We start from the raw sequence: 57,671 nt of genomic DNA, 5'->3' as shown, positions 1-57,671 counted from the left end.
GCCGTAGGTGGCGATCATGTCGGCCGGGTAGCCGCGCCCGTGGATCGGGTCCAGCCACCACCTGTTGACGTGCCCGTCCGCCCGGCGGGCCGCCGCCACGTCCTCGGGTCGGTCGGTGGCCGCCTCGATCGGGCTGAGGTTGAGCACCAGACCCACCGAGGCCGGACGGGCGGCGTTGGCGCGGATCGCCTGAGTGGCCAGGCCGTGCCCGAGCAGCACGTGGTGCGAGGCGTGCACCGCCCGGGTCAGGTCCCGCTCGCCGGGGGCCATGTTGCCCTCCAGGTGCCCGATCCAGCACACGCAGAGCGGCTCGTTGACGGTGCACCAGTCGGCGACCCGGTCACCGAGACGGGCGGCGACCACCGCCGCGTAGTCGGCGAACGCCTCGGCGGTGGCGCGCTCCGGCCAGCCGCCGGCGTCCTGCAACGTCTGCGGCAGATCCCAGTGGTAGAGCGTGACGAACGGCCGGATCCCGTCGGCGAGCAGGGTGTCCACGAGCCGGTCGTAGAAGTCCAGCCCGGCGGGGTTGACCCGACCGACGCCGTCGGGCATCACCCGGGGCCAGGCCACCGAGAAACGGTACGCGTCCACGCCGAGCCGGCGCAGCAACGCGAAGTCCTCGGGCCACCGGTGGTAGTGGTCGCAGGCCACCGCGCCGGTGTCGCCGTTGTCGACCTTGCCGGGGGTCGCCGAGAAGGTGTCCCAGATGGACGGCGCCCGGCCGTCGACGTCGACGGCCCCCTCGATCTGATACGCCGCCGTGGCGACGCCCCAGAGGAAGGCGGGTGGCAGCTTGGACAGGTCGGGCACGGGACGGATCTCCTCTGGCATTGACTGACTCACTTGACCGCGCCGGCGGTCAGGCCGGCGACGAAGTACCGCTGCAGGGCCAGGAACCCGACGACCACCGGGACGCTGACCACCAGCGAGGCGGCCATGATCTGGTTCCAGTAGACGTTGAACTGGGTGGAGTAGCCCTGCAGGCCGACGGCCAGGGTGCGGCTGCCCTCGTCGGTCATCACCGACGCGAACAACACCTCACCCCAGGCGGTCATGAACGCGTACACGGTGACCGCCACGACGCCGGGTACGGCGGCCGGCAGGATGACCTGGAACAGGGTGCGCAACGGCCCGGCCCCGTCGACCTGCGCCGCCTCGTCCAGCCCGCGGGGGATCGAGTCGAAGTAACCGACGAGCATCCAGATCGAGAACGGCAGCGAGAAGGTCAGGTACGTGATCACCAGTCCGGTGCGGCTGGCGTACAGCTCGATGCCCGTGGCGTTGCCCAGGTTGACGTAGATGAGGAACAGCGGCAGCAGGAACAGGATGCCGGGGAACATCTGGGTGGACAGCACGGTCACCGAGAAGAGGCTCCGGCCGCGGAACCGGTACCGGCTGACCGCGAACGCCGCGAAGATGGCCACCGCGACCGAGCAGATCGCCGCGATGCTGGACACCACCAGGCTGTTCACCAGGTACCGGGCCAGCGGCACGGTGCTCCACATGTCGACGAACGGTTGCAGGGTGGGTCGGCTGGGCCACCAGGTGAAGCCGTTCTGCACGTCCTGCAACGGCTTCGCGGCCGAGGTGACCATCACGTACAGCGGGATGACGACGAAGAGGGTGAGCAGGGTCAGCACGATGCGCCGGCCCCAGCGCTCACCGGCGGTCTCACGCATGGTCGTCCCTCCGACGGTTGGTGATCAGCAGGTACGCGGCCGAGACGATCATCAGGAACAGCAGCAGCGCCACCGACATCGCCGAGCCGGAGCCGAAGTCCCAGGTCTTGAAGGAACTGCGGTAGATGTGGATGGAGATCAGGTCGGCCTGCTCCGGCGCGGAGCCGCCGAAGAGCACGAACGGTGTGTTGAAGTCGTTGAACGTCCACAGGAACAGCACCAGCAGCAGCACCAGGTTCACCGGCCGCAGCATGGGCAGGGTGACCGAGCGCAGCCGGCGCCAGAACCCGGCGCCGTCGATGGCGGCGGCCTCGTACAACTCACCCGGCACGTTCTGCAGACCCGCCATCAGGCAGAGGAACGCGAACGGCCAGTTGCGCCACACCGACACCACCAGCAGCGACCAGAAGCTGTTGTCGCCGATCAGCCAGAACGGACGCTCGTTCAGCAGCCCGAGCTGGTCGACCAGGACGTGGTTGACCAGGCCGGTGTCGCGTTGCAGCAGGAAGCTCCAGGTGATCACCGCGGCGTAGACCGGCAGCGCGTACGGGGTGAGGAACAGCGCCCGCAGGATCGCCCGCCCACGGAACGGCTTCTGCAGGACGACCGCCGCCGCGATGCCGAGCAGCCAGGCGAACCCGACCGAGAGCACGCTGTAGGCCAGGGTGACCCAGAACGAGTGCAACAGTTCCTTGCCGGCGGCGCTGTTCAGGTCGAGCGTCGCCCGGTAGTTCTCCAGCCCGACGAAGGGCGCGGTGGACCAGTTGCGAATGTGGAACTGGGTCAGCTCCAGCAGGCTCATCCAGACCCCGACCACCATCGGGACCACGTGGATGGCGAGTTCCAGCACGATGGCCGGTGCGAGCAGCAGATAGGGCAGGAGTGAGCGGCGGGGGCCGCGGGGCCGGCGGGCCGGCCCCCGGGCCGGTGACCCGGCCCGGGGTTCGCGCCGGTCGGCGTCCGGCGCGGTGGTGCTGGTTGCCATCGGGGTCCTCTCGGAGGCGGTGGCCGTGGCCGGGCTCAACACCCGACCACGGCCACCGGTGACGCCTGGGTCAGCGCATCTTCTGCTGCGCGTCGGTCAGCTTCGCCTTCACCGACGCCTCGGTGACCGGCTTGCCGCTGGCCGCGTCCGCGAACAGCTCCTTCATCGCGGTGCCGACCAGGGTCTCGAAGGTGCTCTCCTCGGGCACCTGCGGCAGCGGGGCCGCGGTGGTGACCAGGGTCTCCTGGATGGTCTTCTGCTCGGTGGCGCTGAACGCCGGGTCGGAACCCGCGGTCTTCACCGCCGGCAGCGAGCCGTACGTCTTGTTGAGCAGCGTCTGCTCCTCGTCGCTGGTCATGAACTTCACGAAGCTCAGCGCGCCGTCCTTGTTCTTGGTGTGCTTGAAGACCGCCATGTTGATGCCGGCGACCATGCTGTTCACCTTCTTGCCGCCGGCCGGCGGGCTGGCCAGGAACGGCACCGGGGCCACCCCGTACGCGTCGGCGGCCATGTTCTGCGTCTTCAGGTTCGAGCCGGCGGACTGCCAGAGCAGCATGGCGGCCTTGCCGTTGGCGAAGTCCGAGACCGACTGGTTCTGCGCGTACTCGGCGTTGCTCGGGTTGGTGATCTTGTCGGCGGCCATGAAGTCGATGTACCGCTTGATCGCCGAGACGTTCTGCGGGGTGTCGAAGGTCGGCTTGCCGGCCGAGTCGAACCACTCGCCGCCGTACTGCTGGCTGAAGGTGAAGGCGTGGTGCGCGTTCTCCGACGGGTTGGCCCCCTCGATCGCCAGGCCCCACTTGCCGCCGGTGCTCAGCTTCTTGCCGTACTCGGCGAGCTGCTCCCAGGTGGTCGGCGGCGCGGTGAGGCCGGCGTCGGCGAACGACTTCTTGTTGTAGTACAGGCTGTACGCCATGCTGTAGAGCGGCACGGCGGCCGGCGGCTTGCCGGGGGCGCCGGCGGCGGCGAGCGCGGCGGGCACGATCCGGTCCTTGCCGCCGACGGCCTGCAGGGTGGCGTCGTCGAACTCGACGAGCGCGCCGGTGGCCTGCAACGACGCCGACCAGGTGTTGCCGATGTTCACCACGTCCGGGCCCTTGCCCGAGGCGGCGGCGGCGAGCAGCCGGTTGAGCAGGTCCGACCAGGGGACCACCTCGACGGTGACCTTGATCCCGGTCTGCTTCTCGAACTTGTCCAGCTCGGGCTGGAGGGTCGTCTTGTCGGCCTCCAGGCTGGCGCCCTGGTTGCTGGCCCAGTAGGTGAGCGTCTTGGGCGATGCGGCGGAGTCGTCGCCGGAGCCGCCGCAGGCGGTCAGCGAGGCGGCGGCCAGTACGGCGGCGGTGAATATCCCGAGGTGTCGTCTCGACACGGGTCAGCCCTTCCGGAGCGTGGTGGGGGTCCGCCGGCCTCCGTCGCCGATAGGGGTCGAGACGACGGGCGGCCGGCTGCGGACAGGGTTCGGGGGTGCGCCGTCGGAGTCCGTCGGCGTTTCCCGGGAGTTACATCACGGCTTAAATTATGTCGTCATTAAAGTGGCTGGCCGGTGGGTCGTCAAGCACGGTGCGGTTACAGTCGCCTCGAACGGCCAACCAGAACGGGGTGTCGAGTGGAGCTGGCGCGTGCCACCAACCGCAGCGTGCGGCTGCGCAACCGGTCCGCGCTGCTGACCAGGCTCTTCCTCGACGGTCCGCTCACCCGCCAGGACCTGGTGCGCAGCACCGGGCTGAGTCAGCCGGCGGTCAGCAACGTGGTGGCCGACCTGATCGACGAGGGGCTGGTCGCCGAGGCCGGGGCCGCCGAGTCCGACGGTGGTCGGCCCAGCATGCTGCTGCGGATCGCGCCCCGCTTCGCCTTCGTGGTCGGCGTGGACGTCGGCGAGACCCGGGTGCGGGTGGAGCTGTTCGACTTCGCGATGACCCTGCTGGCCAGCATCGAGTACCCGCTCGACCCGGCCCGGACCGAGCCCGACCTGGTGGCCGGGCACGTGCTCGCCGGCATCGACGCGGTGACCGGGCAGGCCGGCGTGACCTCCGGCGACGTGCTCGGCGTCGGCATCGGCGTGTCCGGGGTGGTCGAGCAGGGCGTCGAGGCTGTCGTGCACGCCCAGGCCCTCGGTTGGGACCGGGTGCCGCTGGAGCGCCTGATCAGCGCCGGCACCGACCTGCCGCTGCACATCGACAACGGCGCGAAGACCCTCGGCCAGGCCGAGATGTGGTTCGGCGCCGGCCGGGGAGCCCGACACGCCGTCTTCGCGCTTGTCGGCTCCGGCGTGGGCGCGTCGGTGGTGACCGGCGGGGCCACCTACCGCGGCGCGTCCAGCAGCGCGGGGGAGTGGGGGCACACCACCCTGGTGTACGGGGGACGGGCCTGCCGGTGCGGCGCGCGCGGCTGCCTGGAGGCGTACGTCGGCGCGGAGGCGATCATCGACCGGTACCGGGAGGCGCGTCGGGGTCGACAGGTGCCGGGCGAGGATGAGGAGTCCCAGATCGCGGCGCTGGTCGCCGCCGCCGGGACCTCGGCCACCGCCCGGCGGGTGCTGGACGACACCGCCGGCTACCTCGGCGCCGGGGTGGCCAACCTGATCAACCTGTTCAACCCGGAGCGGGTGGTGCTCGGCGGCTGGGCGGCCATGGCGCTGGGTGACCTGCTGCCGGCCGTCCGCGAGGCCGCCGGCCGACAGGCCCTGCGGCAGCCGTTCGAGCAGGCGTCGATCGAGCTGTGCCGCCTCGGCGTGGACGCGGTGGCACTGGGCGCCGCCACGCTGCCGATCGCCCGCTTCCTCACCGAGGGCGGCGTCCGCCGCTGAGCCGGGACGACGGCAGCGGCGCCGGCGAATTACACAAAAAGAATCCTCGGGATAAATAACGAAGTTATAGATCGATGTCTTGACGCCGCCGCAATCTCGCCGCAACACTCCTACGAGAGCGCTCTCCGGCCCGCGGCGCCGCATCGGCGGCACCACCCACGGCACCACGGGGCGAGCCCGATCCCACCCTCGTCGGCATCCGTAACCCCCTATCGACAGGCGATGTCATGACATCTCGTGCAACATCCGTACGCCCGCGTCCCCGCCGGGCCGTCCGACACCTGCTCGTCGGACTCACCGTGGCGCTTGTCGCGGCGCTCACCCCGACCGGTGCCACCGCACCCGCGCAGGCCGCGCCCACCCTGCTCTCCCAGGGCCGGACGGCCACCGCCTCGTCCACCGAGAACGCCGGCACCCCCGCCAGCGCCGCCGTGGACGGCAACACCGGCACCCGCTGGTCCAGCGCGTTCAGCGACCCGCAGTGGCTCCAGGTCGACCTGGGTGCCCGCGCCACCATCACCCAGGTCAATCTGCTGTGGGAGGCCGCCCACGGCCGGGCCTTCCAGCTCCAGACCTCCGACAACGGGTCCACCTGGACCACGATCTACTCGACCACCACCGGCGCCGGCGGCACCCAGAACCTCACCGTCTCCGGCGCCGGCCGCTACGTCCGCATGTACGGCACCGCCCGGGGCACCGGCTACGGCTACTCGCTCTGGGAGTTCCAGGTCTACGGCGAGACCGGCGGCGGTACCAACGAACCCCCGGTGACGCCCACCGACCCGCGCAACCCCAACCTCGGGCCGAACACGTTCGTCTTCGACCCGAGCACCCCGACGTCGACCATCCAGAGTCGACTCAACACCCTCTTCACCCAGCAGGAGACCAACCAGTTCGGCCCGCAGCGCTACGCGGTGCTGTTCAAGCCGGGCACCTACACCGCCGACGTCAACCTCGGCTTCTTCACCCAGGTCGCCGGCCTCGGCCTGAGCCCCGACGACGTCAACCTCAACGGCCACGTCCGCACCGAGGCGTTCTGGTTCGGCGGCAACGCCACGCAGAACTTCTGGCGGGCCGCCGAGAACCTCTCGGTCACCCTGCCCGCCGGGCAGACCGTGGAGCGGTGGGCGGTGTCCCAGGCGGCGCCGTACCGCCGGATGCACCTGCGCGGCGCGCAGAACCAGATCCAACTGTGGAACGGCGGCGACGGCTGGTCCAGCGGTGGCCTGCTGGCCGACACCCGCATCGACGGGCTGGTCGTCTCCGGCTCGCAGCAGCAGTGGTACTCCCGCAACAGCGAGTTCGGCAACGGCTGGACCGGCTCGGTGTGGAACATGGTCTTCCAGGGCGTCACCGGCGCACCGGCGCCGAGTTTCCCCAACCCGTCGCACACCGTCATCGCGCAGACCCCGCAGGTGCGGGAGAAGCCGTTCCTCTACGTCGACGGCACCGGCGAGTACCGCGTGTTCGTGCCGGCGCTGCGCACCAACTCGACAGGCACCAGCTGGTACAACAAGACGCCCGCCGGCTCGTCGATCTCGCTGTCGCAGTTCTTCGTGGTCCAGGCCGGCACCAGCGCGGCCACCATCAACGCGGCCCTCGCCCAGGGCAAGCACCTGCTCTTCACCCCGGGCGTGCACCACGTCACCGAGCCGATCCAGGTCAACCGGGCCGACACGGTGATCCTCGGCCTCGGCCTGGCCACCATCCAGGCCGACAACGGCAGCGTGGGCATGCGGGTCGCCGATGTGGACGGCGTGAAGGTCGCCGGCCTGATGTTCGAGGCCGGCACCACCAACTCGCCGGTGTTGATGGAGGTCGGGCCGTCCGGCTCGTCCGCGAGCCACGCCAGCAACCCGACCTCGCTGCACGACGTGTTCTTCCGCATCGGTGGGCCGCACGTCGGCAGGGCCACCAACACGCTGACCGTCAACAGCGACAACGTGATCGGTGACCACATGTGGCTGTGGCGGGCCGACCACGCCGCCAGCGGCGTGCCGACCGGGTGGACGCTGAACACCGCCGACACCGGGCTCACCGTCAACGGCGACAACGTCACCATGTACGGCCTGTTCGTCGAGCACTACCAGAAGTACCAGACCATCTGGAACGGCAACGGCGGGCGGACGTACTTCTACCAGAACGAGCTGCCGTACGACGTGCCGAACCAGGCGGCCTGGATGAACGGGTCGACGCGGGGTTACGCCGCGTACAAGGTCGCCGATTCGGTGACCAGCCACCAGGCGTTCGGGCTGGGCAGTTACAGCTACTTCAACGTCAATCCCGCGGTGGTCGAGGAACGGTCCTTCGAGGTGCCCACCAACCCGAACGTGCGGTTCACGAACATGGTGACCGTCTCGCTCGGTGGCGTCGGCACCATCAACCGGGTGATCAACAACGCCGGTGGCACCGCGAACGCGGCCAACCAGACGGTGTACCTGACCACCTACCCCTGACCGGTGCCCCCGCGCCGGCCCGGTCCGTTGAGGCCGGGTCGGCCGGGTGACACCCAGGGCCGAGGCCGGCCCGGTCCCGCCGAGACCGGGCCGGCCCCGGTCGTGTCCGTCTCAACCGGCCAGTACCTCAGCCGCCGCCCGCTCACCGGCGCGCACCGCGCCCTCCAGGTAGCCACTCCAGCGGGTGGCCGTCTCGGTGCCCGCCCAGTGCACCCGTCCCACCGGCGTCCGCAGGTGCGGGCCGTACGTCCGCCAGGTGCCCGGGGTGAGCACACCGGAGAAGCAGCCCCGGGTCCACTCCTCGGCCGACCAGTCGTACTCGACGAGGTCCACCGGGTTTTCGGCGTGCGGCCCGACCACGCTGGTGAACGCCTCCAGGAGGCACTGCCGGCGCCTTGCGGGGGACATGCCGCGCAACGCGGCGGCGTCCGAGGAGTAGCTGAACCCGGTCAGCACCCCGAGCGGCGAGGTCGGGGTGGAGTTGTCGACCGTCTCGGTGAGCGGACCGGCGCTGCTGGTGGCCACCCCGGAGCGCCCGTCGGCACGCCAGAACGGCTCCGGGTAGACGGCGTGCACCTTCAGCGCCGACCCCATCGGCATCCGCTGGGTGAGCCCGTCACGCAGCGGGGGTAGCGGCGGGTCGTACCGGATTCGGCCGGCCAGTGCCGGGGCCAGCGCGACCACCACGGCGTCGCCGTCGACGCGCCCGGTGTCGGTCCACGCGGTCGCGCCGTCGACCGTCTGTTCGATGGCCCGCACCGGCGCGGCCAGCGTCAGCGTCCCCGGCGGCAGAGCCGCGGCCATCCGCTCGGCCAGCGCCGCCGGCCCGCCCACGATCCGGTCCTGCTGCGCGCCGCCGGCCATCCCCAGCAACGGCCCGGTCCCGCCAGCGCTGCGCAGGTAGAACAGCAGGTGCAACAGGGACAGCTCGTCGGCGCCGGTGGCCAGCAGCCCGCCGGCGAGTAGCCGCCCCAGGTAGTCGGCGGTGTCGTCGTCCGCGGCCGTGGTGGCGAGCCACCCGCCGAGGGTCGTCCGGTCCCACCGCGCGGCCTCCGGCGTCGCCCAGGGTGCGGCCGGGTCCAGTCGTGCGGCGTACTCGTCGAGCAGGCCGAGCACCCGGCCGACCTGCGCCGGCGGTTCGGCCCGGCGCTGACCGCCCCAGAGCAGCGTGGGCGCGCCGACCGACGCCGAGGCGAAGATGGCCAGCCCGTGCTCGGCGACCAGCGCGTACATCCGGTCCTGCGTCGGGCCGATCCACTGCGCCCCCAGGTCGAGCTGCGTGACCTCGGGCAGCCAACGGGTCAACACCCGACCGCCCACCCGGTCGCGAGCCTCCAGCACCCGCACCTGGGCACCCGCGCGGCTCAGCGCCAACGCGGCCGCGAGACCGGAGAAGCCGGCGCCGACCACGACCACCCGCAAGCCGTCGACCACACAGCGGTCTACCCACAACCGTCGCAGGCATGACTACCGGCTCTGGTCGCGGCACTGGCGGGCCGTACCCCTGTCCTTCGTCCTTTGCTCTGCACCCGCTGATGCGCCACCCGGGCCCGGGCCCGGGCACCGTCGCGCCCGCGGGTGCAGAGCAAGGGGCAGCGTCCGGTCCGCGGGGTGCGGAGCAGAGGGCAGCGTCGCATCCGCGGGTGCAGAGCAAAGGGCGCGCCCACACCGGGGCCGGGACGGCCGCCGAGAACTTTCCGCCGGCCTGTCGAATCCGGCGGCGGCCGATCGTGTGGAGGATGAGAGGTCGGCGACGCGCCGACCACCCGCGAGGAGGAACGATGACGCTGTACCTGCTCAGCCTTCACCAGCCGCAGGGTGAGCTACCGCCGGAGTCGGCATTCCTGGCCGAGGTGATGCGCCAGGTCGGCGAGCTGCGCGACGAGCTGGCCGCCGCCGGGTCGTGGGTCTTCGGGCAGGGCCTGCACGGCCCGGAGACCGCCACCGTGCTGCGCCCCCGCGACGGCGAGGTCCTGGTCACCGACGGGCCGTTCGTGGAGGGCAAGGAACACCTGGGCGGCATCACCATCATCGACGTGGCGGACCTGGACGCCGCCCTGCACTGGGGGCGCCGCTACGCGCTGGCCACCACCCTGCCGATCGAGGTGCGTCCCTTCCAGGGCGGGGCCGGCGACTGACCGTGCCCGACGTGGAGGCGGTGTTCCGCGCCGAGTACGGGCGTGCGGTCGCCGTCCTGGTCCGTCTCCTCGGCGACATCGACCTCGCCGAGGAGGCCGTCCAGGACGCGTTCGCCGTCGCGGTGGCCCGCTGGCCGACCACCGGCCCACCGCCCAGTCCGGCCGGCTGGATCATCACCACCGCCCGTCACCGGGCGATCGACCGGCTGCGCCGCGAGGCGTCCCGGGCCGAGCGGCAGGCTCAGGCGGCCCTGCTGTTCGCCGCCGACGAACCCGTCGAGGAGGGACCCGTGCGCGACGACCAACTGCGGCTGATCTTCACCTGTTGCCATCCGGCGCTCGCCCCGGCCGCGCGGGTCGCGCTCACCCTGCGGCTGCTCGGCGGCCTGAGCACCGCCGAGATCGCCCGAGCCTTCCTGGTGCCCGAGCCGACGATGGCGCAGCGACTGGTCCGCGCCAAGTCGAAGATCCGCAACGCGCGGATCCCGTACCGGGTGCCCCACGACGCCGACCTGCCCGACCGGCTGCACGGCGTCCGCACGGTGCTCTACCTGATCTTCAACGAGGGATACACGGCCAGCGCCGGCCCGCACCTGATCCGCGCCGAACTGTGCGTCGAGGCGATCCGGTTGACCAGGCTGCTGGTGGAGCTGATGCCGGACGAACCGGAGGCGCTCGGCCTGCTCGCCCTGATGCTGCTCACCGAGTCCCGCCGGCCGGCGCGGACCACCGCCGACGGTGAGCTCGTGCCATTGTCCCGGCAGGACCGAGAACTGTGGGACACCGCGCTGATCGCCGAAGGGCAGGCGCTGGTCCGCCGCTGCCTGCGCCGCGACCGGCCCGGCCCGTACCAGATCCAGGCCGCGATCGCCGCCGTGCACAGCGCCGCGCGCCGCGCCGCCGACACCGACTGGGCTCAGATCCTTGCGCTGTACGACCAGCTGACGGTGCTCGCCGCCGGCCCGGTGGTGGCGCTGAACCGGGCTGTCGCGCTCGCCGAGGTGTCCGGTGCGGCAGTGGCGCTGGCCGAGGTGGACCGCCTCGATCTGGTCGGCTACCACGTCTATCACGTGGTCCGTGCCGACCTGCTCGCCCGGCTCGGTCGCGGCGGGGAGGCCGTCGAGGCGTACCGGACGGCCGTCGCCCTGACGGACAACGTGGCCGAACGGGCCTTCCTCACCGCGCGCGCGACGGCCCTGGCGCCGCCCTGAGCGGGGCGTTTGCCGCAGGGGCGGCCGGGAACCCGAGGCACCCAGCCGCAGCAGGAGATGAGGGAGGGGCCATGGCGTACCGTCCGACCGCCGTCGACACCGTGCCCGACCTGTCCACCCTCACGCTCGGCGTGGAGGAGGAGTTCCTGCTGCTCGACCCGGACAGCGGGCGCAACCTGCCGGTGGCCGACCAGGTGCGGGCCGCGCTGCGCGGCCCCGCCCGCGACCAGAGCCGCCAGGAGTTCCGGCACAGCATGGTGGAGATGGTCACGCCGGTCTGCGCCGACCTCGGCGAGCTGCGCGCGCACCTGGTGGCGCAGCGCCACTGGGCCGCCGAGGCCGCCACGGCGGCCGGGGCCCGGCTGGTGGCGATCGGCGCCACGCCGCTGGCCGAGCCGCAGCGGACGGTTCCCGACGAGCCGCGCTACCACGCGATGTCGCGCCGGTACGGCCCGGTGGCGCACGATCCGGCGGTGTGCGGCTGCCACGTGCACGTCGGGCTGCCCGACCGGGAGCTGGCCGTGCAGGTCTGCAACCACCTGCGGGCGTGGCTGCCGGTGGTGCAGGCGATCACCACCAACTCGCCGCTGCACGACGGGCGCGACACCGGCCACGCCAGCTGGCGGTCGATGCAGCTGGAACGCTGGCCCAGCATCGGGCCGACGCCGTACTTCGACTCGGCCGCCGACTACGACCGGACCGTCGACGAGCTGATCGCCGCCGGCATCATGCTCGACGCGGCGATGGTCTACTGGTACGCCCGCCCGTCGTCGGCCTACCCGACGGTGGAGATCCGGGTGGGCGACGTCGGTTCGACAGTCGACGACACGGTGTTGGTCGCCGCGCTGGTCCGGTCTCTCGTCGCCACCCTCGCCGACGACGTCCGCGCCGGGGTGCTGGCCCCGCCCATCCGCGACTGTCTGATCGCCGCCGCGCACTGGCGGGCCGCGCACGACGGCCTCGACGGCGAGCTGATCGACCTGCGTGGCGGCGGCAGCCGACCGGCCTGGGCGCTCGTCGACGAGTTGATGGCGGTGATCGCCCCGGCCCTGCTGCGCCACGGCGACCTCGGTTACGTGTTGGCGCAACTGGCCCGACTGCGCCGCGACGGCACCGGCGCGACCCGGCAGCGTCGGGTGCTGGAACGCACCGGTGACCTGCGGGCGGTCATCGACGACCTGGTCGCCCGCACCGTGGCGAACTGACCGCCTTGCCGCCTCAACGGATGTCGTGCGTCTGTAGCCACAGCTCCAGGAGCCCGAGCTGCCACAGTTTGTTGCTGCCGGCGGCCGCCTCGGCCCGGTCCGGCTCGGCGAGCAGACGTGCCACGTACCCCGGTCGGAACAGCCCCCGCTCGCGCGCGGCCGGCGCCTGCAACGCCTCGGCGACCAGCTCGCGCACCGGGCCGTCCACGTTGCGCAGCGCCGGCACCGGGAAATAGCCCTTCGGGCGGTCGACCACCTCGGCCGGCAGTACCTGCCGGGCGACCTCCTTGAGCACGCCCTTGCCCCCCTGGGCGACCTTGTGCTCCGGCGGGCAGTGCGCGGCCAGGGTGACCAGATCCTGGTCGAGAAAGGGGGTACGCACCTCCAGGCCCCACGCCATGCTCATGCTGTCCACCCGCTTGACCGGGTCGTCCGGCAGCATCAGGTGGGTGTCCAGGCGCAGCACCGCGTCCAGCGCGGTCTGCGCCCCGGGCGCGGCCAGGTGGTCGGTGAGCAGGTCCCGGCTGGCGTCGTGTTCCAGCGCGTACGCCGGACCGACGATGGCCCGCAGCTCGTCGTGGCCACGGTCGAAGAACGCGGCGGCGAACGTCTCGGCGGCACCGTGCCGGGGCGCCTCGACCAGCGGCTGGTGGTAGCCGTACCCGGCGAACACCTCGTCGGCGCCCTGCCCGGACTGGGCCACCTTCACGTGCCGCGCCACCTGCTCGGACAGCAGGTGGAAGGCGACCACGTCGTGGCTGCCCATCGGTTCGGTCATCGCCAGCACGGCACGGCGTACGGCGGGCACCAGGTCGTCGTCGGCGAGCCGGATCCGGTGGTGGTCGGTGCCGTACGCGCGGGCCACCAGGTCGGAGTAGCCGAACTCGTCGCCGGACTCGCCGTCCCGGCTGTCGAAACCGATGCTGAACGTGCGCAGGTGCTGCTGCCCGGCCTCGGCGAGCAGCGCGACGATGAGGCTGGAGTCCAGTCCACCGGAGAGCAGCACACCGACCGGCACGTCGGCGACCAACCGTCGGCGTACCGCCGTGCGCAGCGCGTCGCCGACGGCGACCCGCCAGTCGGCGGCGTCCATTCCCGCGTCGGCGGGCTCGCGGACGTAGTCGGGTCGCCAGTAGACCTCCTCGCGGCTGCGCCCGTCCGCCTCGATCACCCGCAGGGTGGCCGGCGGCAGCTTGCGCACGCCGCGCAGCACGGTGCGCGGCGCGGGCACGATGGAGTGCCAGGACAGGTAGTGGTGCAGCGCCACCGGGTCGATGCCGGTGTCCACGTCGCCGGCTCGCAGCAGCGCGGGCAGGGTGGAGGCGAACCGGAGTCGCCCGGGTGTCTCGGCGAGGTAGAGCGGTTTGATGCCGAGCCGGTCGCGGGCCAGCACCAGCCGGCGCCGGTTCCGGTCGACGAGCCCGATCGCGAACATGCCGACCAGGTGGTCGACGAAACGCTCACCCCAGTGCGCGTACGCCACCAGGATCACCTCGGTGTCGCTGGTGGAGTGAAACCGGTATCCGGCGTTGCGTAGCTCCTCGCGCAGCTGCGGGTAGTTGTAGATGCAGCCGTTGAAGACCAGGGCCAGGCCCAGGTCGTCGCGCACCATCGGCTGCCCGCCGGCGTCGGACAGGTCGATGATGGTCAGCCGCCGGTGCCCGAGGGTCACCCAGCCCTCGGCGCGCAGGCCCTCGTCGTCCGGGCCGCGCGAGCGCATCGCCTCGGTCATCCGGGTGACCGCCGCCGCGTCGGGTGACCGACCGTCGAAGCGCGCCTCCCCGCTGATCCCGCACATCAGCCGGGGCGGTTGTGCGGGTGTGGCACCAGCGGCACGAGCGTCCTCCTGTCACCTCGCCCCCGGCCGGTGACGGCCGGTCCCGCCGACCGGACGGGGCCGCTGGCTACCCGTGCGCGAGGTGAGCAAACCCGCCGCGTGGCGGGCGGGCCGCCGTCGGTCAGGCGCGCAGGGTACGCAGGATGCGGGCCAACTCGGCGCGGTCGGTGTCGTTGAGGTGGCCGAAGAAGCGGTCGGCCTCGGCTCGGCGGGCGGTCCGGATGGCGGCGCCGACGCGCTTGCCCTCCTCGGTGAGGGCGACCAGGGTCGCCCGCCGGTCGGCCGGGTCGGGTCGGCGTTCGACAAGCCCACGGGCCTGCAGGTCGTCGACGACCTCGGTCGCCGAGCGGGCCGCGATGCGCAGGTGCTCGGCGAGGGTGCCGGGGCGTACCTCGCCGTGTCGGCCCAGCACACCGAGGGCTCGGGACTGGCTGGGCGTGATGTCCCAGGGGGTCAACGACTCCTTGGTCTGTCGGCGCAAACGGGACGCCACCGCCCAGAACGTCTCGGCCAGGCTGTCGTCGTCGCCAGTCCCGGTGGTGTCCTCGGTCACCGGAATACCGTAGCAGTCGATGCGGTTGTTCCCTCATGTTGAGGTAACCTCAGCATATCCGAGCGAAAGGCAGTGCCCCTTGGAACCCACCCCGAAGGGCCGCGACCGCGGCCACCGCACCCTCAGCGCCGAAGAGAAGACGCAGGCCCGCCAGGTGTCACTGCGCCGCATCGGCCGCCTGTTCACCCCCCACCGGCCCGCGCTGGCCGTGGTCACCATGATCATCGTGCTCTCCTCGATCATCGCGATGGCGACCCCGTTCCTCCTGCGTACCGTGATCGACCGCGCCCTGCCGCAGGGCGACGTGACCCTGCTGGTCTGGCTGGTCCTCGGCATGGTCGCCGTCGCGGCCGTGACCTCCGCCCTCGGCGTCGTGCAGACCTGGATCTCCACCCAGGTCGGGCAGCGGGTCATGCACCGGCTGCGCACCGACGTCTTCAGCCACCTCCAGCGACAGTCGCTGGGCTTCTTCACCCGCACCCGCACCGGCGAGGTGCAGTCCCGGATCACCAACGACATCGGCGGTATGCAGTCGGTCGTCACCTCCACCGCCACCGCCGTCGCGGCCAACCTCACCACGGTGGTCGCCACCGCCGTCGCCATGGTCGCACTCTCCTGGCAGCTCTCCCTCGTCTCGCTCGTGGTGCTGCCGCCGGCCATCTGGCTGACCCGCCGGGTCGCCCGGATGCGCCGCGAGATCACCGCCCAGCGGCAACGCGAACTCGCCGACCTCAACGTCACAGTCGAGGAGGGCCTGTCGATCAGCGGCGTGCAACTGGCCAAGACCCTCGGCACCGGCCCCGCGCTGATCGACAGGTTCACCGCCTCCTCGGAGCGACTCGTCGACCTGGAGCTGCGCAGCGAGTTGGCCGGCCGCTGGCGGATGGCCTCGATGAGCATCATCTTCGCCGCCGTACCGGCGGTCATCTACCTCGCCGCCGGCCTGCCCGGCACCGCCGGCACGCTGAGCATCGGCACCCTGGTCGCCTTCACCGCCCTGCAGGGCGGCCTGTTCCGGCCGCTGATGGGCCTGCTCAACGTGGGCGTCTCGCTCACCGCGTCACTGGCGCTCTTCGCCCGGATCTTCGAATACCTCGACCTGCCCGTCGACGTGGCCGACCCCGCCGAGCCGGTCCACCTCGACCCCAGCCGGGTACGCGGGCACCTGCGCCTTCAGGACGTCACCTTCGGCTACCCGGGCAGCGACACCGCAGCCCTCGCCGGGATCACCCTCGACGTGCCCGCCGGCACCAGTCTCGCCCTGGTCGGCGAGACCGGCTCCGGCAAGAGCACGCTCGCCGGCCTGGTCAGCCGCCTGCACGACCCGACCGCCGGCCGGGTCACCGTCGACGGCGTCGACCTGCGCGACCTGCGCCTGGCCGACCTGGCCGCGATCGTCGGAGTGGTCAGCCAGGAGACGTACCTGCTGCACAGCACCGTCCGGGAGAACCTGCGCTACGCCCGGCCGGGCGCCACCGACACCGAGATCGAGGACGCCGCCCGCGCCGCCCAGATCCACGACCTGATCGCCGGGCTGCCCGACGGGTACGACACGATGGTCGGCTCCCGTGGCCACCGGTTCTCCGGCGGCGAGAAGCAACGGCTCGCCATCGCCCGCACGCTGCTGCGCGACCCGCGCGTCCTGGTCCTCGACGAGGCCACCAGCGCGCTGGACACCGAGACCGAGCGGGCCGTGCAGCGGGCGTTCGACGCGCTCGCCGAGGGGCGGACCACGATCACCATCGCCCACCGGTTGTCCACAGTGCGCGACGCCGACCAGATCGCCGTGCTCGACCACGGCCGGATCGTCGAGTCCGGCACCCACGACAGCCTGCTGAACCGCAACGGCCGCTACGCCACCCTGGCCGCGTAGCCGGCACCGCGCGCGGTCATACCCTGACCGGCAGGTCTACTGATCCAGACGAGCGGCCAACTCCTTCCCCGCCGGCCACGAGTCGTCGCCCATTCGTTCGGCAAGACAGGACAGCGCGAAGGCCAGGGGCCAGGACGCCGCGTGCCGGATGTCCGGAGGCAGGATCCCCAGCGGATGGTGGAGGTCCCAGCCGGAGGCCGGAGTGAGGTCGACAGCCATGACTTCCCCCACGTAGGGCCGCTCCGTTCGGCGGACGGCCCGGGCGACCAGTTGGTCGCCGGCGACGTTCAGGAAGGTGACAGCGCAGAATTCGGGCGTGGCACCACGACTGAGCCAGCGGCCGTAACCCAGAAGGTCGCTGCCCTCGATCTCGGACGGGTTGATGTGGCATTCCTCCCGCAGCTCACGTTCCGCGCCGGTACGAATGATCTCCTGGAGAGTCGGTGTCGACTGTGGTGACACGTCCTGCGGTTCGAGTGAACCCGAGCCGGAGGGCGCGAGAAGTCCTGGGCTGCCCACGTTGTCCTTGGTCTGGGCGACCAGGAGCAATTGCCCGTCGGAGGTGAAGGCCAGCGTGGAGACACCGATGATGTTGGCCAGCCGGCTGTTTCTGAACGTCCGCAGTCGGCCGTGGCGGTCCACGATGAGGTCACGTCCGCGCAGTGCCAGGTTGCGCCGTCCCACCTCGCACACGTCATAGGGGACGAGCACGTTGCTGCAGAAGAAGTCGAAGTAGTGGGCGCTCTGCAGGACGACGACCCCGTCATCGCCCTCCCCGGGCAGGTCCGAGCCGAGCCCCAGCACCGCCGCGTTGTGCATCACCGCTCTGCGCGCCTGCCGGGCCAGAAAGTCGAATGACCAGGGCTTCAGATCGCGGTGCAGGACGTACTCGCTGATCACGGGATCGACCGCAACGGCTTGCTGTCGCAGTCGAACGCTCGCGTCGGTCATCACGATGCCGATGTTGCGTGCGCTCTCCAACACCCGGCCCAGGTCGCTCGCGTGCTCGGCGATGTCCCGGTACGTGTCGGCGTCGCGTGGTTGGAAACGTACGGTCCTGGCCCGCCGCCGGTTGGCGCGAATCTCAAGCGTGGACACCAGAGCCCCAGCCGCGGCGGCCACGACGCTCAGGACCACGGGCGGGCTGTTCAACGCGGTTGAGGTGCCGAAGGCGGCAAGGACGACACTGGCAGTGGTGAGTCGGTACCGCCACAGGCCGCGACGCCAGATGCTCATGGTCGTCTTGACTCTTCTCGACGTTGCCAGCATGCAGTACCCGCCTTAGGCCCGACCCTGCTTCGGCACTTGCAGGGTATCGGCGGCACCAAGCGGATCAATGGCCGTAAAAGCACAGGTACAGGCCGATGCTATCGAAGTGGGACCGGATTACCAGCGGGTGCGACCGCGCGTCGCGCATTTCGTGCAGCGTCAGTTCGACCAGCGCGGCGTTCCTTGAGCGCACGCCGCTACGCCACCCTGGCCGCGTGGCCGGTTCGGGGGAGCGGCATTGGGAGTGACGGGTACCGGACACTTTTGACGGGCATGCACGCGGTTTGTCGGAGGCTGCCGCGAGACTGAGGCTTCCGCGAACGAGGAGGTGCCTCGTGCCGTACGTCAGATCACACACCAGGAGGGGCGGAGCCCGGGTCCGGGCCCACTACCGAAGGCGGCGCACCGGCAGTGTCCGGCGTCGATCGACGGTCCGCCGCCTGTCCGGTGGCAGTAGGTCGGCCAACGGCTGGTTTCTGGTGCTGTGCGCTGTCGTCGGTTTCGTGCTCGTGCGCATGGTCATCGGCGTCGTCCAGCGGCATCCATACTGGACCGCTGTCGTGCTGAGCCTCGTCGTGGCAGGGGCGACCACCGTCGGTCTCATCGCGTCGAAGCAGCGTGCCCGGGAGCGGGCCGACCAGGCTGAGCGGGACATGCTGATCGCGGTGACCGATGCGATGAGCGGGCCCGAGTTCGAGCAGTGGTTCGCGCGGATCCTGGTCGCGTCCGGTTTTCGGAACGTGCAGGTGTGCGGCGGCCCCGGTGACCGGGGAGCCGACGTCACGGCCATCGCACCGGACGGCCGACGCGTCGTGGCGCAGTGCAAGCGGCAGAGCATCAGCAACCGGGTGGGCAGCGCCGCCATCCAGCGGTTCGCCGGCACCTGCCGGGACATCCACCGTGGCGAGATCTGCCTGCTCGTGACGAACAGCTTCTTCACCGCAGGCGACGGCATCCAGATCGCCCGACAGCTCGACATCACGCTCGTCGACCGGCGCGCGCTGGAGATGTGGGCCTGGACGGGACGACCCACGCCAGAGTCCATCGCGGCGGGCGGGCCGCACTGATGCAGAGCGGCGGATAGCGGCGCGACGCCCGGTGGCAGGATAACCGTCGATGACGGCTGACGAAACGTGGAAGCGAATCTCCCCGCACTCGCTCACCTGGCCGGAGGTCGACCCCGCGCGACACCCGTTCGACCCGACCGACGTGCTCGATGTGGTGCGTGGCCTCGGGCCTCCGGTGCCACCGACGCCGCGTTGGGAAGGGTCTGTGTCCATCGGCCGCAGCGATGCCGAGCGGTGGCGGGAGACGGTGAGTCACGCCCTCGTCGACCACTACGGACGGTGGGCCAGCGGCTGGTGTTGGTCCCAGGGCGAGGGCGACTACGACGGTGGTCCGGGCACCGAATGGTGCTGCGTGTCCCACTCGATCAGCTCACCGGAGGAGACCCTGACCCTCGTCGCCGGCTCGCTGGTCCAGTGGCGAGCCTGGCTGGAGGATCTGGCCGAACGCTTCGACCGTTTCCTGCCACTGCCCGATCCCGACGAATCACCCGATGCCCTCGTCGTGGCCTGGGAAGTCGCGGTCGCCCAGCTCGTGAACCTGACCGTGGGCCGGACAAGCAGCGACAGCGGCTGGTACGGCCACTGCAAGCAGGTCCTCTCCTGGTTTCTCGTCGCAGCCGGTCTGCCCGAGGACCGCCACTCGACCCTGATCGACGACGCCATCGGCGGACGATTCCGCAGCTGGGTGCAGCCGTCTGCCGCCGATGTCGCCGATGTCGCGGAGCGCCTGGCACAGCAGCTGGTCGCGCAGTCCGGCGTCGACCTGTCCCCTTCCTCCGTCCACGCCACCGACGAGTGGCCCGACACCTGGCCGCAGGGTTGGCCATCGTCACGGACTGCCACGCGGCCGACGCGAGGTCGAGACGAGCGCAGCCCCGAGGGTAGGCGCCCCGACGACCTGGAGACGTGGCAGGCCGTTCGTGCCCGGGTCGACTGGGGCACCGCGTCCGAGCCCGTGTCCGGCCCCGTCGGTACGGGCGAGGACGCCATCGCCGAGCACGCGGCCAACCGTCCGACGGACGGCCCACAGCTTGCCGCCGCGGTCGACCAGGCGGGGTGGGCGGCGGCTGCGGGTGGACCGCTCACCTTCGCCCTGCTCGCGCAGTGGCAGGGCACGCTACTCGGTGTGCCGGAGCCCGCGTTCCGCGATGGCCCGGCCTGGGCCAAGGGCGGCCGTGAACGCTACTACTGGCATGCCGACCTTCCCCGCCGGTTCGAGGCGTGCCTGCTCGAGGCGACGGAGGACGACCTGCCCCTGCCCTCCCGAGCCGCGCGGGTCTATCTCGACGTGGCGTTCTTCCACCCGTTCGACGACGGCAACGCCCGCTCGGCCATGCTGGCGCTCTACTACGTGCTCGCCCGGGAAGGCGTGACACTCGACCGCGCAGCCCCTCTGCTGAAGACCGTCCGACAGGCGCACGACACGTACGGCGCCGCCGGGCTCGCGAAACTCGTCGAACTGCTGATCCGAGGCACGCGGAAACGGATGCGGCCCTGACCGTCCGGCGAACGGCTCACGGCAGACGAGTGTCGTTGAGCGCGCCGTGCTTCGGCCCTGCCCTCCAGATGTAAGGCGGTGTCCGGTCGCGGGAGGCAACTGCGGGCTTGTCACCGACAACTGGATCGGATCGTCCTCGATCGCATCGTGCGGGGCGAAAACGGCATATAGCATGATTGGTGCATGAACGCCCAGAGGGGTACGTCACCACTGACCCGTCAGCCGGGTCGGCTGGTGTCCTTCAGTGACGGTGTCTTCGCCATCGCCGTGACGCTGCTCGTCCTGGAGATCCAACCGCCACCGGACTTCGGGCACCTTCTGCGGGGCCTCGGGGCACTGTGGTCGTCGTACCTGGCCTACGCGCTGAGCTTCCTGCTCATCGGGCAGGTGTGGGTCAACCACCACGTCATGTTCGACCGCGTCCGACACGTCGACCGGGGAATCCTCTTCCTCAACACGCTGCTCCTGATGGTCATCGCGTTCCTGCCGTTCTCCACGTCCCTCCTCGCCGGCGCTCTCCGCGCGGAGCAGGGCCTGCGCATCGCGGTCCTCGTCTACGGCAGCACCCTGTGGATGGCAGCGGCCCTGTTCAACGTCATCTGGTTCTACCTCCGCCGCGCCACACTGCTGGACTCCAGCCTCGGCGCCTTCGGCGTCCGGGCCATCGGCCGCCGATTCGCGCTCGCGCTGATCTGGATCGGTTCCGGCATCCTCGTCGGCGCGTTCGTGCCGATCGCGGGCGTCGCCATCATCGCCGGATTCCTCCCCGCCTACTACCTACCCATCCGCGGCGAGTACGGCGAGACCAGTCAGGCGGCGAGATGACAGGCTCAGCACATGGATAGCGTTCTGACGCAGTTGCCCGCCCTGCTCGGCGTGCTGGTCGGCACCATCGGCACGATGGTCGCCACGGCGGTGACGGAGCGGGGCCGATGGCGACGTAACCAGGGGGTCCGCTGGGACGAGCGGCGGCTGGACGCGTACGCCGATTTTACCCGTGCGGTGAAGGAGATCCACCTGGTCTCCCTGGGGATGCTGAGCGGTCACCGCCCCGGCTCCCGTACCCCCGCCCTGGACCGCGAGGACGGGATGGCCCGGCTGGCCGAGGCGGACCTGCGTCATACCCTGACCTGGGAGGCAGTCCTGCTGCTCGGTGACGCGGCCACGGTACGGGCAGCCTCCACCTGGCGCTCCGCCGTGCGGAGGCTGGAGCAGGCGGCGCGGAGCCTGCCGGACCCACCGGCCGACCTGGCCGCCATGATCCGTCAGGCCGACGAAGGCCGCGACGACTTCTACCAGGCCGCCCGCGGCGGCCTCGGCGTACGCGGCGGGACCGTCGAGCAGTTTCGGCGTCCCGCCGAGGGACGGATCCCGGCGGCGCGCAACTGAGCACGGCAAGCCCCACCAGCGCGGCGACCGGCTGCTGGTGGCGCTGGAGGTCAGCGAGGACGACGCCGGCTGATTTCCCGACAGCGTCCGCAGTCCCCAACGGCGTACCGTCCGTGGCCAAGCATGGGGAGGAGTCGGATGAGTTACCTGCAGCAGGCAGAGCAGTCGCCGGACACCGAGCGGATGTTCGACACCGACACGAAGGCGATGGGCTACCTGCCCAACTACACCAGGTTGTTCGCGCACAGCCCGGCGGCGTACCTGGCATGGCAGCAGCTCAACGGTGCGGTGAAGGCAGAGATGGAGCTGCGCCGCTATGAGTTGGTGACCCTCGCCGCCGCCCGGGCCCTGAAATCCTCCTACTGCGGCCTGGCACACGGAAAGGTCCTCCGCGACAGGTTCTTCGATGCGCCGACCGTCGCCGCCATCGCCTCGGATCACGGCAGCGCGGGTCTCTCCGCGCAGGAGGTCGCAGTCGTCAACTTCGCCGGGAAGGTCGCGGCAGACGCGAACTCCGTCACCGAGGCCGACGTCGTGGGTCTGCGTGGTCACGGTCTCGACGACACGGATGTCTTCCGCGTGATCCTCGCCGTTGGCGCCAGATGCTTCTTCAGCACCGTCCTCAGTGCTTCCGGGGCTGAGCCCGATCCGCAGTACAACGAGAGCCTGGACGTGGGTCTGCGGCAGGCGCTGAGCTTCGGCGGTTAGACCCAAGAGAACGCACCTACGAGGCTGTCCCAGGGCCAGCGCTTGTCGGCATCGGGACTGCAGATCGTTTCGGCCACGTCCACCAGAAATCCGACACCATCAATGGAGGCAGGCGCAAGTCCCTCGACCTCGCCCGTCTGGACCTTGCTAACAAGACCATCGGTATCCTCACCGACGCGGCGAAGCGGGCCGTCCAGGATGCGTTGTCGAATCACCTCACGTCCCGCATCCCACAGCCGGTGAAGGACGCCGTCGCCGGCATCGTTGTCGACAAGGTGTGGGCGGCCCTGACGCGGCTGGTCGACGCTCACTTTCCCCTCCTGGGTGCCGACACCGTGCGCGTCCTGCGGATGTTGGCCGTGTTCGCCTGCCCGTCAGTCGAACGGCACCGGGACGTCTACCAACACGCCGTCGTACCGCTCATGGGTGACGCTCGAGGGCTCGTCGCGGAGGAGGTCAAGGCGCAGGTGGTCACCCTGTTCGAGGCGTGGTGGCAGCGGAAGGGCCCAGCAACTGCCTCCTGACAACCTCTGTGAAGCGTCGGTGAGTGGCCGCGAAGCACATGGATGGTGTCGGTCAAGGAGCGACTCGGGGTCGAAGGCCCCGCCCGCCTCGATTCGGTGGAGCGAGCACGGGAGCGGGGCGGAGTCCGGCGAGTTGGACGAAGATCTCCCGTCTGGCGGTCGCGTCGCCTCGGCGGTTGATGACATAGCCGGTCAGCCAGATCCACCCCTGGTAGGTCGGCTGGTCGGACACTGAGCCGACGCGGAAGGTCAGGGCGCGCTCACCGGCGAACTGCACCGATGCTTGGCCGTCGATGACGAGCAGGTCGCCGGGGGAGGGCCGCGCGGTCACCAGTGGCCGGAGTTCGGGTGGTGCTCCTGGGTTGGCTGACACTCCCGCGCGTGCATGGTCTGCCAGTCGCGCAGCGCCCGCCTGATCCGGTCGTTCTCCTGGCTGAGCAGCCGTACCGTCTCGTTGAGCATGGCCAGCTCGTCGGCCACCCGGGCCTGGAACTCGCGTACCTCATCGTGGTCGACGCCGCGCCGGCGCGCGGCGAACGCGCGGGTCCGCACCTCGTGCGGCGTCAACCGGGACGGGAAGCCGGCGGGGTAGGGGTGGCCACCTCGATACACCTGAGCCACGACGGTCCTCTCTGAGGGCAGGCGGGAGCGCGGAAAGTCCCTGCGGTGGGTATGGAAGGGCGGGCCGTCCGCGCGGGGGCCGCGGGCGACCCGCCCGCTCCGCCGCCGCAGCCCCATTCAGCGGTACGACAGCAGAGCAGTCCGGTGTTGGGTCGGGACGGGCACACGCACCCGCCCCGACCAGGGGATGAGCCGAACTCGTTGCCACGCGAGGACCGACTCGGAATCAACATAGCTAGATATGTCAGATGAGTCAACGTTGCTTGTTAGGCGCGTCGCGGTGTGATCAAATCGGATTGCCACGCGAGGAGTGCCATGCGAGAAGTGCCGGACTACTGGCGCATCGCCGACGATGTGATCGCCGACGTCAGCTCGAAGAAGTTGAAGCCGGGGGAGAAGCTGCCCTCAATCGCTGAACTGCGTGTTCGCTATGACGTCAGCCATGGGACCGTGCAAATGGCCTACGCGCGGCTGGAAGCGCTACGCGTGATCCGGCGGCAGCAGGGCAAGGGCGTCTTCGTGACCGATCCGGAGACCTGGATGCGTGAGCCGTAGGTCGTGACTCGACGGCCAAGACGGCAGGTCTTCTGCGGAGGTCTGGGCAGCGCCGAATCGGCTGAGCCGGTCGAGTTGAACCATGACCGCGCCGCCCCCGCCCAACCTTCCGATCCCGCCCGTGCCCCAGATGACAAACGGTGAATTGGCCGACCTGGCGTCGAGCCGAGACCCGTACCGGGGAGGGCACTTTCGATGTGGTCGATCGACGCCGACCTTCGAATCTGATGAGCCCGGTCATCGGATGACCGATCAGATGGTGGCCTTTAGATCCACTGTGGCGCAGCCTGTTCGGTATGAAGGCCTTCGTGGGTGTGACGGACGAGAGATGGTACCGCTTCCTCGCGGTGCGCCCCGGGCTGAACGAGGTCAACTTCTGGCGGCCATCCGGTGGCACCTTCCGCGCTCTCACGCCGGGGGAGCCCTTCCTCTTCAAGGCTCACTTTCCGCTGAACCGGGTGGTGGGCGGCGGCTTCTTCAGCGGCTTCACCCAGCTTCGGATCTCGGAGGCGTGGGAACTCTTCGGTGAGGCCAACGGCGCTGCGAGCATCGACGAGATGCGCCACAGCGTCGGGCGGTACCGCAAGCAGCCGATCGGCACCGAGGAGGATCCCACGATCGGCTGCGTCTTCGTCCGTGACGTGACCTTCTTCCCCGACGAAGCAAGCGCCGACCCGCCTCCCGGGTTCGCGCCGAACATCGTGCAGGGCAAGTCCTACAACCTGGCCGATGCTGATTCGTCGGCGTACTTCGACCTGCTGATCCACCGATTGATCGGGACCACGGCGGAGGTAGACCTGAGCGGGCCGTGGCATCGTCCTGGCCCGGTCTACGGCGATCCGCGACTGGTGCCCCAACGGCTCGGACAACAATCCTTCAAGGCGGTCGTCCTGGGAGCCTACGGCCGGCGCTGCGCCATCACCGGCAACAAGGTTCAGCCGGTGCTACAGGCCGCGCACATCCGTCCGCTCCCTCTGGGTGGCGAGCACCGGCTGGACAATGGCCTCCTGCTCAAATCCGACGTACACATTCTCTTCGATCGCGGCTACCTGGGCGTTGATCCAAAGCATCGTCTCATGGTCAGTCCTCGGCTTCGGAGCGAGTTCGGCAACGGCGACCAGTTCTATGCCAAGGCGGGTGAGCAGATCGCTCTGCCGGAGCGCCGCGATGATCGGCCACGTGCCGAGTTCCTGGAATGGCACCTCGACACCGTCTACAAGGCAGCTTGAACGGCAGCGCTGGCTGCCGCGGGTCTGGCCGGGTGCGGATACCACATTTGAGTGCGCCCCGGACCGCTGTCCACAGGTGCCTCCGCTGTCCACAGCGGCCCCCGACGGGACAGTGCTCGGGGGCAGGGTGGACGCGTGGACCCGAGGCTGCACGCTCTGCTCGTACGCCATCGCGGCGTGGTCACCCGACAGGACATGCTGCGCGAGGCGCCGGCCTGGATGATCCAGGCCGCCGGGCGTGCGGGTCGGTTGATTCCGGTGCTGCCCGGGATCTACGTCGACGTCGAGCTGATCCACGACCGGGACGCCGACCTGCCGGTGCTGGCCCGTGTCGAGCCCGAGTTGGCCCGCCGCGCGGCGCTGGCGTATGGCGGTGGGCGAGCGGCGCTCAGTCGCCTCAGCGCCCTCGACGTGTGGGGCCTGCGCCGACAGCCATCCGGGGAGCCGGTCCATCTCGACCTGCCGAGAGGGTCAGGCCTGCGGAATCGGCCACACCTCGTGGTACGCCATCGCACCGACTTCGCGATCGCACCGCCGCAGGTGGTGACTCGGACGGGAATGCCGGTTACCCGGCTGGACCGGACGCTGGTGGACTGTTGGCCGCTGCTCCAACCGGTCGACCGATCGGGTCCGCTCATCCGTGCGGTCAACGACCGGCTGACCACCCCGCAGCGCCTCGTCGCCGCACTTGCCGAGGTGCCGAGGATCAACGACCGCGGGACGTTGCGAAGTCTGCTCGACCGGCTCGCCGCCGGATGCCGCAGCCCGCTGGAGATATGGGGCCACGACCACGTCTTTACCGGCCCGGGAATGCCGACGTTCACCCGGCAGGCACAGGTGCGGGTCGGGGCCCGAACCATCTATCTCGACATGTTCGCCGAGGCCGAGCGGGTCGACATCGAGCTGGACGGCGCCACCAGCCATGGCGATCCGGCCGAGCGGGAGATTGACCTCCGTCGCGACGCTCTTCTGGCGACCATCGGGATCCTCGTCGTCCGGTTCACGCATCGCCGGCTCATGGCAGATCCGGTTCAGGTGCGCCGGGAAACCCTCGCCATCCTCGCCGCCCGCTCCTGTTCCGCATGATCAGGTGATGAAAAGTAGGTCTCAGAGGCGCTCCAGACCTACTTTTCATCACCTGATCATGAAATGGGGCGGGCGGGCGCAGGGCGGGGCGGGGGAGTCGGGGGAGGGTGAGGAGTTTCGACGTGCGGCTGGAGCGCCGGCATGATCCGTTCGTCGAGGCGGACGGCGACGTCGGGGCGGCAGGTGAGCATGATGTCGCCCCGCTGGTAGTGCCACAGTGGGTCCTCGGCGAGCGCCTGCTGCAACGCCACCTCCAGATCTCCGGCCCGGTGCGGCGGCAGGTCCCGGGCGGCGTCCGCGGCGAGCCGGGTCAGTCGCTGGATCGCGGTGGGCTGGAAGTACTGCACGTACGAGCTCAGCACCTCGGCCCGCAGGCTCACCGGTGACGACCACGAGAACGTGGCGCGGACGTAGAACGAGTACACGTACCCGCGTGCCGGGACCGCGATCAGCCGGGGCGCGTCGCGTTGTTCGACGAGGGGCCCGGATGGAGTCGGCGCGGCAGCGGAGGTTTCACGCTAACAACCAGTGATCGATATGCCCGCCGTCACGCCGTCAGCCGGTACGACATCGCGACGTCGCTTGCTGATCGTTCGGGCGTCGTGTGCCGGTCAGCGGTGAACGACATCCTGCCCGGGTGCGCACACTGCCGACCGTCGTCGCGTACCGGCTGCTCGGGGGAGCCGGTGCCACGCTGCTGTCCTGCGCCGGCCTGGCCGCCGGCGCGTTGCCCGTCGGCGCGCACGCCGCCTGGTGGAGCGCCCTGCGGCAGCTCGCGGCGCCGGGATTGCTGTGCGGGTACGCCGGCCTGACCCTGCTCGTCGTCGCCTGGTGGTGGGCGGGCCGGCACCCGCACGCATCCGACGAGGTCGTCGACCGGCGATCCGCCGCGCTCACCCTGGCCTGCTGGGCGGGACCGTTGCTGGTGGCGCCGCCGCTGTTCAGCCGGGACGCGTACAGCTACCTGGCGCAGGGCGCGATGGTCCTCGCCGACATCGACGTGTACCGGCACGGGGTGGCCCAGTTGGGCGGTGCGTTGGCCGGTGAGGTGCCGCAGATGTGGCAGCAGACCCCCGCGCCCTACGGGCCGGTGTTCCTCGCGGTGGCGGCCGTGGTCACTGCGGCGACCGGCGGCAAGCTGGTGCTCGGGGTGCTCGGGCTGCGCCTGGTGGCGTTGGCCGGGGTGGCGCTGCTGGTGGCGTATCTGCCCCGGTTGGCCCGGCCCTGCGGCGTCGACCCGGCCGCCGCGCTCTGGCTGGGCGTGCTCAACCCGCTCGTACCGTTGCACCTCATCGCGGGAGCGCACAACGAGGCGGTGATGCTGGGGCTGCTGGTGGCCGGGCTGAGTCTTGCCTTCGAGCACCGCTACGGCGCGGCCACCGTGCTGGTCACCCTCGCCGCGCTGGTCAAGGTGCCGGCGGTGGTCGGGCTGCTGGTGGTCGTCTCGCTCGCCGCGCGCCACCGCGGGCTGCCGACCTCGGTGGCCCGCACCGCCGGGTTCGCGCTGGGCACCGCCGCCGTGGTCACCTGGGCCACCGGCATCGGGTACGGGTGGGTAGGCGCACTCGGCACCCCGATGTACCGACACAGTTGGTCGATCTCCAGTGCGCTGGGTCGGGTGGCGTCGCGCGCGGCCGGGCGCTTCGGTCTGCACCTGGGCGACGCCCCGATGCGGCTGTGCCTGGCGCTGGGCGTGGCCGCCGCGTTGGCGGTGGCGGTCGGCGTGTGGTGGCATCGGCGTCGGCTCGGCCCGGCGTACGCGCTGGGGTTGGTGCTGGCGGCGGCGGCGCTGCTCGGCCCGGCGACCCGTCCCTGGTACGCGCTCTGGGGTCTGGTGCTGATCGCGGCGGCGGCGCACGGGCGGGCCCGGCCGGCGGCGGCGCTGGGCGCGGTGGTGCTCGCGTTCGCGGCGCTGCCCAGTGGCTTCGGACCGGACGTGGCGCAGGCGGTGCTGGCCGCCACCGGGGTGCTGGTGGGGTTGCTCGCGGTCGGTTCGCTGCGCCTGCTGGTGCCGCCCGCCCCGGTGGAGGTGGCCCGATGAACGCGGGCCGGCGGCGCGTGGGGACGGTACTCGCCCTGGTCGCCGTGCTCGCGGTGGCGATCGCGGTGCTGCCCGGGCATCGGGGCTGGTTCGACGTCGGTGTCTACCACGGCGCGGTCGGGCACTGGATGCGCGGCGGCGACCTGTACGAGTGGACCACGCCGAACGGGTACGGCTTCACCTACCCACCGTTCGCCGCGGTCAGCATGGTGCCGATGGCCGCGCTGGCCTGGTACCCGACGATCGTGGCGAACCTGCTGCTCACCGCGTTGGCCGTCGCCTTCCTGCTGCATCTGCTTGTGGACCCGTTGGCCCGGCGGCACGGGTGGACCCGCTGGTACGCGCTCGCGCTGGCCTGCTGCCTGCTGGCCGGGCTCAACCCGGTGCGGGACACGGTCAGCTTCGGGCAGGTCAACCTGTTGCTGGTGGCGCTGGTCTACCTGGACCTGTGGTTGTTGGAGCGGGGCGGTCGGCTGGCCGGTGTCGGGGTTGGGCTGGCCGCCGCGGTCAAGCTCACCCCGGCGGTCTTCATCGGGTATCTGCTGGTCACCGGGCGTTGGCGGGCCGCCGCCACGGCCGCCGGCACGGCCGTCGGGGCGACGATGGTCGCGGCGGCGCTCGCCCCGGACGCCACCCGGACGTTCTTCACCGAGGCGCTGTGGGACACCGATCGGGTCGGTGTGTTGGCGTACGTGTCGAACCAGTCACTGCTCGGCCTGGTCGCCCGGCTCGACCCGGAGCGCCCGGACCGGCGGCTGTGGCTGCTGCTTGTCGTCGCCGTGCTGGCGGTGTGGGCGGTACGGGTACGCCGGGCCGTGCGCGAGGGCGACGACAGGGCCGGTTTCGCGCTGACCGGCGTCGCCGCGTGCCTGGTCAGCCCGGTCACCTGGGTGCATCACCTGGTGTGGTTGGTGCCGGGGCTGGTGGTGCTCGCCGCGTCCACGCCGCCGTGGCCGCCGGTCGACGCGACGGCCCGCCGTCGGGTGCGGGCCGGTGTCGTCGGCTACGTCGTGCTGTGCAGTGGGCTGGTCTGGGTCTTCGCCAACGGGTCGGCCGGGCCGTGGGGGTTCGTGGGCGCCAACTCGTACGTCTGGGTCAGCGTCGGCATGCTCGGGCTGCTCCCGATCGGGCGTGCCGCGACAGATGATCATCCGGGATTCACCGAGCATTGTGGAGTAGTTGGAGCGCCCAGGGGTGTTGCCACCGACCGGCAGCGGCGAGACTGAGTCCGGTCCGACAATCACGCGGATCGATGAACTGGATGGTCTGGAGGCAGCCTGTGTCCACCCTCGTGTCCCCGCTGGCCACGCTCGGCGCGATCCGCCGGCGTACCACCACCCTCGCCCTGCTCCTCACCATGGTCGCCGCCGCGCTTGTCGGCCCGTCCGTGGTCTCTCCCCGGTTGACCGACTCGGCCTCGGCGGCGGTCTACAGCTCCTGCACCATGAGCCGCTGCGCGGACGCTCGCACCGCCCGCTCGGGCTGGTCGGCCAAGGGGTTCCCGACCAGCCGCGGCTGGTACTCCTGGAGCGGTGGGAAGTTCAATTTCGCCGGCGGGCAGTTCTACAACTACGAGGGTCAACTGCCCACCAACGCGACCTACTACGAGTACGACGTCTACCCGCGCACCCAGGGCGCCGCCCGGGACGCGTACCGGATCGTCGTGAACCGCAGCACCGGGGTCACCTGGTTCTCGCCCAACCACTACACCGACTTCTACCGACTCTGACCGACCTGGGGCCGGCCGGTCGCGGTCGGTCGGCCCCGCCGCGGCGGCGGCACCCCGGTCGGATGTCGACCCGGCCCGGATGTCGACCCGGCCCGGATGTCGACCCGGTCGAATCAGGAGGCACGTGATGACCGATGACGAGGGTCGGCTGCCCGCGTGGCTGATCGTGTGCCGCGACGACGCCGTCGAGCTGCCCGATTCGGTGGTGCTGGCCGGAGCGGCAACCCGGACCAGGGCCGGGCTGTTCGCCGCGCTCGCCACCACGCTGGCTCTGCCGGCGTACCTGGGGGACACCTGGGACGCTCTCTCCGACGTGCTTCGCGACCGGCTCGCCGCCGGCCCGCTCACGCTGCTGATCAATGACGCGGGTCAGTTGCTCGCCGACGAGCCGGCCGATCAGTACGCCCTGCTTCTTACCGTGCTCGGCAACCTCGCCACCAGCGCCCCGCATCCCCTCCGTCTCGTCCTGCACGAAGCGTCGCCTGCTGACCGTTAGCCGGGGGCGGAGGCGCGTGCTCGGATGAGCGTGATGACTGTGCGGCATCAAGATGACTGTGCGGCATCACGCTCATGAGTGATACCGGGCCGGGGCCGGGCCGCGCCGGCCCCGGCGAGGGCGTTCTAGGGCGGCGGGGAGCTGTGTGGGTGCTCAGTTCCCGACAGTCCTGGCACGGGCCGGGCCCGGTGACGGTGGCGGTGACGCTCGGGTGACGGGTCCTCCGCGATCCTCGTGCCGAGCCGGGCAGGGTGCACCGGCACGCGCAACGGGGAGGCCGTGCGGTGGACTTCGTCGACGGGGTGCTGGTGCGGTTGGCCGATCCGGGCACCCGTGCCGCGCTGTTCGACGACGCGTCGCTGGCGCACCTGGTCGAGGCCGCCTACGACACCGAGGCGATGCCTGTCGCGCCGCCGTACGCGGCGGTCTTCGACGAGCTGACCCTCGGCTTCGCCGCCGCACCCGTCACCCTGGCCGAGGGGGAGTGGCTGGCCTCCGGCGGCACCATCCGCACCGAGCTGCGGGTACGCCTGCACGGGCTCGGCGGGGAGGCGCTGCGCATCGACGCGTTGTGGCGGGGCAGCCTGGTGGTGCGCACCAGCGCCGCCCGGGACCGGGTCGAGGACCTCGACGTGGCGGTGCCCGCCTTCGACGTCGACCCGCAGATCGTCGCCGACCTGGGTGCGTTGCCGGCCGACCCGGCACAACTGGAGACCGAACGCCGCAGCCGGCTGGTGGCCCGACTGCGGGCCGGACTGCACCAACCGGCCGCGTTCACCGACGCGCACCTGGACCGGCTGCTCGCGGGGGTCGGCGCCGCGAACGCCGGTGATCTGGTGACGCGGATGCGGGGGCAGGCCGCCGGCGCCACCGTGCGGCTGCGCTACGCCGCGCCGTCGGCCGCCCCGCCCATCCCGCGCCCACTGCCGTTCGCCGCCGCCGTGCTGGTCCGCGACCAGGGCTTCTCCCTGGCCGACCTGCTCGTCGAGACGCGCCTGGTGCGGGCCCGCGCCGAGGAGTTGGGGCTGGACGTGCCGGCGCCGGACGACGTTCGGCGCCGACATCGGGTGGTCGCCGTCTGGGTGGTCCCCATCGAGACCTTCGACGACGACGGCTGGCCCGGCGGCGACACCGGCACCGCCGCACAGAAGCGGGCCGCCCGGTTCGCACGGGCCGGCCAGTGGCTCGCCCGCAGCGGCATCGGACTGGCCGCCGTGACGACCTGAGACACCCAGACCGCAGCAGCAACTTCGTCCGGGAGGACCCGTGGCACCGACAGCAGCATTCCCGTTCATCGAGGTCCGGATCGTGCCGCCTCCGGCGCCGCTGGCCCAGCGCTCACCGGGCGTCATCGCCGTGGTGGGCAAGGCGCCGGCCACGGCCGACGGCGGTTCCGCGCCGGCGAACACGCCGGTGCGGATCGAGACCCTGGACGACGCGGTCACCAACTTCGCCCGTCGGCAGGCCGGCAACGTGGTCCGCAACGCCCTCTACAACTCCCTGGAGTTGGCGTTCCTGCAGGACCCGCGCCCGGCCAAGGTGTACGGGGTCAAGGTGGCCGGCGACGACTACGCCGCCGCGCTCGGCGGTCTGGAGGCCGCCGACGACGTGACGATGGTGTCGCTGGCCAACGAGTCGACAGTGGGCAACCCGGCCGGCGCGGGGGCGCCCACCGGGCTGCACGCGCTCAAGGCGCACGTGGAGACGATGTCGGCGGCCGGCCTGCGGCGGCTCGGCTTCGCGATGGTCAACCCGGCCACCGAGAAGGGCCCCACCTACGTCGCGGACATCACCACCGCCGCGAACCCGCTCAAGAGCAGCACCAGCCGAATGGTGATGATCGCCGCCCGGGGCGCGGACGGCGATGCCGCCACCGCCGCGATGGCCGCCGTGGCCGGTTTGCCGGTGCACCACAGCATCGTGCTCAAGAAGATCCGTGGGGTGGCCATTCCGGTGGCCAAGCAGTACAGCCCGGCCGAGATCAAGGGCCTCTCCGAGGCCAATCTCACGCCGATCATCGACCCGACGCTGATCACCGGGGAGAGCCTGCACTTCGCCGACGGGCGGCTGTTCACCTCCGACGCGAGTCTGCTGCACGTCGACCTGGCACGCATCCTCGACCACGCCGAGCACCTGCTGCGCGCCGGCCTGATCGGCCTGGTCGGTGACGCCCGGATCACCAAGCCGGGGATGACGCTGCTGAAGACCCAGGTGGACGGGATCCTCGGCCCCCTGAAGCGGCAGGCGGTGATCGACGACTACCGCGTCGAGATCCCGGTGCTGGACATCCTCACCATCCCCGAGGTCGGGCGCACCGCCACCGACACCTCGATCGTCACCGCCGCCCGGGCCGACCGCACGGTCGACCTGGTCGTCACCGTCACGTACGGCCCGGCCGTGAGCCGCCTGCTGGTCACGCTCGTGGCCAAGTTCTGACCCGGAGGAACCAGACCATGGAGTGGAAGACCCGCCTCGCGGTGCAGTACACCAAGGGCACCGAGACGGTGCTGATCAGCCCCATCGACTCGTTCAGCCCGTCCTTCTCGCTCAACGTGGAGGCGCTGCACTCGTGCGAGGTGACCCACCTGGGTGTCATCCACGCGCCGGTGTCGATGAACTTCACGATGACCGTCAAGGCGATCGGGGACGTCGCCGGCCGGCTCACCAAGCTGGCCCTCGACGGCGAGCTGTTCGACATCGCGCTGTTGGAGCACACCGGCGACGACTGGTCGTTCTCGTCCTTCGTCCTGCGGGACTGCCTGATCACCAGTGCCACCCCGACCACCGCCACCATCTCCGGCGCGCCGGCGGCGACCTTCAGCGGTTTCAGCCTGGCCGCCTCGGTCGACCCGAAGACCGGCGACCCGTCCGTGCTGCCCTGACCGGGCCGGACGACAACCCGCAAACGATCAACCGGAGGTAGCAGATGGCGACCGGTGCTGGCCGCGCGGCCCGGGTCACCCGTACCGGGCTGGCCCTGGTGCACGCGGGTGAGCTGGTGCTGCCGGCGGCCGGCAGCGAGGCGCAGGCCGAGCAGGTGGCCGAGGACGACCGCGCGGTCATCGCGTACCACTTCCCGGTGGAGATCGAGGTGGTCGTGGCCGGCGGCGCCCTCGACGCCGACGCGCTCGCCGACCTCGCGCTGGCCCGCCTCGCCGAGCACCTGGACGGGCGGTTCTGACGGTGGCCATCTCGGTGCACGTGCCGGTGCGGATCCGGCTGGACGCCCGGTCGCTGACCGAGCGGCCGGCGGCGGTGACCGACGCGCTCGCCGCGGCGTTGGCCCGCGCGCTGGAGCGCTCCCGCCGCGAGGTGGTCGCGCCCCACGGCGGCTATCTGGAGGTACGCCCCGAAGCGCCGACCTTCCGGTGGACCGGCGCGGGCGGTGCGCGGGTGTCCCCGGACGAGCGGCGGGCCTTCGAGGCCCGGCTGCGCCGGCGCATCGACGAGGTGGTCACCGCCGCGCGGCTGGACCCGGGGCTGCCCGCCGGGGTGGCCGCGCCGTTGAGTGAGCCGCCGACCGAGCTGTTCGACCCGCGGCGGATGCGTCACCTGCTGGCCGTCTACCGGGTGCCGTCCTACGACGACGGTGGCGACGCCGCGGAGGTGCCGGTGGACGGCGACGAGCCGCCCCGGGTGACGTACCAGTGGCTGCTGCGCCCGGCCAGCTACCTGGCCGGGCACTTCGTCGAGCTGGCCCGCGAGGCGGTACGCCAGCACGGTGGCCTGCCGTCGGGCACCCCGCAGGGGATCATCGCCCGGGTGGTCGGCTCCGACGGACGCCCGGTCTGGGCGATCATGGTGACCACCACTCCGCTGTCGGTGCTGACCTTCGACACGTTCGGCGAGACGGTGTTCCGGGCCACCCCGCAGCCGCACTTCGAGGTGGAGGCGCGGGTGCCCAGCCCGCAGCCCGGCACGGTGCAGCGTCGGCCGGTCACCGACCGGGCCGGGTTGGTGGCCATGGTGGACGAGGAGCTGAGCGCCGACATCCGGCAGCGGCTGCGGACCGCTTCGCCGCGCGGCGAGACCACCAGCACGGAGGAGTACCAGACGCAGATCGAGCGGGCCGTCGACGCCGAGGTGACCCGCCGGGTCGACGCGATCCTCGCCTCGATCGGCGGCGCGCTGCCGACCAGCCTGGTGGTGGTCAGCATCGGCGCGGTCTCCCTGCTGCTGGTGGGCACCGAGGAGACCGACGCCACGCTGCACTGGACCGGTACGGCCAACCTCCTGCCGATCAGCGTCGAGCAGCGCCCGGCTACCCCGCCGGACCCGAACGCACCACCCGGCGCGGGCACGGGTTCCGGCTCCGGCGGCGGCACGGGCAGCGGCTCCGGGGCGGGCACGGGTACCGGAGCGGCCACGGGCGCGGGGCCCGGCGGCACCGGCACGGGTGGCGACGGCAGCGGTGGGGACGGTACCGGCGGTGCCCGGCCGGGCGGGTTCGTCTTCGACCCGAGCAGCCCCAGCGCCCCACCCGGTGTCGAGGGTCGACGCTTTCCCGCCGTCACGGGCGACCACGCCGAACTGCGGGCCTGCGCCCCGTTCAACGGCGAACCGGAGCTGGCCGCGCTCGGCCCGGACGGTGACGAGCTGCGCCGGCTGATGGACGACATCGCGTTCCGGTTGCAGATGGGTGAGCCGTGCCGCTACCCGGCGAACTTCTGCCTCCAGGCCGCCGCCGTGCTGCGCGGCCGGGCCGCGGCGATCAGCCTGCTGGTCGGCGGGGCCGAGCGGGTGGCGTTCACCCGACCCGTGCCGCAGGGCTCCGGCGGGCTCGGGCCGCTGGACTTCCGGCCGGTCGCCTCGCCCGCCGTGCAGTTCCTGCGCCACCTGGCCGGTGTGGTGCCCCGGCTGGACCGCCTCGCCCAACTGGTCATGGACCGCTACCGCCAGCCCGAGCACTTCGCCCGCATCCAGGGCGGCTGGATCGACTCGTCCGCATCCTGGAACCTGCACTTCATCCAGGCGTTCAGCCCCGCCGTCAAGGGCGCGGTCGGGCAGCTGTTCATCGTCGGCAGCCAGGCCATGCTGGTGCAGCTGCTGCTCAGCTCGCGGGCCGGCATCGACGCGCGGATCACCAACTTCGACAGGTACGCGCCGATCTTCGAGCGGTTGATCGTCTCCCAGCTCACCGACTACGCCGAGCTGCACGGGCTGCGCGAGCGGTTGCGCCGGCACGAGGCGGCCCGCTGGGTGTCCACGCACACCGGCGTCGGCGGCGGCACCCTCGCCACGGTCAGCGTGGCCAACCCGTCCACCGCCTGGTACGGGGCCGCCCGCGCCATCTCCAGCGCGTTCCTCGCCACCGAGGCCGCGCTGAGCAGCCCCGGCGCGGCCGGCGAGATCGTCGAGCGCGACGGCACCACCCGGATCCGCGACTCGCACGCGGTGCTCTGGACCCTCGCCGAGATCGAACAGGCACTTGTCATCCAACGCGGCGAGGCCGAGGGCATCGACCCGCTGGTCAAGCAGATCACCGACCTGCCCGACGTGCTGGCCCGCTTCGCCGGTGACCGGTCGGCCATCCGCGACGAGCTGTGGCGGGTGTTGCAGGACATGCGGCGCAACAACACCGAGATGCTCGGCCGGGCCCGCACCGACGCCCGGTTCGCGTTCCGGTCCAGTCGGATCAGTGAGCACATCCCGTCGGCGACCATCCCCCGTGGACGCTTCGCCCTGCAGGGCATCCACCTGGTCACCCACCAGCAGATCGGCGAGTTCTTCGGCGGCAACCTCTACTACGCCACCGGGGTCGACGAGCTGTTCGGCACCGAGTTGGGCCGGGAGGCGCTGAACGCGTTCGCCACCCTGGTGGGGATCATCGCGCTGTCGCTGCTCTGCCCGCCGCTGGGCTTCGCGGTCGGGGTGGCCGTCGCCGCCGTCGACGTGGCACACGCCCACCAGCGCGAACGCCTCTACGCCTCGATGCTCGACCCGGAGCTGGTGCTCACCCGCACCGAGGTCGAGGTCGAGCTGTTCGCCGCGTACCTCGGGCTGGCCCTGTCGCTCATCCCGGAGGCCGGCACCATCGGCGGCGCGGCCGTGCGCGGCGGCCGGGTCGCCCTGCGCTTCGGCGTCCGCGCCGGGCTGCGCGCCGCCCGGGGGTACGTGGTGCGTCGGGTCACCCGGCAGATCATCGAGGCCGCGTCCCGTGACCTGCTCCAGGGGTTCCTCACCGAGATCCTGCTCAACGAGGTGCTGGAACGGGTGGTGCAGAAGCTGATGGAGCCGATCCTCGCCTACGTGGAACGGGAGGCGATGCTCAACGGCGCGGTCGGCGGCCCGGAGGGCGCCCGGTTCATCCTCATGGTGCTCGACTCGCAGCAGGCCGCCGCGTCCGGCCCGCGCGTGCCGGTGGTGCGGCCGTGACCGGGCCGCGCCGGTTCCGCGCCGGCCGGTTCCTCGACGCCGCGGCCGTGCACGCCGCCGCCGACGCCAACCCCCGGCTGCGCAGCTTCCTGCGGACCGTCGCCGCGCACAGCGAGGCCGGCGAGGTGCGCTCCCGGCGGCTGCTGGAACACCTCATCCGGCGCATCGTCGACGACGTCGGTGACCTGCACCTGAACAACGCGCTGAACCGGCTGGAACGCGTCGCCGTGCTGCGCGACAACATCGCCGTCATCCTCGACCACGTGCTGGAGGGCGGCACCCTGCCCGACGGGGTGCGGGTGGCCACCCTCGGCGAGTACTTCGACCAGCTCAACACCGAGATGCGCGAGCTGAGCCGACCCCGCGACGGCATCGTGGGTGACGCGCCGCTGCGGTTGGCCGACGACTCGGCCGCGTACGCCGACTCGCTGTTGCGCGAGTTCGACGCCGGCGGCGGCGCGGCCGGCCGGCACACCGAGCCCGCCGCGATCGTCGGCGACGCGTTCCGGGCCATGCCGGCGGACCGGCAGGCGGCGCTGCGCCGCGCCGCCGAGGTGGAACCGGCCGCGCTGTGGCGTGCGGTGGCCGCCGAGGGCGAGGGCGGCAAGCGGGCCGCCGTCGCCGACCTGGAGACCCGCCTCGGTGGCCGGCTCACCCCCGACGAGCTGGCCCGGCTGCGCACCGCCGTCGACGACCTCGGTCGCGCCCGCTCCCGGGGCCTGCAGGTCAGCGAGGCGCGGCTGGCCGACGCCCTGGCCCGGATCGGGGACGCCGACCTGCGGGCGGTCGTCGCCGGCGGCGACGTCTGGCTCACCCAGCAGCTCGCCCTGCACAACCCGGAGGCCCTGACCACCCTGTGGCGGCGCTTCCGGGACCGGGGCGGACGCGCCGACGACGGCCCCGGCTTCCGCGCCTACCTGCGCCACGACATGGTCACCTACGGTCGGGGCGTGCTCGGCGAGTACAGCGCGGCGTTCTCCCTGAGCAGCATCGAGTTGTTCCTCAAGGGCCCCGACGCCAACGTCAAGGTCGCCGGCACCGACCTGGTCGGCGTCGGCCACGACGGCTGGGTGTGGCTGATCGACGACAAGTCGCACCGGGCCGCCAGCGTCGGCGGGGTCAGCGCGCTCACCGACAACCTCGTCACCAACCTGCGCCGCGACGCCGCCGACTTCCGCGAGGCCATCGCCCGGCTGCACCGCGACGACCCCGGTTTCACCGCCGACCCGCGCATTCTCGACGCGATCTCCCGGATGGAGGACGCCGCCGCCGAGATCGACCGGATCAACCGGCGCGGCTCCGCGTCCACCCGGCCCGCGCGGATCAGCGCGGCCCTTCAGGAGCGGCGGTTGCGGCTGCGGGTCACCAGCGCCGCCGGCGAGGTCCGCGAGATCACCCAGGCGCTGCGCGACCTGGGCCTGGCCGTCGAACCCACCGGTACGCCGGTGCCGCTGCCACCCACCGGAGGGCGCTGAGCATGGCCACCACCAGTTTCCTGCGGTACGGCACGGTGCCGTCCGCGATCATCAGCGACGGGATCCTGCCCATCCCGATCTGGGCGGTGACCGCGATCTCGCTGGCACAGACCTATCACCTGCCGCCGATCGGCTCCACCGCGCACAAGGCCATCGTGGCCACCCACGACGACACCATCACGCTGACCGGGGTGCTGGTCGGCCCGGAGCGCTACGCCTGGAAGTTCGCCCTGGAGACGATGGCCGAGGCGAGTAAACGCGGCACCGCCCTCGCCGCGTACTCCGGGGGGAAGTTCGGTGGGCTGATCCTGGTCACCTCGATGACCATCCGCACCGACATGCAGGTGCAGTCGCTGACCTTCAACGCCTCGGCCGCCCGCCGCGACGTCCTGGACACCACCATCACCCTCGTCCACGTGCCCCGTCCCAGCCTGCTCGGCAAGCTGCTCGACGTGGCCAGCATCGGAGTCGGCGCGCTCGCCGACGGGTTGGGCAACTGATGCCGCCGTTCCCGATCGACCGCTACCTGCTGCCGGAGACACCGATCGAGGTGCCCGACGGGTTCACCGAGGTCCGGCAGCGCCTCACCGCCGGCCTGCCGCACCGCGTCGAGCTGGGCGCCGGTGTGCACGCGGTGCTGATCCTGCCCACCGGCCTGGCCCGGCAGTGGCTGCACACCGACCCGCTCGCCGTGGTCAGCGGCTCCGCCGACGACCTGGCACCCCGACCCGCGCCACCGGCCGTGCCCCCGCCCCCGGCGCTCGCCGGCCGGGTGCCGCTGCGTCTCGTCGTCCGCCAGGGCACCCGGATCCTCGGCTCGGTGCCGCTGGCCGCCGGTCTGCGCCGGGTCTGCCCCGACGCCGGCCCGGCGGTCGCCGCCGGGTCCACCCCGGTCACCGTGGAGGTGGTGGTGCTGAGCTGGCTGCTGCACGCCGGGACGGTACGCGGCTCCGGCGACTACGGCTCGTCCATCGCGCTGGCCTGGCGGCGGGCCGACCGGGCGGCGGACGAGTTCGGGCCGCCACCGATCAACGAGTTCGTGTGGCGTCGCCGCCCACCCGCGCAGCGTGTCGAGTCCGAGTTGGGCCCCGGCCGGCTGCGCTACCGCTACCTGCTCGACAAGAAGCTGCGGAGGGTGCTGCGATGACGCTCACGCCGTTCCAAACCGGTCAGGTCCGCCAGGGCGCGGTCGGCAACGACGCCGGTTGGACCCTGACCTTCCACCGGGAGACCCCGACCGGGCTCAGCCCGGACGTCGCGCTCAACCTGTCCAGCGCCGACTACTACGCCGCCATCGACGCCGCGCTGCCCGACGGGCTGGGCCCCGGCGCGTACACGATCACCGTGCAGGGGCTGATCGACGAGCACTTCGCCGCGCTGCGCACCGCCGAGGGCCAGCCGCCGCTGGTGGCGAAACTGCACCTGTACTGGCGCGACGCCAACACCTCCGTCGGCGCGTTCTTCACCAACCTGGTCGGCGTCAACGCCGGCCCGACCCCGGCCGAGCTGACCCAGGCGCTCGTCGCCGTGCTGCGAGTGACGAAGGTACGCCGACGCACCGGCGAGCGGACCTACGACACCGAGCTGACCCTCGTCGAGCAGGCGTACGCCCGGCTCGGACAGCGGGTCGCCGAACGGTTCGAGGCGGCCACCTTCAGCGCCGCGATCCGGGCCGTCGCCGAACGGACCAGGGTGGACATCGCCACCTGGGGCGCCAACCCGGACGGCACGATGACCTCCGGCGCCACCGAGGCGGCCGGTGACGAACGGGTCGCCTTCGGCGCCGGGCTGCTCTACCGCACCGCGCTGGAACGCATCGGCGGCGCGGTGCAGCAGTCGCTCAACGCGTACGGGCGGGGGATGCTGCTGATCCGCGACGGCACCGTGCACGTCGGTAGGCGGCCCATCCCGTATCCGGAGGGGGAACCGAAGCCGCTGACCCTCGCCACCGGCCTGCTGGAGTGCACCGAGAACGGCAGCCAGGACACCGACCCGTACGCGGCCACCGAGTCCGGTGGCACCGCCGCGCCACGCCGTCGGGCGTGGACGCTGACGCTCAAGGGCCGCCCCGACCTGAAGCCCGGCGACCTGGTGTGCTTCGACCCGCCGGCGGTGGACGAGGCCACCACGCTGGGCAGTGTCGGCGCGGCACTGCTCGGCTCGTTCGCGGCGCCGTTCGCCCCGTCGACCGGGGAGTTGGGCGCGGGGGCGAAACTGCTCTACCTCAGCGCCGCGCGGCACACCCTGTCGCGTACCGCCGGTTTCGTCACCGTGGTGCAGGGCGTCGAGGTCACCTCGGGCGACCAGGCGTGGGACAGCTGGAGTGACGCCTCCGGCGTGGGCACCGCCGAGCCGGCCGGCCCGGCGTCCTCACCCGGGGTGGCCGCCGCCGAGGCGGTGCGTCGCGCGGCCCGCGCCGCCCGGGGCGAGACCCGTGGGCTGGAGATCGGTGAGGTACGTGCGGCGGCCACCAACGCCAGCGGTGCCGTCGAGCCGCCAGCCCAGACCGAGACGGTGTGGGAGGGCCTCGCCCGCCCGGACGGCCGCCCCAACGGCGCCCGCCGCCTGCCGGTACGCCGAGAGCAGCCCGCGCCGCTGCCCGGGGTGACCTACCTGACCCCGTTCGCCTGGGGTGGCTGCGGGCTCATCCTGCCCCGCTACCCGGGCACCCGGGTGGCGCTCGCCTACCGCAACGGCGCACCCGACGACCCGGTGGAGGTGGGCGCGCTCTGGCCCACCGGGCACGCCCCGGTGTCCCAGCCGGGGGACTGGTGGCTGTCCCTGCCGGTCGGGGTGGCCAGCAACAGTCGCTCGTCGGTCGGCGACGCGGTGGTGCCCGCCGACCACGACGGCAAGGTGGCGCACGACCTCACCGACGGCGACGGCAACCGGGTCATCGAGCTCGGTGAGCTGACCGTGCGGGTGGGCCGGGCCCAGTTGCAGGGGCGGGGTCAGCGCCCGGCCCGCGCCGACGAGGCCGACAGCATCACCATCGAGCACGCCGCCGGCGGGTCGTCGATCGTCATGAAGCAGGACGGCTCGATCACCATCACCGGCACCCGAATCGACCTGGACGCGGGCAACGGCGCGGTGAACATCAGCGGCGGCACCGTGACCATCGCCGCCGACGACGTCGACGTGCAGGTCGACAACGCGATGAACGTCCACTGAGGGGAACGCTATGGCCTTCGTGCTCACCACGTCGAGCGACGTGCACTGCCCCAGCCAGGGAAAGGTCACCCCGGGCGGGCAGAGCAAGCTGACCGTCGACTACGTCGCGGTGACCCGCCCGGACGGGATCAGCGGCAGGTCGGTGGCCGGGTGCACCATCACCACCAGCAACTCCACGAAGCAGTGCAGCACGGTGACCACGGCGACCGGAGCCGCCAGCAAGCTCAAGGTCGGCGGGGTCGGGGTGGCCCTGGACTCGCTCAGCGGCGCCACCGACGGCAGCACCCCCGGCCTGTCCGCGAGTGCCGGGCAGAGCAAGCTGAAGGCGGTCTGAGATGGACCGCACCGAGCGGGAACGGCAGGCCGCCCAGCGCCGCTACCTCGGCTGGGGCCTCGCCTTCGAACCCACCATGCCCGGCGTGGACCTGGCCCGCGACATCGTCTTCGACGACGGCCCGAACGGCCGGGTGCTGGCCCTCGTCGCCGGCACCGACAACGTCGCCCAGAGCCTCGCGGTCGCGCTGACCACGCTGCGCGGCTCGAACGTCTTCGACGCCACCTTCGGCTTCGACGGGCTCAACGCCCTCGCCGAGCAGATCGAGCCGAACCTGATCCGCGAACAGGTACGCATCGGCATCATCACCCTGCTCGACCGCGACCCCCGCGTCCGCAAGATCGTCGACGTGAACCTCGACGACGGTCGGCTCGGCGCGGGCCGGGCCGACGACGCGGCGGCAGCCGCGCTGCGCTCCGCCCGCACCCTGCAGGTGCAGGTCCAGTTCGAAACCATCACCGACGACCGGCTCTCGGTGCATCTCGGGGAGCTGCCCAGTGTCTGATCCCACAGTCCCGGCCGAGCTGGCCGACGTCCTCGCCGTCGATGCCGCCGCGCTGCGGGCCACCGGCTCGACCGGCTTCGGCATCGTCGAGAGCGGCTTCGTCCCCAAGTCCTTCGCCCGGCTGCTCGCCGAGAAACTGGCCACCGCCCGGCTGCTCTTCGGCGACGACGTTGACCTGACCAGCGGCGCCGTGCTGCGCAAGGTCCTCGAACTGGCCGCGCTGGAGGACGCCCGGCTGTGGGCGGCGCTCGGTGCCGTCTACGACAACTCGTACGTGGTGTCGGCCACCGCCGACGCGCTGACCCGCCTCGGCGAGGAACTCGGCATCCCCCGCCCGTACCTGCCGGCGAGGGGCACGGTGCAGCTGACACTGAAGGCCGCCCTGCCCACCGGGCGGACCCAGCTCACGCTGCCCCGGGGCGCCCGGCTGTCCACACCCGGCGGGCACCACGTGGCCCTGGACGAGACGGTGGTGCTGTCGGCCGCCGTGGGCGAACGGGTGCCGGCCGTCGCCGCGTTCTATCCCGGCCCGGCACACAACCTCGACCCCGCCCAGCCCAGCCAGAAGATCGACAGGTGGAACCGGGCCGACACCCTGCTGGCCGACCTGGACGACGCCGAGCAGGCCGCCGGCAAGGAGCTGGTGGAGATCACCCACACCGTCGCGCTGACCGGGGGTGAACAGCAGGTCCCCGACGCCCGCTACCGGCAACTGCTGCTGGCCGCACCCCGCTCCATCTGGACGGCCGAGGCGATCGGCCTGGCCGTGGCGACAGTCCCCGGCGTACGCCAGGTGCAGGTCTTCGACGGTCGCGGCGGGCTGGACCTCAACCAGTCCATCTTCGGCAACTTCTCCTTCATCGAGCGGGTCTTCAGCACCGAACGCGACCTGGGCAACCCGTACTACGTCACGGTCCTGGTCGCGCCGACCGCCGCGGCCATCTGGGACGGCCCGGACGGGCTGCACGCCGCCGTCGAGTCGGTCATCGAGGACCTGCGCCCGGTGGGCATCTTCGCCTCCGTGGACCGGGCCGACGAGGTCGGCATCGGTGTCGAGGCGGACCTGGTGATCCGGGGCCTGCCCCTGCCCACCGGCTCCAAGGAGACGGTGAACGCGTCCACCGCCGCCACCGAGCTGCGCGCCCGACTGCACGCCCGACTGCGCCGCTACGTCGACGAGCTGCCCTTCGGCGAGCCCGTCCGCGCCGCCGAGGTGATCTGGACGCTGATGAACGAGCCCGGCGTCGCGGACGTCCGCGCCCTGCGGCTGGTCCGCTTCCCGGCCGACTCGGCGGTGGTGGTGACCGGCAGCGCGCCCACCGGCGACGGGGTGCAGCGGCTACCGGTCGGCGACAACGCGGTGCTCGCCGCGAACCAGGTGCCCGTCTACGTCGACCGGGACGATCCCCGGCCGTTCCGGATCGTCTGAGCGGGGGACCGATGACCGACCTCCGGGTACCCGTGGACGGCGCCGACCCGTCCGTCGAACGCAACCTCGTCGACCAGTTGGAGGGCCCGTACCCGGGGACCGTCCGGCGGGTGGTGGTGCCGGTCGCCGCCACCGGCGCGGCGGTGGTGGACTGGACCAGCCGGCACCCGCTGCTCACCGTGGTGCTGCGCCGCGACCTGGTCGAGGAGACCGTCCGGGTGACCGTCACGGTGGACCCGGGCGGGACCGGCGAGCGGGTGTTGCCGCCGGTGGTCTTCGCGCCCTGGTCGGCCGCTGGCGCGTCGGTGCCCGCGTACGTGCCGGACACCGTCGACGAACCGCTCGTCGCGTCGTTCGCCGTCGCCGTGACGGCCGAGCGGACCATCGAGGGCGCCGCCGCCACGGCGGTCACCGGTACGGCGCTGACCGGGTTGGTCGAGCTGGCTGTGCTGGAGGGCAACCTGGGTCGGCTGCTCTACCTGGTGTCGTACGAGAAGCACCGGCTGCGTCGCGCGGCCCGGGAGGTGCACGCGTACCGGACCCTCGCACACGCCCGACGCGACGCGCTGGACCGCATCGGCGCGGACGTCGGGGTGGCCCGCTTCGTCGACGAGCTGGTGCACGAGCCGGCCAGCGGTGAGGTGTACGCCCGCCGGCTCGCCCCGCCGGCCCGCGAGCCGGACGCCGCGTACGCCCACCGGCTCGGGCTCTACCGGAGGTTCCTGCTGCCCACCCCGGGCGCGGTACGCCACCTGCTCAACGGCCCCGGCGCGGACACCGACCCGAACGCCGGGCTCTTCGCCGACCTGCCCGGCGGCGCCCGGTTCACGCTGCGCGAGGACGACGACCGGTTCGCCGTGGCGATCCGGCTGGTCGCGGCCGGCGACCCGCAGCACCGCACGAACTTCCTCGCCCACCTGCGCCGCGACCGACTGGTGCTGCCCGCCAACACCCCGCCGAACAACACCGTGCACGCCGGCCGGGCGCTGCCGAGCAACCGACTGACCGAGGTCACCGCGCTGCGGGCCAGCCTGCGCCAGTCGTACGCCTTCGACAGCGCGCATGCCGTCGCGCCGCCGCTGGCCGCCGCCCTGGACCGGGCCGGGCGGGTCTGTCGGGCGCTCGGCTCGACGATCGTGTGGCAGGTGACCCGGGCCCAGGACGACGCCGGTGGCAGCCGCTACGAGCTGGGTCTCGGCGTCGACGTGAGCTGGCCGACCCCCGCGCAGGCCACCGACCTGCGCAACCGGGTGCTGGACACCACTCGGGCGGTCACCGACGACCGGACCGCCGAGGCGCTGATCGCCGCCGCCCGCGTGGCCGGGGTACCCACCGTGGCGGCCGACGGCGAGCTGGCGTGGCTGTGGCGGGTGTGCGGGTTGGCCACGACGCACCGGGTCAGCACCACCCGGATGTACCTGTCACACCTGCCCACCCGAGGCCTGGCGGTGACCGCGCCGCTGAGCGCGGCGATCGGCGCGGACGCCGCGATCGAGGCACAGTTCCACGCCCCGGGTGATCCGGGCGGTAACGCGTTGCTGCTGGCCGGGCTGACCGCGGCCGGGGCGGCCTGGACCACCGCCGGGGAACCGGCGTGGACGCCGCTGACCGACGCGGCGGCCCGGACGCGGTGGGCGGCGGTACCGACCCGACCGGCCGGGCAGCCGGTCGACCAGCTGCTGGCCGCCGCCGGCCTGCCGGCGGTACGGGACCCGGCACCGGTGGTGGCCGCGCTGAACCGGCTCCCCGACGAGCTGGTGGAGACCATCGAACTGCCGGCCGCGCTGGCCACCGCACTGATCGCCGGTCAACCCGCCGCCGGTGACCGGCTGGCCCGGTTGGTCGGGCTGCTGCGCGACCAGCACCTCGCCGCCGCGCTGCCGCTCGTCGAGACGGGCAACCGGATCCTGCTGGTGTGCAGCGTGATCGGCCTGCCACAGGCCGGGCTGAACCTGGCCGAGCGCCGGGCCACCGGGTTCCGCTGGTACACCGTGGGGCTCGGCGGCGGCACCGCGGAGATCAAGGCGGTCGGTGCGCGGACCGCGCTACGGCCCACCCACGCCGGGCTGGTCGCGGTGGTGGCGCTCTCCTACGTGCGGACCGGCCGGACCGACCCGTACGAGTTCCGGGTGGAGCTGCCCGACGGGGTCACGTTGACCCTGGAGCAGTACGAGCGGCTGATGAACGCGCTGACCCGGGTCTGTCCGCTCGGCGTGGAGATCAACACGTTCGGCATTCGCCGCGACCACGTCGACCTCGACGCCGACGGCACCGCCGAGCCGCTGCGCCCGGCGGTGGCCCGGACCTTCCGCACGTTCCAGCAGCGCCGGCACCGCGGCGTGTACGACCAGCTCTGAGAGGGACACCACCATGGCGAGTGAGATCAATTACGACGGGGTGACCGTCACCGAGCTGTACGAGGCGTTCACCAAGCACGGCATTCCGGCCTCGGACGCCAGCGTGCTGGTCTCGTCCTGGATCTACGAGAACGTGGGCACCGCGAAGCGCGTGTTCAGCTACGCCGAGTCGTTCCCCGCCGTGGAGCCGGGCTGCGCGCCGCCGCCGTTCGCCCGGACCTTCGCCCACACCGACTGGGTCGACGGCGAGGACGTGGTGCAGGCCGGCGAGACCCCGGGGGAGCAGGGCTTCAACGAGCGGTTCCACCGCATCGAGCACGACCTGGACCACCTCGGCACCGATCTGGCCAAGGCGTTCTCCTGCATGGCGGCGATGCGGGTGAGCCTGCGCCGGCTGCTCGACGAGATCCGTGCGGAGATCAACCGGCTGCACTCGACGGTGCACGAGACCAAGGTCAGCCCCGGTCCGTACCAGCTCGAACAGATCCCCAATTACATCGGCACGCTGGACTTCGGCAGGTACATGGGCACCACGATGTTCATGGACAAGAAGGTCAGCATCTGGCAGACCAAGGCCGGCACCATCGTGCTGCCCGCCGTGGAGACCCTCGGCGTGGACGTGGTCGTCGGCCCGAAGGTCCGGGGCGCCGCCTACCTGGAACGCTACGCCGCCGAGAACGGTGACGTCCGGCAGCGCTTCCCGCGCGAGGTGGAGCTTGTGGAGTTCATCCGCTTCTTCGGCGAGGACGAGTTGGCCGACGGCCGGACGGTCCGCGACGTGCTCAAGGTGCTGCCGGCGGACACCGCCTACCCGAGTGTGGACGCCATGTTCGGCGAGGTGAGCGAACGGGAGGCGGTGATCGTCCGGACCACTGTCGGCGCCCAGTCGGCGGTGGCCGCCGCACTCGGCATCGAGGCCGAGTTGGAGAACGTCGCCGACGCCGACATCGCGATGCTCGCCGGGGTGCCGACCAAGGCCCGCGCGGCCCTGACCCGCGCCGGGATCAGCACACTGGGCAAGCTGGCCGACGCGAAGCCCGAACAGGTGCTCGGCATCATGAGGGAGGCCGGGGTACGCGCCGAGGTCGGCGACGCCGCCGAGTGGACCGGGTACGCCCGGACGCTGAGCAAGCTGCGCTGATCGGCCGGAGCCGAATCCGGCGAACGGTTGATCTCCGCCGCGCGCCGGGTCGGTGTGACGACACTGCGCTGGCGTGCCGACCGTCCACACCCGAGCGTGGAACTGCCACGGGGATCGGGTGCGAAAGGCGCGGGCATGGTTGTTCACGAGGTGACGCACGACCTGCACGCCGGGGGGTACGAGGCCACGGCCGAGCAGCCGGCCCGGTACGCGTTGCGGCTGCTCGGCGGCTTCGGCCTGGAACGCGACGGGCGGGTGGTGGCGGTGCCCCAGGGCGCCCGCCGACTGCTGGCCTACCTCGGCGTACGCCAGCGCTGTGCCCGCTCGGAGGCCGCCGGGACGCTCTGGCCCGGCTCTCACGAGGACCGAGCCCGGGCCAACCTGCGCACCATGCTCTGGCGGCTACACCGGGTCACGCCGGAGCCCCTCGTCGAGGAGGACGACCGGCTGGCCCTGGCCACCGGGGTGACAAGTGACGTGGCCGCCCTGAGCGCGGCGGCTGCCGTCCTGCTGGGCGGCGGTTCACCGGTGGGCACCGTGCTGACGGTGGCGACGGGCGAGTTGCTGCCCGGCTGGTACGACGACTGGGTCCTGACCGAGCGGGAACGGCTGCGCCAAACCCGGCTGTACGCGTTGGAGGCCCTCGCCGAGCGGCTCACCACGCAGGGCCGGTACGGCGAGGCGGTGCAGGTGGCGTTGACCGCCGTGCACCTGGAGCCGCTGCGGGAGAGCGCCACCCGTGCGTTGATCGCCGTGCACCTGGCCGAGCGCAACATCAACGAGGCGGTACGGCGCTTCGAGCTGTTCCGCGCCGACCTCGGCCGGGAGCTGGGCGTCGCCCCGACACCCTGGCTGGAGCGCCTGGTGCAGGCCGGCAGGTCCGGAACCGCAGTCCCGCATCCCTGAGCGGCCCCGCCACCCATCCCGGCGTCCCTCCCTGCCCCGACTGCCCTGCCCCCGTCCGTCCGGCCCGCTCCCCCCGTCCGGCCGGCCTCGTTCCGTCCGGCCCGCCTCGGCCCGCTCCGTCCGGCCCGCCTCGGCCCGCTCCGTCCGGCCCGCCTCGGCCCGCTCCGTCCGCCCCGTCCGGCCCGCTCCGTCCGCCCCGTCCGGCCCGCCCCGTCCGGCCCGCTCCGTCCGGCTTGCCCCGCGCGGCCCGGCGACGGTCAGCGGTCCCCACGTCCTTTGCTCTGCACCCGCGGAGGCACCAGCTACAGACCGTGAGTGTCGCCTCCGCGGGTGCAGAGCAAAGGACGCGCACAAGGCGAGGCGGGGAATGCTCATCTGTTTGCCGCAAACGACTCTGGGTAGCCGAGATCGGTGAGCGGGCCAGACACAGACCTAGGCACCCGATCGGACACCAGCCGTGCCGTGGCGTTCAGCGACGCGATCTTCGCCATCATCATCACGCTGCTCGTCCTGGACCTCGGGATACCGGACGTCCCGCCGGGCCGCCTTCTGTCCGGCTTGCTCAGTCAGTGGCCGTCGTACGTCGCGTATCTCGCGTCCTACTCATACGTGGCCGTCGTCTGGCTCAACCACAAGGCGGCGTTCAACCGTATTCAGCAGGTCGATCGCGGCCTGCACTGGGTGAACTTGTTCGTGCTGTTCAGCACGGCGCTGCTGCCGTTTCCGACCATCGTCGTGTCGCACGCGCTGCAGGAGCACAACACCGCGGACCAGCGTGTGGCCGTCGCCTTCTACGCGCTGATCGGCGCGTTCCTGTGCGCGACGTGGCTGGCGTTCTACCACTACCTGGCCCGGAATCCCGATCTGCTGAAAGAACAGGTCAGGGACGGCTTCTTTCGCGTCGAGCGCGTCCGGGCCCTCACCGGGGTCGTCCTGTACCTCCTCGCGGGACTGGTCGGCTACCTGGTGGCCCCCTTGATCGGCCTGGCCATCTTCCCCCTCCTGCCCGTCTTCTACGCCATCACCAGCGCCGGCCTGTACCAGTTGCGGATCACCCGACGTATCACCCACCGCCCTCCGCCACCACGCTGAGGGCGGGCGAACCGCCGTTTCACCCCGGCGAGGGCGGGTACCCGCCGCAATCCGGTTCGAGAGGGGCTTCGAGGTGAACTACAGCGAGTTCATTCAGTCTGTGGCAGCACGACCCAAGGTCCCGCCGGGGCAGGCGGAGCCGATCACCCGCGCCACACTCGAGACGATGGCAAAACGGATCACTGGTGGCCAGGCGAGGGACCTCGCCTCGCCCAGTGCGAAGGACATCAATCCCTGCTGGCACGCGAGCCGAGCATCGGAGCCCTCATATTGACGGTGGACTCCATCCGGTCCGGACGTTGGGCGAGGCCCGAGGAGCGCGGGATGACCGAACCGGAGAGCCGGGACACGGGCGCACGGGAGTCGCCCGCGCAACCGCGTGAGCAGGTTGATCGGCAGCGCGACGCCGAGGAAGGTGCCGAACCCGGCGAACGCCCTGTCGTCCCGAAGAGCGGGAAGGACGGCCTTCCCCAGCCGGCTGGCGGGCACAGCAGCAAGACGATGTCGGACCCGGACGTCGTCCTCCAGATTCCGCAGGTCAAGATCGATGAGATCTACGTAGAGGTCGACAATCTGGACGCCTCTGTTTCTCTGCGAGCCCGGCTGGGCAGCCTCCTCCAGTTGGACGTGGGGGTTCAGGCACATCTCGGCACGGTGAAGATCGACGTCAAGGGCGTCGAGGCCGAGGCGATGCTCGAGGTAAGGCTCGATGAGCTCCGGGGCATTCTCGACAGTGCCCTCCGCACAATCGAGCGCAACCCGCAGATCATCGAGTCGGTGGTAAAGACGGTGGACACGGCCGTGAACCGGGTCGGGCAGACGGCGCAGGAGGCGCTGGGGCCCGATGGTCCCCTGTCGCAGACGCTGCAGCAGGCCACCCAGCAGGTCGGTCAACAACTCGGGCAGGCCACCCAGCAACTGGCTCAGAACAGCGGGACGGCGGCCGGCGGCGGTGTGGGGGGCCTCGGCGGCGTGCTGGACGGGTCTCCGGCCCAAGCCGCGTGGCAACGGATGAAGAAGATCGTCAACAGCAGCCAGCCAGTGAAGCAGGTCACGACGTGGCTGGCAGGACCGCAGGGGCAACAGCCGCAGGGCTGATCGACGTCCACCGTGATGGCATGGCAGGCCACGTCACGCCACTGCGTGCTGCGCGAGGTCACGACTGGCCCAGCCCGTCGGACCCGCCCGGTCAGGGCTGATACTGACCGCGAGTGCGGGGCAACCACTGCGGATGATTGTCGCGCAGGTAGCAGACCAGTCCCTCGCGCAGGTCGCAACGCAGGTCCCAGGCGCTGGCACCGTCGGCGGCCGAAGCCTGCACCTGGATGACCACCGTCTGCGGGGTGGAATCGACCATCTGGAGCACCCACTGGTGGCGATCCCACAGCGGTGAGGACTCGACCAGCCGGCGCGCCTCGCGGCGCAGGTCATCCAGGTCAGCGGTGTGGTCGACATGGATCTGGACCTTGCCGACAACTCTGGACTCGTTCCGGGTCCAGTTCTGGAACGGCCGCTCGGTGAAGTACGTGGTCGGCAGGATGAGCATTCGCTCGTCCCAGAGCCGGATCACCACGTTGGTCAGCTTCACCTCCTCGACCCGGCCCCATTCGCCGTCGACCACCAGCACGTCGCCAACGTGCAGACCGTCGGCGAAAGCGACCTGGACACCGGCGAACGCGTTGCCGAGCGCCGTACGGGCCGACAGGCCGATCAGCGCGCCGACCACTCCCGCCGACGTCAACACGGAGACGCCGAAGAGTCGTACCGGCCGAAAGGTGATCAGAATCAGGCCGATCGCGACGATCGTCACCACGGCGACGGTGAGCCGCCGCACGGGACGAATCTGCGTCCGAGCCCGCCGGACCCGCCGGCTCGCCACCGCGTCACCCGGCAGTCGACTGAACGCTACCGCCTCGGCGACGTGCAGTCCCCTGATCACTAGCCATGCCCCGGCCACCACCAGCGACACCAGGACAGCGTGCCGCAGTGGACGCTGCCACCCGGCCGGGCCCAACGGCAGCGCGTAGTACAGCGCCCCGACCAGCAGGACCGTCGCCGCTGGGCGGCGGCAGGCATGCCGCAACGGCTCCAGCAGCCACTGGTAGCGGCCACGGGCCACGCGGCGGACCAGCACGCCAGTGAGCAGGTCCACGACCACCGCCGCCGCCAGCGCGGCTACCACGACCAACGGGGTACGCATCAGAGACCGTTCACCGTGACCCCGATGCCAGCCTCCCCCGACTCCCTGCCCACTTCCACGCGCCCAGGGTGCCACCGAGTCCAGTGCAAGGCGGCCAACATCGGCGAACAACCGCCGACACACCTGCGGCAGCCGCCCACCGGTCGCTTCCCGGCTGCCGCCCTGACCGCACAGCTCAACCTCGTCCGGCACGGCGACGCACCGGACGTACCCCTGCGACTGCCGCGGAGGCGAACGGTTGGACGCGGGGTGCCCTCGACACGCTCGAGGCCGCCGAAGGCCTGCGCCACGGCGACGGTGCCGGTGTCGAAGGCATGGTGGTCGGTGGCGTTGAGGTTGAGTGCCCCGCCGCCCGTGGCGTGGCCCGACAGTCCGATGGACAGGAAGCTGCCGGCTCCTGCCCGCAGCGCGCCGGCGTCGCGAGGGGGGCGGCACGCCGACAGCACGGGACGTGAATGACAGCTGACGTTCCGGTACGGGCACCTGAAGGCCTGTGGAGCGGCGCCTTCGATGGGTGCCGTCGAGACCAGCGTCAAAAAAGCGACGCGGATCCCGGACTCCGAAATCAGGAGCCTGCAGCGATCCGCGCACCCCACCCCCGGCGCCTGGTGGTGGTACGCGCCCTCGTTAAGGACGCTTTGATGACGCACGCCGACCCCATGGACCCGCACGAGGCGTTCGCCGAGCTCGGCCGTATCCGACTCGCCGACATCGACCTCGACGCCCTGCTGGACAGGATCGCGCAGTTGGCCAGCCCAGGCCGGCGCGCACAGCACCCTGTATGTCGGGTTGCCCGTGCACGAGCACGTCACCGGTGCGCTGAACATCTACGCCACCACACCGAACGCCTTCGACGACGAAGCGGTGGCGATCGCTCAGACGTTCGCCGGGTTCGCCGCCGTCGGCCTGGCCAACGCCCATCTGTACGAAACCCCGGCCACCCTGGCCGGGCACATGCAGAAGGCGATGGAAAGCCGGGCGGTCATCGAACAGGCCAAGGGCATCATCATGGGCGAGCGCCGTTGCACCCCCGAACAGGCCTTCGCCATCCTGAGCAAACTGTCACAGGACAGCAATCGCAAAGTGCGCGACGTCGCCTCGACCCTGGTCGAGAACGCACACCATCCACAGCCATAGCAGACCGTTGAGGTGCACCCGGTGCTCGCGCCGCCAGCAACCCCGAAGTCCGGGTGATCGTTAGTGCCGGAGGGGTGTCCTGAATGCCGGACGTGTGGGGAGCAGGGCTGCTGCGGGACCCACGCGCCTCATCCCGGGCGGCGTTCCTCGAGCTGTTCTTCGATCTGGCCTTCGTCTTCGCCCTCACTCGGGTCTCCCAACGGCTGATCAACGAGGTCACCGCCAGCGAACCGGAACGCAACGTGGTGGCGGGCGGCGCCGAGTCGCTGTTCTTCTTCCTGGCACTCTGGTTGGTCTGGATGTTGGCGGCCTGGGTCACCAGCCTCTACGACCCGGAGCAGGCATTCGTCCAAGCGTTGGTGATCTTCGTCATGCTCGGCGTGCTGATGCTGGCCATCACCATGCCGCACGCGTTCAGCAGCCGGGCCGTGGCCTTCGCGGGCACCTACGTGACCATCCAACTCGGCCGGCCACTGCTGCTCACCCTGGCGTTACGAGGCCATCCACGGCGGAAGGTGACCACCCGGATCACGATCTGGACAGCGGTCGCCGCAGTGCCCTGGCTCGTCGGCGCCGCGATGGGCGAGCAGGTCCGCCCTACGGTCTGGGCGATCGCGCTGGGCGTCGAGTTCGTCGGGTTCGTCACCGGCTGGCCGATACCCCGGCTCGGCGCCTCCCGGGTGAACCAGTGGGAGTTCAACGGAGTCCACCTGGTCGAGCGCTACCAGCAGGTGTTCCTGATCGCCCTCGGCGAGTCGATCCTGATTATCGGCCTGACCTCCAGCGCCAACCAACTCACCACCATCGCCGAGGTCGCCGCCTTCGTGATCGCGTTCGCCGTCACCGTGCTGCTCTGGCGGATCTACTTCCACCGCGCCGGCCGCATGCTGCCCGAGGCGATCCGCGTCGCGCCGTCCCCGGGACGACTCGGCGAGTCGGCGACCTACACCCACCTGGTGACAGTCGCCAGTGTGCTGACCACCGCGGTCGGATTCGAGCTGGTCATCGCCCACCCCACCACTCGGGGCGGGATGCCTCTGGCGGTCATCATGCTCGGTGGAGCGGCGCTGTTCCTCCTCGCCCAGAGTTGGGCCGAGCGCGAGGCCTTCGCGCGGCTGTCCGTCCGCCGATTGGCCGGGGCGCTGGTGCTGGTCGCGGCAGTCCCCCTCGGGGGCCTACTGCCGGGCCTGGCGGTCCTGGTCACGACCGCGGTGGTGCTCACCCTCGTCGACATGGCCGACACCTTCGAAACCCACCGCCGTCCCCCGCAGACCCGTCGCCCGTGAGCAAGCAGCCGGCCGCGGCGTCACCGCCGTTCGGTCCTGGTCGGATCGTCGCTGCCGCTTCGGGTGACCATCGCCTCGGGGAACTGGGCTTCGAACGCGGCGATGACGGATCGCAGCCGGTGCAGCAGCGCCTGTCGGGCCCGGGAGCCGTCGGTGGCGGCGAGTTCGTCGTCGAGCATCGGGCCCAGATCGTCCCACCGGCTGTCGCGCCTGCGAAGTGCGGCGCGAGCGACGACGTACGCCAGGATGCCCTGCCGCAGTCTGCTGGCCACCCGCCAGTCCCACCTGGGCCCTCGATCCGTCGCCTCCCGAAGCGCGCTCTCCAGGTTGCGGCCGATCCGGTCGAACAGGTCCGGTACCACCGTGCAGAACGGGATCTCGACGTTGAACGGTGCCGGCTGCCCACCGGCGCGTTTGTGGACCATGCCGTCGTCGTCGACGGTGGTGAACCCGCGGCCGACGGCACTGACCGGGATCAGCCGCACCGGCTGGCCGCGCACGACGTCCTGGAAGTGCGGGCGCCGCATCAGTAGGTCACGGATCCGCCGAAGAACCTCACGGTCACTGCTGCCCTCCGTGCCACCAAACACGTCCCACTTGGTGATGAGCAGGTGAGCTGGCACCTTCGCCGACGCCATGACTGACAGGAGAGGATCGACGATGCTGTCGAGGTACAGCTCGCCGACCGGTTCGCCGCGTAGGCAGCGCCGCAGGCGCAGGCCGTCGAGCACTCCGAACAGGGCGTCGGCGCTGGCGACCGCCGTGGCCAGCTCGGCGACGGCCGGGTCTCCTGGCTCCCGCGATTCGAGCAGGCTGCCCGCGTAGTCGAGGAAGTTGATGGTGAGCATCGGCTTCTCGGCGTGCTCATGACGGGCGAGGACCCCGAACGAGAAGACTTTCCGGTCCGCGATGGCGGTGCCTGGCGGCCAGCCGTCCCGGTCGACCACGTCCTGATACAGCGACGTGAGCTGGATGGTGGTGGCCATGTCGCCGCGTACCCGCACACCGTCGATCGCGGCGTCGCGGCGAAGGTGGGTGAACATCGACGCCAGCAGTACCGACTTTCCCGCGCCCTGGGTGCCGAGCAGGACGACGTTGAACGACGGCACCGGCTCCAGGAGGAGTCCGAGTGCCTCGCGGGTGCCGAGAGTGGCCGGGTGGTTCGGGCCGAGAACCCGTGCGCGGGCGGTCAGGACCTCGCGGTAGCCGGTCTCGGCCTGCGCCTGGTGGCCGAGCGTGGCGTGGGCGCCGGCCAGGTGGTGCCGGGCGGACAGCGTGTCCGGGTGGTCGGGTCCGTTCAAGCGGGTCCGGACCGACACCACCTCGGTCAGCTCGGCTGCGGCATCGCCGGCGCGGTGCGTCGCCAGCAGGACCAGCGCGAGGCTGGTTCTGAGCTGGAGGGTGTGCGGGTGTGCCGGACCGAGGATTTCGAGGCAGACGGTGAGGACGTCGCGCAGCTCTCCCTCCGCTTTGCGGTACTCGCCGGCATCGACGAGAAGGATGGAGAGGTTGCCGCGCAGGAGCAGGGTCTGGGGGTGGGTGACGCCGAGCGTCTCGGTGCTGTCCGCGAGGGCCGCGCGGTACAGGGCCTCCGCCTCGGCTCGGTGCCCGAGATCCCGTACCGCGCTGGCGAGCCTGCCATGCGCCGCGATGGTGTCGGCGTGGGTTCGGCCGAGCTGCTCGACGCGCTGCTCGTACGCGACAAGCCAGGCGAGCCTGGCCAGGTGTGGGCGGCCCTGCTGCTGCGCGACCGCGGCGATGCTGTCGGCTTCGGTGGCCGAACTGATCGACAGGACTTCCCGGATCACCGGCTCCGGGACGTGGTGGTCGGGCGGGCGGCCGCGCTGGACGGCGTCGACGAGGTAGTCGAAGACCTTGATCCGTTCGTCGGCGGCCGGTTGCAGCAGGGCGGTGGTGACCCGGCGGGCCTGGGTAGCCCAGTTCCACGCCTCGGCCACCGTCTCCGGCCGCAGGCGCTCACCGCCACGGTCGTCGAGGTAGCGGTGGTGCAGCAGCTCCAGCACCGCCCGTGGGATCGGCGACGGATAGCCGGCGCACCGCACGTCGACCGCGGCGGCGACGAGCGCGGCGCCGCGCGGGTGACTGGGTACGTGGGGGTCCTGGTTCGGGCTCCACGCGTTCTCCCATGCGCTGAGCAGATCCGGTCCGGCGCCGAGATACTCGGCGACGCCGTAGTCGTCGGCCACGGCGAGCGCGTCACCGATGCGCCGGTCACCGGCCATGCCTCGGGCGCGGGTCCGTTCGGCTCTGGTGAACTGTCGTTCCACCCGAATCCGGTGCGCCTGCGCGAGCGCGGAACGCGCTTCCTTGTGGGCCTGCCGCTGTCCGTCGTCGGCGGCGACTCGATCAGGATCCAACCGCTCGGCCTCCACCGCCCGCAGCGTCGCGATGATGACCCGGTGTCCGCGCCCCGCACCGAGGACGGTGGCGACACCGGCTCGGGTCAACCCACCTGGGCCGAGGAACTGCTCGATGTCGTCGAGCCACAGCACACTCCGGCGTTTCCCCGCCGCGGCGACGACGGCGTGTGGGATCGCGTCGCGTGTGCTGGGCGCCACCAGGACGTGGTTGGGCAGCAGATCCCGTATCGCCTCGTACGCCGCACGCGACTTGCCGGCGAGCGAGTCACCGACCAGCAGCACGAACACGCTTCCGGTCAGCTGCCGGCGCAGTTCGGCGTCGATGTCCCTGGGCACGTACGGCGGCAGACGTTCCGGTGCCGACGTGTCGGCTGCCGCCACCGCCGGGTTGACGCCCAGCCAGGTCGGCCTGCCAACCTCCCGCACCCGGGGCAGCCGGCCCCGCAGCACCAGGCAACCGTCGACGACACCCAACTGTTGGTCGTCGCGGCGCTGCCCGTACCGCTGCGCCCGCCCCTGCCAGATCGCTCCCAGCGCGGCAGCGACGGCGGCGATCGCCGTCACCCCCGCGACGATCCACAGATTTGTGACGTTCGCCGCGACCAGGGACGCGGGCGTCGCCGTCAGCAGCGCGAGTCCGGCGACAGCGAGGATGATCCGGCGGTCGCGCGATCGTCTCGCACCCATGCCACCCGGCTCCTCTTCTGGGCCACGCGACCGCCTCACGCGCAGCTGCTGTGGACTGTAGCGTCCGCGGTCCCTCCGCTCGTCAAACGCGTTCGCCCGCGCCGCCGGCGGGACCCAACTGCGCCAGTGGTGAGGTGCCCCTGCCTGTTGTCCGTAGAGTATTTCCGCAGTGGTCACGTCAGGTGACGTCGACAGCCGAGAGGACGTGGGTAGTCGGATGCTCGTAGGCGTCGTCGTACA

At 71.6% G+C, this 57,671-nt stretch carries 54 protein-coding genes (2 of these 54 cut by a window edge); 40 read left to right on the top strand and 14 right to left on the bottom strand.

The features are described from left to right. The 4 genes from AB0B14_RS24505 to AB0B14_RS24490 form a co-directional block, all read right to left on the bottom strand. Positions 1–831, bottom strand: the 5' portion of a protein-coding gene (locus AB0B14_RS24505; protein WP_357524368.1) for a GH1 family beta-glucosidase. 567 nt of this gene lie to the left of the window's left edge; only the first 831 of its 1,398 coding nucleotides appear in the window; it begins with the start codon at positions 829–831; the stop codon falls past the left edge of the window. Positions 832–839: 8 nt separating this feature from the next. Then, complete coding sequence (locus tag AB0B14_RS24500; protein ID WP_357063369.1) at positions 840–1,679, bottom strand: carbohydrate ABC transporter permease; 840 nt, start codon at positions 1,677–1,679, stop codon at positions 840–842. Next, positions 1,672–2,664, bottom strand: a complete 993-nt coding sequence (locus tag AB0B14_RS24495) for a sugar ABC transporter permease (RefSeq protein ID WP_357063367.1) — start codon at positions 2,662–2,664, stop codon at positions 1,672–1,674. Before AB0B14_RS24495 ends, AB0B14_RS24500 begins: the two co-directional genes overlap by 8 nt. 70 nt (positions 2,665–2,734) lie before the next feature. Next, positions 2,735–4,033, bottom strand: a complete 1,299-nt coding sequence (locus AB0B14_RS24490; protein WP_357524366.1) for a sugar ABC transporter substrate-binding protein — start codon at positions 4,031–4,033, stop codon at positions 2,735–2,737. Between the two features lie 237 nt (positions 4,034–4,270). Here AB0B14_RS24490 and AB0B14_RS24485 point away from each other — a divergent pair, with 237 nt between their 5' ends. Next, positions 4,271–5,470, top strand: coding sequence for an ROK family transcriptional regulator (locus AB0B14_RS24485; protein WP_357524364.1), 1,200 nt, complete (start codon positions 4,271–4,273; stop codon positions 5,468–5,470). A gap of 227 nt (positions 5,471–5,697) precedes the next feature. Next, positions 5,698–7,926: a discoidin domain-containing protein gene (locus AB0B14_RS24480; RefSeq protein WP_357063359.1), complete on the top strand. Its 2,229-nt coding sequence runs from the start codon at positions 5,698–5,700 to the stop codon at positions 7,924–7,926. 111 nt (positions 7,927–8,037) lie between these two features. Here AB0B14_RS24480 and AB0B14_RS24475 read toward each other — a convergent pair whose 3' ends face one another. After that, on the bottom strand, positions 8,038–9,360 hold the full coding sequence (locus AB0B14_RS24475; protein ID WP_357524362.1) for an FAD-dependent oxidoreductase: 1,323 nt from the start codon (positions 9,358–9,360) through the stop codon (positions 8,038–8,040). Positions 9,361–9,707: 347 nt separating this feature from the next. Between AB0B14_RS24475 and AB0B14_RS24470 the strand changes: the two genes are divergently transcribed. The 3 genes from AB0B14_RS24470 (at position 9,708) to AB0B14_RS24460 (ending at position 12,480) form a co-directional block, all read left to right on the top strand. After that, positions 9,708–10,064 carry a YciI family protein gene (locus tag AB0B14_RS24470; RefSeq protein WP_357524360.1) on the top strand — a complete coding sequence of 119 codons (357 nt, stop codon included), beginning with the start codon at positions 9,708–9,710 and terminating at the stop codon, positions 10,062–10,064. Between the two features lie 2 nt (positions 10,065–10,066). Next, on the top strand, positions 10,067–11,275 hold the full coding sequence (locus tag AB0B14_RS24465) for an RNA polymerase sigma factor (RefSeq protein ID WP_357524358.1): 1,209 nt from the start codon (positions 10,067–10,069) through the stop codon (positions 11,273–11,275). Positions 11,276–11,346: 71 nt separating this feature from the next. Next, on the top strand, positions 11,347–12,480 hold the full coding sequence (locus AB0B14_RS24460; protein WP_357063349.1) for a glutamate--cysteine ligase: 1,134 nt from the start codon (positions 11,347–11,349) through the stop codon (positions 12,478–12,480). Between the two features lie 13 nt (positions 12,481–12,493). On the opposite strand, the gene AB0B14_RS24455 is transcribed toward AB0B14_RS24460, so the two are convergent. Together AB0B14_RS24455 and AB0B14_RS24450 are read right to left on the bottom strand one after the other, a co-directional pair. Next, entirely contained in the window at positions 12,494–14,278 is a 1,785-nt protein-coding gene (locus AB0B14_RS24455; protein WP_357524356.1) for an N-acetylglutaminylglutamine amidotransferase, read from the bottom strand. A 160-nt stretch (positions 14,279–14,438) separates the two neighbouring features. Next, positions 14,439–14,870, bottom strand: a complete 432-nt coding sequence (locus tag AB0B14_RS24450) for a MarR family transcriptional regulator (protein WP_357063344.1) — start codon at positions 14,868–14,870, stop codon at positions 14,439–14,441. A gap of 79 nt (positions 14,871–14,949) precedes the next feature. Between AB0B14_RS24450 and AB0B14_RS24445 the strand changes: the two genes are divergently transcribed. After that, positions 14,950–16,743, top strand: coding sequence for an ABC transporter ATP-binding protein (locus AB0B14_RS24445; protein WP_357524354.1), 1,794 nt, complete (start codon positions 14,950–14,952; stop codon positions 16,741–16,743). A 36-nt stretch (positions 16,744–16,779) separates the two neighbouring features. On the opposite strand, the gene AB0B14_RS24440 is transcribed toward AB0B14_RS24445, so the two are convergent. Further along, positions 16,780–17,979, bottom strand: a complete 1,200-nt coding sequence (locus AB0B14_RS24440) for a hypothetical protein (protein ID WP_357063339.1) — start codon at positions 17,977–17,979, stop codon at positions 16,780–16,782. Between the two features lie 536 nt (positions 17,980–18,515). On the opposite strand from AB0B14_RS24440, the gene AB0B14_RS24435 reads away from it, so the two are divergent. The 5 genes from AB0B14_RS24435 (at position 18,516) to AB0B14_RS24415 (ending at position 22,674) form a co-directional block, all read left to right on the top strand. Then, on the top strand, positions 18,516–19,079 hold the full coding sequence (locus AB0B14_RS24435) for a restriction endonuclease (RefSeq protein ID WP_357524352.1): 564 nt from the start codon (positions 18,516–18,518) through the stop codon (positions 19,077–19,079). A 49-nt stretch (positions 19,080–19,128) separates the two neighbouring features. Next, on the top strand, positions 19,129–20,577 hold the full coding sequence (locus tag AB0B14_RS24430) for a Fic family protein (RefSeq protein ID WP_357524351.1): 1,449 nt from the start codon (positions 19,129–19,131) through the stop codon (positions 20,575–20,577). A 183-nt stretch (positions 20,578–20,760) separates the two neighbouring features. Then, positions 20,761–21,402 carry a TMEM175 family protein gene (locus tag AB0B14_RS24425; RefSeq protein ID WP_357063330.1) on the top strand — a complete coding sequence of 214 codons (642 nt, stop codon included), beginning with the start codon at positions 20,761–20,763 and terminating at the stop codon, positions 21,400–21,402. Between the two features lie 12 nt (positions 21,403–21,414). Next, positions 21,415–21,966: a hypothetical protein gene (locus AB0B14_RS24420; RefSeq protein WP_357063328.1), complete on the top strand. Its 552-nt coding sequence runs from the start codon at positions 21,415–21,417 to the stop codon at positions 21,964–21,966. Positions 21,967–22,104: 138 nt separating this feature from the next. Next, a complete protein-coding gene (locus AB0B14_RS24415) occupies positions 22,105–22,674 on the top strand; it encodes a peroxidase (protein WP_357524349.1) in 570 nt (189 codons plus the stop codon). On the opposite strand, the gene AB0B14_RS24410 is transcribed toward AB0B14_RS24415, so the two are convergent. Then, complete coding sequence (locus tag AB0B14_RS24410; protein ID WP_357524347.1) at positions 22,671–22,985, bottom strand: hypothetical protein; 315 nt, start codon at positions 22,983–22,985, stop codon at positions 22,671–22,673. The two genes, AB0B14_RS24415 and AB0B14_RS24410, sit on opposite strands and share 4 nt — an antisense overlap. Before the next feature lie 24 nt (positions 22,986–23,009). Here AB0B14_RS24410 and AB0B14_RS24405 point away from each other — a divergent pair, with 24 nt between their 5' ends. Continuing rightward, entirely contained in the window at positions 23,010–23,198 is a 189-nt protein-coding gene (locus tag AB0B14_RS24405) for a hypothetical protein (protein WP_357524345.1), read from the top strand. A gap of 52 nt (positions 23,199–23,250) precedes the next feature. On the opposite strand, the gene AB0B14_RS24400 is transcribed toward AB0B14_RS24405, so the two are convergent. Continuing rightward, a complete protein-coding gene (locus tag AB0B14_RS24400; RefSeq protein WP_357524436.1) occupies positions 23,251–23,532 on the bottom strand; it encodes a hypothetical protein in 282 nt (93 codons plus the stop codon). Further along, a complete protein-coding gene (locus AB0B14_RS24395; RefSeq protein ID WP_357524343.1) occupies positions 23,526–23,819 on the bottom strand; it encodes a cell division protein DivIVA in 294 nt (97 codons plus the stop codon). The genes AB0B14_RS24400 and AB0B14_RS24395 overlap by 7 nt, the downstream gene beginning before the upstream one ends. A gap of 315 nt (positions 23,820–24,134) precedes the next feature. Here AB0B14_RS24395 and AB0B14_RS24390 point away from each other — a divergent pair, with 315 nt between their 5' ends. From AB0B14_RS24390 to AB0B14_RS24380, 3 genes are all read left to right on the top strand, one after another. Beyond that, on the top strand, positions 24,135–24,374 hold the full coding sequence (locus tag AB0B14_RS24390; protein WP_357524341.1) for a winged helix-turn-helix domain-containing protein: 240 nt from the start codon (positions 24,135–24,137) through the stop codon (positions 24,372–24,374). A gap of 296 nt (positions 24,375–24,670) precedes the next feature. After that, a complete protein-coding gene (locus tag AB0B14_RS24385) occupies positions 24,671–25,603 on the top strand; it encodes an HNH endonuclease (protein ID WP_357524339.1) in 933 nt (310 codons plus the stop codon). A 135-nt stretch (positions 25,604–25,738) separates the two neighbouring features. Then, positions 25,739–26,689, top strand: a complete 951-nt coding sequence (locus AB0B14_RS24380) for a DUF559 domain-containing protein (protein ID WP_357524337.1) — start codon at positions 25,739–25,741, stop codon at positions 26,687–26,689. Positions 26,690–26,745: 56 nt separating this feature from the next. On the opposite strand, the gene AB0B14_RS24375 is transcribed toward AB0B14_RS24380, so the two are convergent. Then, complete coding sequence (locus AB0B14_RS24375; protein WP_357524335.1) at positions 26,746–27,114, bottom strand: hypothetical protein; 369 nt, start codon at positions 27,112–27,114, stop codon at positions 26,746–26,748. Positions 27,115–27,326: 212 nt separating this feature from the next. Here AB0B14_RS24375 and mptB point away from each other — a divergent pair, with 212 nt between their 5' ends. The 22 genes from mptB to AB0B14_RS24265 all read left to right on the top strand — a co-directional run bounded on the left by mptB (position 27,327) and on the right by AB0B14_RS24265 (position 50,838). Continuing rightward, positions 27,327–28,730, top strand: a complete 1,404-nt coding sequence (gene mptB, locus AB0B14_RS24370; RefSeq protein ID WP_357524333.1) for a polyprenol phosphomannose-dependent alpha 1,6 mannosyltransferase MptB — start codon at positions 27,327–27,329, stop codon at positions 28,728–28,730. Next, on the top strand, positions 28,727–29,956 hold the full coding sequence (locus tag AB0B14_RS24365; protein ID WP_357063309.1) for a glycosyltransferase 87 family protein: 1,230 nt from the start codon (positions 28,727–28,729) through the stop codon (positions 29,954–29,956). The genes mptB and AB0B14_RS24365 overlap by 4 nt, the downstream gene beginning before the upstream one ends. Before the next feature lie 53 nt (positions 29,957–30,009). Then, positions 30,010–30,459, top strand: coding sequence for a ribonuclease domain-containing protein (locus AB0B14_RS24360; protein ID WP_357524331.1), 450 nt, complete (start codon positions 30,010–30,012; stop codon positions 30,457–30,459). Between the two features lie 127 nt (positions 30,460–30,586). Then, positions 30,587–30,955, top strand: a complete 369-nt coding sequence (locus tag AB0B14_RS24355) for a barstar family protein (protein WP_357524329.1) — start codon at positions 30,587–30,589, stop codon at positions 30,953–30,955. 284 nt (positions 30,956–31,239) lie between these two features. After that, positions 31,240–32,181: a hypothetical protein gene (locus AB0B14_RS24350; RefSeq protein ID WP_357524327.1), complete on the top strand. Its 942-nt coding sequence runs from the start codon at positions 31,240–31,242 to the stop codon at positions 32,179–32,181. Positions 32,182–32,221: 40 nt separating this feature from the next. Beyond that, on the top strand, positions 32,222–33,391 hold the full coding sequence (locus tag AB0B14_RS24345) for a hypothetical protein (RefSeq protein WP_357524325.1): 1,170 nt from the start codon (positions 32,222–32,224) through the stop codon (positions 33,389–33,391). A 17-nt stretch (positions 33,392–33,408) separates the two neighbouring features. Next, positions 33,409–33,837: a hypothetical protein gene (locus AB0B14_RS24340; RefSeq protein WP_030489675.1), complete on the top strand. Its 429-nt coding sequence runs from the start codon at positions 33,409–33,411 to the stop codon at positions 33,835–33,837. A 44-nt stretch (positions 33,838–33,881) separates the two neighbouring features. Next, on the top strand, positions 33,882–34,136 hold the full coding sequence (locus tag AB0B14_RS24335; protein WP_357524323.1) for a hypothetical protein: 255 nt from the start codon (positions 33,882–33,884) through the stop codon (positions 34,134–34,136). Positions 34,137–34,138: 2 nt separating this feature from the next. Next, a complete protein-coding gene (locus AB0B14_RS24330; protein WP_357524321.1) occupies positions 34,139–37,330 on the top strand; it encodes a hypothetical protein in 3,192 nt (1,063 codons plus the stop codon). Then, positions 37,327–38,805, top strand: a complete 1,479-nt coding sequence (locus AB0B14_RS24325) for a hypothetical protein (RefSeq protein ID WP_357524319.1) — start codon at positions 37,327–37,329, stop codon at positions 38,803–38,805. Before AB0B14_RS24330 ends, AB0B14_RS24325 begins: the two co-directional genes overlap by 4 nt. Positions 38,806–38,807: 2 nt before the next feature. Beyond that, positions 38,808–39,305, top strand: a complete 498-nt coding sequence (locus AB0B14_RS24320; RefSeq protein WP_357063288.1) for a hypothetical protein — start codon at positions 38,808–38,810, stop codon at positions 39,303–39,305. After that, positions 39,305–39,952, top strand: coding sequence for a hypothetical protein (locus AB0B14_RS24315; RefSeq protein WP_357524317.1), 648 nt, complete (start codon positions 39,305–39,307; stop codon positions 39,950–39,952). Before AB0B14_RS24320 ends, AB0B14_RS24315 begins: the two co-directional genes overlap by 1 nt. Then, a complete protein-coding gene (locus AB0B14_RS24310; protein WP_357063283.1) occupies positions 39,949–41,976 on the top strand; it encodes a hypothetical protein in 2,028 nt (675 codons plus the stop codon). Before AB0B14_RS24315 ends, AB0B14_RS24310 begins: the two co-directional genes overlap by 4 nt. 10 nt (positions 41,977–41,986) lie before the next feature. Then, positions 41,987–42,310 carry a hypothetical protein gene (locus tag AB0B14_RS24305; protein ID WP_357524315.1) on the top strand — a complete coding sequence of 108 codons (324 nt, stop codon included), beginning with the start codon at positions 41,987–41,989 and terminating at the stop codon, positions 42,308–42,310. A 1-nt stretch (position 42,311) separates the two neighbouring features. Then, positions 42,312–42,815 (top strand): hypothetical protein, encoded by a 504-nt coding sequence (locus AB0B14_RS24300; protein WP_357063278.1) that lies wholly within the window; start codon positions 42,312–42,314, stop codon positions 42,813–42,815. Then, positions 42,808–44,244, top strand: a complete 1,437-nt coding sequence (locus AB0B14_RS24295; RefSeq protein ID WP_357524313.1) for a baseplate J/gp47 family protein — start codon at positions 42,808–42,810, stop codon at positions 44,242–44,244. The genes AB0B14_RS24300 and AB0B14_RS24295 overlap by 8 nt, the downstream gene beginning before the upstream one ends. 11 nt (positions 44,245–44,255) lie before the next feature. Next, positions 44,256–46,601 carry a hypothetical protein gene (locus AB0B14_RS24290; protein WP_357524311.1) on the top strand — a complete coding sequence of 782 codons (2,346 nt, stop codon included), beginning with the start codon at positions 44,256–44,258 and terminating at the stop codon, positions 46,599–46,601. A gap of 13 nt (positions 46,602–46,614) precedes the next feature. Continuing rightward, complete coding sequence (locus AB0B14_RS24285) at positions 46,615–47,742, top strand: hypothetical protein (protein ID WP_357063271.1); 1,128 nt, start codon at positions 46,615–46,617, stop codon at positions 47,740–47,742. Positions 47,743–47,877: 135 nt separating this feature from the next. Next, the gene (locus AB0B14_RS24280) at positions 47,878–48,648 is read left to right on the top strand and encodes a BTAD domain-containing putative transcriptional regulator (RefSeq protein WP_357063268.1); all 771 of its coding nucleotides are present in this window, start codon (positions 47,878–47,880) and stop codon (positions 48,646–48,648) included. A gap of 462 nt (positions 48,649–49,110) precedes the next feature. Continuing rightward, the gene (locus tag AB0B14_RS24275; protein ID WP_357078387.1) at positions 49,111–49,740 is read left to right on the top strand and encodes a TMEM175 family protein; all 630 of its coding nucleotides are present in this window, start codon (positions 49,111–49,113) and stop codon (positions 49,738–49,740) included. A gap of 73 nt (positions 49,741–49,813) precedes the next feature. Further along, complete coding sequence (locus tag AB0B14_RS24270) at positions 49,814–50,014, top strand: DUF2267 domain-containing protein (RefSeq protein WP_357524309.1); 201 nt, start codon at positions 49,814–49,816, stop codon at positions 50,012–50,014. A 50-nt stretch (positions 50,015–50,064) separates the two neighbouring features. After that, on the top strand, positions 50,065–50,838 hold the full coding sequence (locus AB0B14_RS24265) for a hypothetical protein (protein ID WP_357524307.1): 774 nt from the start codon (positions 50,065–50,067) through the stop codon (positions 50,836–50,838). 91 nt (positions 50,839–50,929) lie between these two features. Here AB0B14_RS24265 and AB0B14_RS24260 read toward each other — a convergent pair whose 3' ends face one another. After that, entirely contained in the window at positions 50,930–51,940 is a 1,011-nt protein-coding gene (locus AB0B14_RS24260; RefSeq protein ID WP_357524305.1) for a mechanosensitive ion channel domain-containing protein, read from the bottom strand. A 777-nt stretch (positions 51,941–52,717) separates the two neighbouring features. Here AB0B14_RS24260 and AB0B14_RS24255 point away from each other — a divergent pair. Together AB0B14_RS24255 and AB0B14_RS24250 are read left to right on the top strand one after the other, a co-directional pair. Next, positions 52,718–53,077 carry an ANTAR domain-containing protein gene (locus tag AB0B14_RS24255; protein WP_357524434.1) on the top strand — a complete coding sequence of 120 codons (360 nt, stop codon included), beginning with the start codon at positions 52,718–52,720 and terminating at the stop codon, positions 53,075–53,077. A gap of 83 nt (positions 53,078–53,160) precedes the next feature. After that, entirely contained in the window at positions 53,161–54,363 is a 1,203-nt protein-coding gene (locus AB0B14_RS24250; RefSeq protein WP_357524303.1) for a low temperature requirement protein A, read from the top strand. Positions 54,364–54,383: 20 nt separating this feature from the next. Here AB0B14_RS24250 and AB0B14_RS24245 read toward each other — a convergent pair whose 3' ends face one another. Next, positions 54,384–57,431 carry a tetratricopeptide repeat protein gene (locus AB0B14_RS24245; RefSeq protein ID WP_357524301.1) on the bottom strand — a complete coding sequence of 1,016 codons (3,048 nt, stop codon included), beginning with the start codon at positions 57,429–57,431 and terminating at the stop codon, positions 54,384–54,386. 217 nt (positions 57,432–57,648) lie between these two features. Here AB0B14_RS24245 and AB0B14_RS24240 point away from each other — a divergent pair, with 217 nt between their 5' ends. Next, a protein-coding gene (locus AB0B14_RS24240) for an NAD(+)/NADH kinase (RefSeq protein ID WP_357524299.1) crosses the window boundary here: on the top strand, positions 57,649–57,671 show its 5' portion. Its footprint extends 1,039 nt past the window's final position; the window shows 23 of its 1,062 coding nt (coding positions 1–23); it begins with the start codon at positions 57,649–57,651; its stop codon lies beyond the right edge, outside the window.

It is taken from the genome of Micromonospora sp. NPDC049171 (genome assembly GCF_040648275.1).
Classification (GTDB): domain Bacteria; phylum Actinomycetota; class Actinomycetes; order Mycobacteriales; family Micromonosporaceae; genus Micromonospora.
Note: the sequence above shows the minus strand (reverse complement) of the source record. Positions and strands in the feature narration are given on the sequence as shown.

Bases quoted from the DNA above. Each gene is read 5' to 3' on its own strand.
- AB0B14_RS24500 (WP_357063369.1), bottom strand. From the start codon at position 1,679: ATGCGTGAGACCGCCGGTGAGCGCTGGGGCCGGCGCATCGTGCTGACC.
- AB0B14_RS24495 (WP_357063367.1), bottom strand. From the start codon at position 2,664: ATGGCAACCAGCACCACCGCGCCGGACGCCGACCGGCGCGAACCCCGG.
- AB0B14_RS24480 (WP_357063359.1), top strand. From the start codon at position 5,698: ATGACATCTCGTGCAACATCCGTACGCCCGCGTCCCCGCCGGGCCGTC.
- AB0B14_RS24470 (WP_357524360.1), top strand. From the start codon at position 9,708: ATGACGCTGTACCTGCTCAGCCTTCACCAGCCGCAGGGTGAGCTACCG.
- AB0B14_RS24460 (WP_357063349.1), top strand. From the start codon at position 11,347: ATGGCGTACCGTCCGACCGCCGTCGACACCGTGCCCGACCTGTCCACC.
- AB0B14_RS24455 (WP_357524356.1), bottom strand. From the start codon at position 14,278: ATGTGCGGGATCAGCGGGGAGGCGCGCTTCGACGGTCGGTCACCCGAC.
- AB0B14_RS24440 (WP_357063339.1), bottom strand. From the start codon at position 17,979: ATGAGCATCTGGCGTCGCGGCCTGTGGCGGTACCGACTCACCACTGCC.
- AB0B14_RS24430 (WP_357524351.1), top strand. From the start codon at position 19,129: ATGACGGCTGACGAAACGTGGAAGCGAATCTCCCCGCACTCGCTCACC.
- AB0B14_RS24425 (WP_357063330.1), top strand. From the start codon at position 20,761: ATGAACGCCCAGAGGGGTACGTCACCACTGACCCGTCAGCCGGGTCGG.
- AB0B14_RS24420 (WP_357063328.1), top strand. From the start codon at position 21,415: ATGGATAGCGTTCTGACGCAGTTGCCCGCCCTGCTCGGCGTGCTGGTC.
- AB0B14_RS24415 (WP_357524349.1), top strand. From the start codon at position 22,105: ATGAGTTACCTGCAGCAGGCAGAGCAGTCGCCGGACACCGAGCGGATG.
- AB0B14_RS24390 (WP_357524341.1), top strand. From the start codon at position 24,135: ATGCGAGAAGTGCCGGACTACTGGCGCATCGCCGACGATGTGATCGCC.
- AB0B14_RS24385 (WP_357524339.1), top strand. From the start codon at position 24,671: ATGAAGGCCTTCGTGGGTGTGACGGACGAGAGATGGTACCGCTTCCTC.
- AB0B14_RS24365 (WP_357063309.1), top strand. From the start codon at position 28,727: ATGAACGCGGGCCGGCGGCGCGTGGGGACGGTACTCGCCCTGGTCGCC.
- AB0B14_RS24355 (WP_357524329.1), top strand. From the start codon at position 30,587: ATGACCGATGACGAGGGTCGGCTGCCCGCGTGGCTGATCGTGTGCCGC.
- AB0B14_RS24340 (WP_030489675.1), top strand. From the start codon at position 33,409: ATGGAGTGGAAGACCCGCCTCGCGGTGCAGTACACCAAGGGCACCGAG.
- AB0B14_RS24335 (WP_357524323.1), top strand. From the start codon at position 33,882: ATGGCGACCGGTGCTGGCCGCGCGGCCCGGGTCACCCGTACCGGGCTG.
- AB0B14_RS24320 (WP_357063288.1), top strand. From the start codon at position 38,808: ATGGCCACCACCAGTTTCCTGCGGTACGGCACGGTGCCGTCCGCGATC.
- AB0B14_RS24315 (WP_357524317.1), top strand. From the start codon at position 39,305: ATGCCGCCGTTCCCGATCGACCGCTACCTGCTGCCGGAGACACCGATC.
- AB0B14_RS24310 (WP_357063283.1), top strand. From the start codon at position 39,949: ATGACGCTCACGCCGTTCCAAACCGGTCAGGTCCGCCAGGGCGCGGTC.
- AB0B14_RS24305 (WP_357524315.1), top strand. From the start codon at position 41,987: ATGGCCTTCGTGCTCACCACGTCGAGCGACGTGCACTGCCCCAGCCAG.
- AB0B14_RS24300 (WP_357063278.1), top strand. From the start codon at position 42,312: ATGGACCGCACCGAGCGGGAACGGCAGGCCGCCCAGCGCCGCTACCTC.
- AB0B14_RS24290 (WP_357524311.1), top strand. From the start codon at position 44,256: ATGACCGACCTCCGGGTACCCGTGGACGGCGCCGACCCGTCCGTCGAA.
- AB0B14_RS24285 (WP_357063271.1), top strand. From the start codon at position 46,615: ATGGCGAGTGAGATCAATTACGACGGGGTGACCGTCACCGAGCTGTAC.
- AB0B14_RS24280 (WP_357063268.1), top strand. From the start codon at position 47,878: ATGGTTGTTCACGAGGTGACGCACGACCTGCACGCCGGGGGGTACGAG.
- AB0B14_RS24265 (WP_357524307.1), top strand. From the start codon at position 50,065: ATGACCGAACCGGAGAGCCGGGACACGGGCGCACGGGAGTCGCCCGCG.
- AB0B14_RS24260 (WP_357524305.1), bottom strand. From the start codon at position 51,940: ATGCGTACCCCGTTGGTCGTGGTAGCCGCGCTGGCGGCGGCGGTGGTC.
- AB0B14_RS24250 (WP_357524303.1), top strand. From the start codon at position 53,161: ATGCCGGACGTGTGGGGAGCAGGGCTGCTGCGGGACCCACGCGCCTCA.
- AB0B14_RS24245 (WP_357524301.1), bottom strand. From the start codon at position 57,431: ATGGGTGCGAGACGATCGCGCGACCGCCGGATCATCCTCGCTGTCGCC.